This window comes from Terrimonas pollutisoli (assembly GCF_029360765.1).
In the GTDB taxonomy this organism is placed as follows: Bacteria; Bacteroidota; Bacteroidia; order Chitinophagales; family Chitinophagaceae; genus Terrimonas_B; species Terrimonas_B pollutisoli.
In genome coordinates this window covers 518,174-572,456 of record NZ_JARKNA010000002.1, presented here as the reverse complement: position 1 = coordinate 572,456, position 54,283 = coordinate 518,174, and the positions used below count along the sequence as shown (strand labels likewise).

Genomic DNA, 54,283 nt, shown 5'->3' with positions numbered 1-54,283 from the left:
CTCCGCCACAATTATCGCTATAGCCACCCGCCGCTGCTGCTGCATCAAAGGAGAAGTATGTTGCTGCATCAGCCTTGCACATATTATTGTTGGTGGATCCCGCTGTTGTTGTTCCGGTCGGATCAGTGTTGTCTTGTATCGCTACAACTTTAGTACAACTTGAAGAACATCCGTTGCCATCAGTAATTGTTAGTTTAAGAGTATAAGATGTATTGCAACCTGAGCCGGCTACAACCGTTGCAATCTGATCATCTTCTTCACCTGCAACAATTGTTGCACTGCCTGCAGTTATTTCCCACAAATAAGTTGTCATTCCTCCGGGTGCAGTATAATCGTTAGATGCTAATGGACAAACTGGTCCATCAGCTCCTGTGATTGAACAATTTGGCAAGGCGGCTACAGTCCATTGAACAGTATTAACAGCACCATTATTACATGAACTACCTGTTGCTGTTCTTTGAGTCCTTATTTTTATTTTATTTATCCCAACCATTCCAACAGTTGCAGCAATTGGATCTCCTGACGAATAAGGATTCCACGTAGCGCCACCATCTGTGCTATATTCGTATGTATCTGTTACAGTTCCTGCACCGCCACTACCAGGACTAAATGTTGCAGAAACAGATGAACCTACGCAAACTGTACTTCCATCAGCCGGTGATGGATTAATTGTTGGCGAAACTGGATCGGCATTAACAGTTATTGTTTTTGCTGTAGAAGTACCGGTATTGCCGCATGCGTCCATCACAACTACCGTGTAAGAGTAAATTCCAGGTGTATTTAAATTAGATGCATCATAAGTAGAATTAGTTTCTCCAATAATATTAGAGCCATTCAATTTCCATTGATATGTAAATGGAGCATTCCCTCCTGAGACTGTAGCAGTAAGTACAGCAGGATCATACCCCTGACATACAGTTAATGCTGCTGTGTTATGACTTACAGATGGTGCACTTTGAACTGTTATCGTTGCGGTTGATGATTGAGGGGTACCTGTTGCAGGACAAGCCGTGTTATTAGCATTGCTGAACCCTGACAAAGAAAAAGGAGATCCCGTAGTGGTTGAAGCAACTACAGTAACTTTAAAAACAATTACATCACCGCTTCCAACATTATTACTATTATTTCCTGTCCTGGTCAAACAAACACTGGACCCTGAAATTGAACTAGTCCATGTCTTCCCGCCAGTTACACTACTTATACTATTTCCAGATAGAGTAAAACTCGCAGGAAAATCTATCTTAAATGAGCCATTATTTGGAGAACTTGTCGTTGTAACTGAAAAGGTAAGTTCTTTACTTTGATTTATACATACTGTCTGATTTGGAGTAATGGTCCACGAACCATCAGTAAAAGTAGTTTGTGCTGTCAATCCAGATGATAATCCTGTTGCCGTAAGAACAAACGAAGCACCTAGATGATCTTCCGTAATCAAAAACTGATTGTTATGAATATTTCCACCTGCATCAGCGATTGCAGTTAAGACTTCATCAGTACATCCGCAGTCGGAAACGATATGCAATTCCACTGTTTCGCCGGATGTCCATCCCGCACCGGTAATGATAACATAATCACCGGGATAGTAATCCAGTTTATCCGTCTGCACAGTCGCCTGCCCAAAACTTTCACTTACAAAAAACAAATTGGCCAGCAATAACAGTATTGCCAGCAGGCCGGTTTTGCGTAATATTTTTTTCATACAGCAAATCGTATTAAGGTGAGGAGAGAAACTACAGCTTTCGGTATTTATTTTTGGCTGGCAATCCGGTAATGATTGATGTGTAAAATGACCGGCATTAGCAGGCGCAGGAGTAAAAGCATTACCCATAAGTGGTTAGGTTTCGGTAATAAAAAAGAAACTGTTGACGAAATCAGCAGACGGATGGTGGTAGTTTTCGAGGAGATTAGCAATCGATAATAACCGGCGTTTTTTTATTTACAATTGCGATTACAGCTACGCCTAAAAAAACCAAAAAGCTGATTGCTCGAGAGGAGATGGGATTTGGGAAGGGTAAAGTGATGACACCTTGCGACGAATGTAACAGCATTTTCTGTCAAATCCAAGAGGCCCGTAGATTTACCCGGCTATTTTTTTAACCCGCTTCAAAAAAAGCGGGTCGCTTATCGTCAATTTTAAACAACTAAGGACCGCCGCCTCTTTACTCCAATAAAAAAAGGATGCTTTTCAGCATCCTTTTCGTGTGCATGCAGGTCCATGCTACTATTGGTTTAACTGTAATAGTTTCCCGGTTATTTGCCGGCCTCCCATCCGGAAGATATAGATGAGTGTCGAACGCTGTGCGGCGGGTATGTTCACGTCAAAAGCCTGGTTACCGGCAATGATGCGGCCCTGGTAAACCGTTTTTATTTTCTGCCCGAGCATATTTATCACTTCCAGGCTTCCGTTACCCGCTACAGGAGAGGTTACCACTAACTTCACCTTATCGTTATAGGGATTTGGAAAAGCTTTAACCCCGGTACCTCCTGATTCGGTTTGGGTAATGACGGTAGTTACCATTTTCGTAGTAGTGGTTGATACAGGCTGTTGAGACCTGTTGCTGGTAGTGGTTTCAGCCCCACAACCGGCAGCTTCGGAGATGCAGGTATTATCACTTATCCTCCTGGCTTTTATATTGTAGCCATCCCCTGCCTTGATGGTAAATTCAGTACTGGCCTGCCAGTCACCATTATTATTCGAGTATAGAAAATCACTTCCAAGCGGACTTGATACTTCCAGTATAATGGACGATGAAGAACAGGAAGCTGCCTGTTTAACACCCACTACCGGCGTTGGAGGAACAGAAGCTGCTGCATTAACTGTTTTACTGACGGGGGCTGAAATACAACCACTGGCATTCTTTGCCCTAATGGCATAATCGCCGGCGGCTAAACCGCTGAATGCACCCGTTGAATTGGTAAAGGCTGAAGGATCTGTACTGTTGATGCTAAATGATAACCCGGATATACCACTGGTAACGGAAATAGTACCGGTCGGAGTGCCGCAAGTGGGCTGTGTTACTTCGGCTGTTGGTGCTGCAGGCGTCGCGTTGATGGTAAGTGTCACGGCTGTCCTTGTAAGGCTGGAGCATGTTCCATTGGATGCTTCTGCATAGTATGTTTTTGTTCCAACCGCACTCAGTGTTGGACTTACTGCGCTACCGCCTGTTGCTGCTTCATACCAGGTAATTGTCCCACCACTTGCTGTAGCAGTTAAAGTTTGAATCGGTGATGTTTCACATACTGTTTGATTACCGCCACTTGTAGGTGCAGCCGGTGCTGCATTGATCGTTAAGATCACTGCTGTCCTTGTAAGGCTGGAGCATGTTCCATTGGATGCTTCTGCATAGTATGTTTTTGTTCCAACCGCACTCAGTGTTGGACTTACTGCGCTACCGCCTGTTGCTGCTTCATACCAGGTAATTGTTCCACCACTTGCTGTAGCAGTTAAAGTTTGAATCGGCGATGTTTCACATACTGTTTGATTACCGCCACTTGTAGGTGCAGCCGGTGCTGCATTGATCGTTAAGGTCACTGCTGTCCTTGTAAGGCTGGAGCATGTTCCATTTGATGCTTCTGCATAGTATGTCTTTGTTCCAACTGCACTCAGTGTTGGACTTACTGCGCTACCGCCTGTTGCTGCTTCATACCAGGTAATTGTTCCACCACTTGCTGTAGCAGTTAAAGTTTGAATCGGCGATGTTTCACATACTGTTTGATTACCGCCACTTGTAGGTGCAGCCGGTGCTGCATTGATCGTTAAGGTCACTGCTGTCCTTGTAAGGCTGGAGCATGTTCCATTTGATGCTTCTGCATAGTATGTCTTTGTTCCAACTGCACTCAGTGTTGGACTTACTGCGCTACCCCCTGTTGCTGCTTCATACCAGGTAATTGTTCCACCACTTGCTGTAGCAGTTAAAGTTTGAATCGGTGATGTTTCACATACTGTTTGATTACCGCCACTTGTAGGTGCAGCCGGTGCTGCATTGATCGTTAAGATCACTGCTGTCCTTGAAAGGCTGGAGCATGTTCCATTGGATGCTTCTGCATAGTATGTTTTTGTTCCAACCGCACTCAGTGTTGGACTTACTGCGATACCGCCAGTTGCTGCATCATACCATACAATGCTTCCACCGCTGGGTGCTGTAGCTGTTGCTGTTAAAGTTTGTAATGGATTTTGTTCACACTGCTCATCACCACTTGCTGCTGGTGCATCAGGTGTTGCAGGTTGTGCATTCACAGTTATAGAGCCGCTTGCGCTGCAACTGCCCTTGGTGGCAATTAAATCGTAAATACCGGAAGCCACTGCGATGAAAACACCGCTACCATTAGCCGTATATTTTAAAACTCCACCTTGCTTGAGTGTATACGTGATAGTATTATCAAAAGAGTTTACACTAACAGATCCTGTAGCCGTAGTACAAGTTGGTTGGCCTACCGTGGCAGATGGAGCAGCTACCTGGTCTGGTTGCGTAATGGTTGTCATTCTATTAGTAAAACATCTCTTAGTAACGTCAGTTTCACTCATATTATCTGTCGTTCTTATTGTATAGTCTCCGGTAGCGAGTCCACTAAAAGTTGTGGATCCATTTGCAACAACATTTCGGCATACATCAATAAGGGTGCTATCGGTAGCACTCGTTTTCTTATACAAACAAACCTGGTAAGGGCCTATACCACCTGAAGGCTCAACCTTAATGCTGCCCCCTGCTGTACAAGTTGCATTAGTTTTAGTTATAGTAGCTGCCACGCCCAGGCCAACATTAATTTCGGGTAATATTCCGCACTTGGGATTAATAGTGGAAGGATTCGCTTTTAAAACAGCGCAAGTTTCACCCGGGGAAGCTGAGGTCCAGGCTAAATATAAATTAACGATCTTAAATGATTGGCCACAGCTAACTGTTATTTGTTTATCAGAAGCTAAAACACTCGTAGCATTTTTAGGGATAGGACCGGCACAGGCAACAATCGCCTCCTGGCTAATAGTGTCTCCTGCAGCATTGAATGTCAGTAAAGTGCCCCATAAGGCAAAAGATGTTCTGGTAGAACCTGTTTTATTAATAATACCTAACATTAATGTTCTCGTTCCTTCGCATTGACATCGATCATTAGCCGGAGGTGGCAATGTAGCGCTTAATAATTCCAGGTCTTTTGATGTACAGGAACTTGCAGGAGGGAAAGTTTGTGCTAATGACTTTGTTGAAATAAAAACCAACAAAACAGCAGTTTTAAAAAAGCCAGCCAACCTTTTAACCCATGGGCCGGGGTATGGGAACTGATTCGGGAAGCCTACATCTCTGGTCATAATCGGCGGTTTTTAATTTTAATAAATGGTAGTTTAGATTATCTGGAATGGAAAAAATGCAGGGCATACAAGCCTGGGGAAAAAACTTGAATCATCCAGGTCGGAATAATGACCGGGAAGTAAATTCGAAAAGCAAAAGGTCTGCGCACAACTCCGCAATTGCATAAACTATTGTTTATGGGATACAAAACCGATTCTGGTTGATTTTATACAAGGACTATTAGCCAGCCTTTCCCGGTGGGGAAGTATGGGAGATGTGCAATCAGTAGGTACAGTAAATAATAAATGCGAAAAAAGAAAAAATAGTGAAATCTATTTCTCTGAGGATGGTGGAGCTTAATGAAATTTACCGGCATTTTGAAAACAGGAAAATGCCATTGCGTTACAAAATATATTTAGTATTTGTATTATGCAAGAGAAACACTCTATTTTATTTTTACCGGGTGTGATGCAGTTCATTGCTGGTTATCGGACCAGTTCCAGTTTTGTAAATTCCGATCCGTTGAAAATCCTGGCTAAACTTTCATCGTGAGATTGTCTGTAGGCATCCATATAAGTTGCACTGACTATCCGCCATAGGTTTTTCCGGCTCAATTCTTTGTAGTCAGCTGTTTTTATAAAAATACCGTTCACGGAATTACGGGTTCTGAAATTAATTTTCACAACGGCATTATCCGGGTATTTATTCTGAAGGATGTTTTCAATTTCGTCGTAAGTCATAAGCTGTTTTTTAACCTTTATTGACCGGTGTTTCCTGTTCGGTCAAACAGCCATTCCTGATCCAGTTAAATACTGATACTTCACTTTTTGCATCAAGTGGTAAATGATGGCAGATAGCGTATTCAATTTTTTTGCCCTCGGCAATGCTAAACCTGTCGGCTACTGATCCATAAAAGTTGATCAGGAAGAGTACCTGGTCACCATCAAAGCGGTCAAATGACCGACGGCTGGGCTGACCCAGAAATTTATTTTTTTGACTCCCGGTTGACCAGGTATAATGTGTTCCTTCGAGATGTTCTTTTTGAAAATGCATAATACAATTTTGAATGATAAATTCTACCCACTGTCCGTTAAAAGCTATTGTATATAGGTGCCGCCCAGTAAATGAATAACACCATTTGCCCCCTGCCTGTCCTTTGCCAGTATCTTAGCTCCATTGATATGAATATCCCCGTTCTTAATAGTGGTTGTTACCATTTTTCCCTGGAGAGTAGACAGTCTTTGATCGTTTCTAAAATCAGCCAACATTTTTTTACCCGAAATAATATAGCCTGATAAAAAATCTACGAGCTTATTTTTATTCCCCGGTTCCAGCAGTTGGTCATAAGTCATGGACATCAATCGACTCAAAGCAAGATTAACAGGTCCCAGGATCGTAAAGGGTCCGATCTCATTTAGTTTGCCCTCCAGATCTGCCAGTTTAATTCCTTTACTGAATAAACTAAGATTCCTGTCGGCATTTGCGATCTGGATGATTGTAGCCATATAAAATTTATTGGGTGACCGATTACTATTTAAGCGAGACCGAAAAGGATTAGTTTGCCTGCTGTCTGCTTTCTTTTGTTTACCAGCTTTTTTTGCCGGAACGTTCCTCTCTTTCTCTTACAACCGGGATAGGAATAAACCTTCCTTCCATTTTTCCATTGAGTTTATTAAATCCAAATCCCCGACCACCGCCGGTTGCCAGGTCCAGGATTATTTTGACTGTAATTACCAGTCCGAATGATTCAAACAATTTCCTCAGATCGTCTGCTGTGATATGAAATCCCAGGTTAGCAACATACATATTCATTCCCGATTTTTTAAGATTGAGTAGATACTGATAAAAAAACAGCAACAAGGAGAAAAGAGGAGAAAACAATTACTGTGTCGAAGAATAAGAATCGCTACTGATCCTAACTGAATGATGTGGTATTTTTATCTGATTTCAATGAAGATAGCCTATTTAGGTCAATGTAAGAAATCAATTTGGCGTGTGTAAATGAACCGCGTTCAGATTTCCCTTTTTATTAACTATTACTAACGCTCCAAATTATCATCCTTTGTAATGATAAGATCATTATACCTGTGATGCCTGGCCGTGGAATTTTTATCCACTACCCAATCAGGATCAGCAGCGGAAATGGATGTCGCCCTGTTTGCTGATTAATATAATTGTGTCTCGTGAAAATTATTCCTCTTCCTGTACGGCTTCAACAATCGATGGTTTATTGTGAATCAACCACGCAGGTAACTCCGGGTCGGAAATCGTCCACTCACCTTCCTGCTGTTCCAGTTTAAAGAAGAAACGGTTGCCCCGTTCATCATTGGTGTTTACATCATAGTAACCTGCAGGCCGTTTCCGAAAGTTAAATTCACGCAGACGGCCATTTATCTTGATCAGCTTTGTAAAAGCAATATTCTTTGGAGCATTCATAATCAACAGCCGCAAATCTACGAAGTAAGAGCGTTGTTTGCTTTTATCTCCGTTCAATTTTATGTCATCAGCCTTAAAAAGATCCGGATAGTGGATAAAATTCGGGTACAGATTAAAGTAATCTACACGCCTGCGAATAAATAAACCGTTTTTTAACCGTTAATTTTCAAAATGATCCCGACGTCCGGGTTATCGTCACTTGTTGGCACATTTTTTTTATCGTTTACTGTATCAACCTTTTGTTAACTCTAAATCGTGTGTTATGGATAAAATGGAATTAAAGGGAAAATGGAATGAATGGAAAGGGAAATTAAAGCAGAAATATGCCAATCTTACTGATGATGATTTGAAATATGAAGAAGGAAAGGATGACGAATTTTGGGGAAGGGTGCAGAAAAAAACTGGACAAGCCAAAGATGATTTGGTAAAGTGGTTAAAAAACCTGGGATAATTTTTCCCCGTTTGATGACAATTCAACACTTTTGTAGTGAAGCAATGATCATTTAGCTAATGGCAACACTTGATATTTCGATTCCTCATCAGTTAACACCGCAGGAAGCCCTGAGCCGTATCCAGGGCTTATTGCAGCAATTACAACGGGACCAGGCCGACACGATAAAGGATGTCAAAGAAACCTGGGATGGCAATGAGGGCGAATTCAGTTTCTCTGCCAAAGGATTTGACCTTTCCGGGAAAATAAAAGTCGAAGAAAATTTTGTGCACATCGATGGCAACCTGCCTTTTGCGCTTTCCTTTTTCAAAGGAAAAATCAGCGAGGTAATAAAGGAAAAAGCCGGCGTGCTATTGTCCAACAATTAAGCTTCATACAGCATAATTTTTTACCGGGTTGAAAACTGGCCGCCGCACCAAATGATCCTTTTTATTCATTTGGTGCATTCAAATACTTCATTACTATTTCCTGTATTTTTTGTTTTAACCCCTCGGGACAATTGGTATTAAACAAAATATTACCGGTGTCTGCATCAAAACGATAACATTGACTCGGTTTTAATTTTTTACCCCTGATATTAACAAAACCGCGGTCAAGATCCGCCAATTCAAGCTGGATTTTTTCAATGGAGCCCACTGAAAATGACTTGCGCATAAAAATTATAGTAAAAAAAGCATGCCAGTCCCAACGCCTTTACTACTATGAACATAGCCGGTTTTGCACCCATTGTTTTCTTTTGGTCCATCGCTTGACGGGTTCCCGTTGTGGAGAGGGACGACCTTTTGCATCAGTCATTTGCAAAGATTTCAACAGCGCTTTGCTGATTGCCGCAACTTTTTTTGTGATCGTTGCTTTTTCGCTTTCTTTATAAAACTTTTCATAAACCCGGATGGCTGTATTAATGATCTCTTTCTCCTTTTGGTAATTTTTATTTTTCCGATAAATAATCATAAGTCGATCGTATATTTTTTCATTCAGCGGTTGTGCTTTAAGCATGCGGTTGTATATTTTTATGGCTTTTTCCCATTCGCCTTCCTGCTCAAATTGCCGGGCTTGTTGCCAATCGCCACTGAGCGGTAGCCCAGGTGTTATCGGTTGATCTTGTGGACTTGAAGTGTGCACAATTTTCATATCACCCTAATATTGAGTTTAAATCGCCTGCCATTTTTTTATTTCATGGCATGGTATTTAAATCTTTATGCTATAGTATGATTGCCTGTAACTCTCTACCAAAAAAGAAGCCGATATCAATATCTCAGCTGAACAGCGGTCAATCATTAAAAAGAAAATATCACTACTTATGTTTTCAGTAACTGTCATGATTGAAACTCCCAGGTATTCTATCGGCAAATACTTCTTTGATGAAAAAAAGAAGGTTTTCAGGCTGAAAAAATGTTGCCCCTGGGTATGGTGTTTCCTTATGATTTTGGAATGATCCAACATACTACTGCTGAAGATGGCGACCCGCTGGATGCTATGGTCATAACAGAATGTAACACTTACCCGGGTGTAGAAATGGAGTGCCGTACTATTGGCGCCCTGCTGGCCAACCAAAAAATACCTGGCAAGAAAAAATTTCGCAATGATCGCTTCCTGCTTGTGCCTTTAGATTCCCGTCTTTATCAACACCTGAAAGACATACACCAACTCCCGAAAAAGCACAACCAGGAATTAGTTGATTTTTTTTATTAATTACAACAAGCTGGAAAATAAACAATTTCAACCGCTGAAACTGGTGAGTTCAACAAAGGCTGAAGCGATGCTGAAGAAGCAAATCACTAAGGGGATATAAAAGTAGTTAGCGGCTTAACCTAAACGGTAAATAATTTACCCACCCGGCCGGACATGTGTAAATCATTACCCATTTTTATCCGGCAAAAAGGACAAAACACTGTTGCCTTCATTGACAATATAATTGAAAGTTATTCTGCTAAAATCAACTTTTATGAAAAAATTACTGATCGTGTGCATAGCGGGTTTTATGTTAGCCTGCAATAATGAAAGCACCAATGAAAGCACTATTAAAGACAGCACTATAATTGAAAAAGATAATACCATCGACAGGGATACTATGACTGTACCCGTAGATACCATGGGCGCCCGGCATGATTCATTGCATAAGTAGTTTTTGACCGGACATTGAATTAGCTTGCTTTATAGAGCAGGCGTTGCTGATGGATAAAGGAAGAGTCGGCGAAATCGGCTCTTCCTTATTATAGCACAATTAATTTTTGCTCACTACTTACTCTATCAGATACCACGCATATTCATTTCATTGATAAGCGCCGCAATGTTTTTCAACCCCAATTTCTTCATAATGTTATACCGGTGAATTTCTACTGTGCGATTGGTGACGCCCAGGTTACCTGCTATCTCTTTGGATGAAAATCCTTTTTTTAAATAATCGATAATTGATAGCTGTTTTGGCGTAAGCGATCTGATAGCATGAGTCATCAAATCCGGTTGCACTATTTCCTGTATGATGTTTTGATTGATCTCTGTGCAGGTATATCTTTTTCCACTAAACACTTCTATAATTGCTTCTACCAGTTCTTCACCGGATGAAGTTTTGGTCACATAACCGCTGGCGCCTGCTTCCAGCACCCGGCTGCAACAAGCCGGCATATCGTAGTAGGAAATCGCTATCACTTTTATTGTATGACTATGCTCAATGATATCCCTGGTGAGTGTATAACCATCAACGGGTTCCATGCTAAGATCCACCAGCACCATATCAGGAGAAGATTCTTTTATTGATGAAAGCGCAAGTGCTGAATTATTGGTGGCGCCTACAACCCTGAACCTGGAATCAGCGTTCAACATTTCGGTCCAGGCATCGGTAATGAGTTTATGATCATCAACAATAAAAAGGCGAATTGGGTACATAAGCTGGATTTGGATTTTGGCAATAGTTTTCGAGGTTAAATATACTATAACTGCCGGGCTGACTAAACGTAAAACAGCTTAGAAAAAATAAACATTGAATTATTTGTTTGAAATCAATAACCGGTCATCGCTGTTTTACCAATTTAGTTTGCTGCGCTATCTTTCCATCCCTGTAGATCATTATTATGTAAAGGCCCGGTGTCAATCCATCGAGGTGACTAATGGTCATCACACCGGAACGCAATAAATTTTCCTTCATTTTTCTTATGATCCTGCCAGCCGCATCGGTTAGTATTATTTCTGTTTTGTTTTGTATGCCGCCAGCAATCTGGACATCTATTTTATTGATAAAAGGATTGGGAGATACAGTTATTGTTTCGCTCATTACAGCTGTTGAAAGTTTCACGATACGACTCATCTCTTTCCTCCCGTCATTATCAATAATTAAAAGACGATACCAGGCGGTGCCCGTTATATTTTTATAATCCCGGAATGAATAAGCATTGACCTGGGCGTTATTGTTGGCCGATATGTTCCCGATTGAATAAAAAGCATTGCCATCATCACTGCGCTGAATTTCGAAATGACTCACATTTATCTCTTCTGAACTTTTCCAGTTTAATTGGGTATAACCATCGTGAGGTTGAACATCAAAACTGATCAATGTTAAAGGCAGCGATAAACTTACCGATACGGTTGCAGCGGACTGGCTTTCACAGCCCGGGCCTGAAAGAGAAGTTGCTTTCACCTGCAGGTTATAGGTACCCAATGAGTTGAAAGTATTGGTTGTAAATGACAGACTGCTGCCGCTACCGAATTTGGATGGCGCATAATATGTATTGACGCTGTTATCTTTTATAGAATATAAAATTCCTGACTCAGCATTGGCGATGGTATAGTTCACTGATTGCAACAAGCCAATCGTCGAACTGGTTGGCGTTACCGATGGAATGGCAGGTGCTGCGCAACTTACTACGATGCTTCCCGGGCAATTTGTATTCTCAGCACCAGTACTGCTTTGGGCTGAAGCAGTTAAAACCCCTCCTGTATAAAGCTTATTAGACGCTGATGAGTTTACCGGGATACTCCAGGCTGAAGCAGTTGTCACATTCACCGATCCAATTAATGATCCATCCAGGTAAAGGCGTACCGTACCGGAGAAGGCCGACGATAACGTACCCGATATGGTAGTGGAAGCATCATTATAGCTGCCGGTAATAGTGGGACAGATAGTTGTCGGCGCCAGGGCCAAAGCAGATGCTGACGCCAGACTGGCGCAACCAGCATAAGACTGAGTTGCATAATAATTTTGGCCAGCGGTAATAGTGATTCCTGAAATGGTCCACGAGCCATTACTTGAAGTGGTCGCCGGCGATCCTACCGCCACACCACCCGGCGCTGTACCGGAATATAATGTTACAGTAGCTCCTGAATAGGAGGATGTACCGCTTACCGAAGTGGATGTTGCAATTAAGTTGCCGCCATTGGTCGTACTAATCACTGGCGGAGTTGTATAGCAACTAACCGTAAAAGTATTAGAACCAGTCATACAGGTGCTTCCTGCGGCTGACAAGTAAATTTTCAACTGGTCACCGCTTTTCAAACTAAGGTCTGTAAAGGAAAAAGTAGTACCCGTAGCTGTTACCGTCGAACTATATTTACCATTAATGAACAATCGCAGGATATTGCCTGAGGCAACACCGCTACCGTTGATCGTTGTATGATAAGGATAGACCGGGGTTGTCAAAGTAATAGCGTTGGTCACCAGGCCAACCAGGGAACTACTACCCGATGATATACATTCAAAAGTTGGTGCGGATGTGCAGCTACCATTGGAAGTGACCAACATATACGTACCGTTCGCTACGTTGTTGGTGCCACCCGAACATCCATTTACATAGTAAGCAAAGGTGGTGGGTGTTGGATAACTAATATTAGTAACCAATGGGTTCGAGGTAGGTGAAGCATTGGTTGTTGGCAAAAGATAAATCTGGATGGTATTTCCAAGACCCATTGTTCCGGATATTCCTTTGGACGAAGCGCAGGATAATACTGGTGCCGCCGGTATGCTGGTGCAACCTGCGGTAACGGATGATGATTGTAAACACATTGATTCACCCGATGCCTGCGCTTTAGCATAAAAAACGTCGCCCGAAGCAATCACCGGTACAAGAATGGACCATGTGTCGCCTGTAGCCACCGTAGTGGTGCCGGCTATTGTTCCATTTTTATAGAGTGTCACCATTGCAGACGAAGGTTTAGATGCATCCAATCGTGTCCAGGTCCCGGTTACGCTTACTGCTGCTCCGTTACTTATAGGGGTATTAATCACAGGTGCTGCCGTGCAAACGGCCGCAACTCCCGGCCCTAAGGTTCCAAGATCTGTCATGGCAATCGCTGGTTGTGCCGTGATCACTGTTTCCCAGGCTACCGCTGTATTTGGACTAGCGCTATCATTGATGCCATAAATATCGGATCGGCTGCCTTGCAAAGCAGATGAAGGAGAAGTAACTGTTGTTGCTACCATCCTGAATGATGCAGGTGAGCCAATGGCCGTTACCGGAATACCGAAATCATAGAAATAGTCCGGGTTTCCCGAATCTGTTGATAAAGCCACAGAAATCTGGGAATTGGTAGCCAGCGAATATGTGTTGACTAAAACAGGGCTTGACGTGCCATCGACATTATAGACAGATACGTCAAAATTAGTTTGCAGTACCACCTCGTATTCAAAACCAGGATTACCGTTGCTGGTGTTGGTGGAGGCGATAAAATTGGGATCGGCACCAGGACCACTATTCCCGATCTTACCATCCGTGTCAAACAAAATGCTATAGCCTTTAGAACCACTAATAATATTACCAATTCGCAAACGAAACAGGATATTGGTTCCATTGAAATAAATATAAAAACCACTGTTGTCAACGGTCTTCACAATATCAGAAAAGCCACCTGAAGGGCCGGTAGCCAAGTCACCTGTCGGTTCGGTAATAATGGGCGGAACGACTTTGTAGGGAATCTCGCTTTCTGCTATATCATTTGATGAAAAGCCACTGGCAGATGCTGAGGTATGACTATCGCCGTTGGGATTCAGGAACCCGGCACCATTACCAGCAGCAGGTCTTACAATAAGTCCGGGTGATTGAGCTTTCACAGCTTTCTGTAAAAAAGCAAAAACCAAAACGGTAAGGGCAATGCGCCAGCCCCGGGCAGTTAGTTTCATACTATTGGATTGAATAGTTAGCAGCTACCAAATACATGCAATGCAGGCAATAAACACCAAATCAATTCTTTTGGAACAATTAAACCTGGTGATATGACTTAACCTACTGCAGTTACAAAGAAAAAAATAGTGTTGCCAAAAAAAAATAGTGTTTTATATCTATCCTGTGTCATTGCATTTATGCGTAACATGTAGATTTTATTCGACATGAATTTCCAGGTGATTTTTTGTAATTAGTACTGCAGGGGTAAATCAAATCCCGCGGAGATTCATCTCATTGATGAGTGCCGCACTGTTTTTAAGTCCCAATTTTTTTAAAATATTGTACCGGTGCACTTCGACAGTTTTTGGCGACACGCCAAGGTAGCCGGCAATTTCCTTCGAAGAAAGCCCTTTTTTTATTAATTCAATTATGGCCAGCTGTTTAGGAGTGAGACTCTTGATAGCTGCCAGCATCTCACCAGGATTGATCATATTTTCGATAATAGCTTGTCCCATTTCCTTACAGGTATAGTTGTTACCCTTTGACACTTGCAAAATGGCTTCTATCAGTTCCCCCGATGCCGAAGTTTTGGTTATATATCCATTCGCCCCCGCCTTCATGATTTTGGTATAATATACCGGCAAATCATAATAGGTAATTACGATAATGCCAATTTTGCTGTCATATTCCTTTATAGCCTGCGTAAGAGCAAAACCATTGACCGGCGTCATGCTTAGATCCAGTAAAACAATGTCCGGTTTTAATTCTTTGACGGAAGCCAGAGCTGTAGTGGAGTCATTGGTAGCTCCTGTTACTTCAAATCTTGAGTCGGCGCCCAGCATAGCGGTCCACGCATCGGTCAGCAGTTTGTGATCATCTACCAGGAAGAGACGTATGGGCATGGCAGCAATTTTTTGATTAAAAAAAGAACGGTGATATTGGACAGCGCATCATGTTGATAAAAGTTCAAGGGCGTGGTTATCAAAGCTTCTGGCTACTTCTATCAAACTAGTGCGGAAACAAGGCGCATCATTAAAAATTGTGGATTGAGAATCCGTTTACCGAATTTGCATATTATCCCTTACTTACACGAATTATTTACACGGTTTTTTAGACCGTTTTTTAACGGTGTAACCGGTAGTTTTTTCACGGTATTAATACGTCGGGTCATGAAAACAACAAACCCAGCCGCAACAGTTAAAAAATTATCTTTGCCTCCTAAAAAAATTCCATCAGATAAGTGGATGACTGAAAAAAATGCCGGCCGTGTATGGAAATTAAACTCGAACAGTCGATTGGATATAAGATCATCAGTGATTGGTTAGGGCAAAAAAATCGTCAACCCTTTTTATTTCAGCAACAAGCCTGGCAGCAAATCATCAACGGTGAAAGTGGTTTGGTAAATGCGCCCACGGGTTGTGGTAAAACTTATTCTGTTTTCCTTGGCTCCGTTATTGATTTTATCAATCGGCATCCTGCCGATTATAAAACGAGAGCAAAAAATAATCTTCAGCTTCTCTGGATTACTCCTTTACGGGCATTAGCCAAAGATATCGGCCGTGCCATGGAAGAAGTAATTGACGAATTGGGCATGAGTTGGAAAGTCGGCATCAGAAATGGCGACACAGATACCAGTGAAAGACAAAAGCAAAAACGACAGATGCCGGAGGTGTTGATCATTACACCGGAAAGCCTTCACCTGTTGCTGGCGCAACAAGGTTATCCTGAAGTTTTTCGCTCATTAAAAATTATTGCCGTTGATGAATGGCACGAACTACTGGGAAGTAAAAGGGGCGTACAGGTAGAGCTGGCCGTATCGAGAATTGTGAATAGTCAGGGAGCAATTTGCAATGAGCAATTTGCAACGGACAATTTGCAATATGCAACGGACAATAAGCAATTGACAACTGGCGGCAGTCAATTGCAAATTGCAAATTGCCAATTGTCGATTTGGGGAATCAGCGCCACCATCGGAAACCTGGAAGAAGCCAAAGAAGTATTATTGTTTCCTTTAAAAAAACAGGGAATCATCATTCGTGCGGCAATAAAAAAAAGAATCGAAATAGAGTCGATCATCCCCGATGAAATTGAAAAATACCCATGGGCAGGTCATTTAGGCATTAAGCTGGTGCATAAAGTAATTCCCATCATTGAGCAAAGCAAAACGACACTCATTTTCATAAATACAAGAGGTATGAGTGAAACCTGGTATCAAAAAATTTTAGACGCTTGTCCTGACCTTGCCGGTTCTATTGCCTTGCATCATGGATCTATTGAAATGGAACTGCGGCAATGGGTAGAAGAAAATTTGCACAGCGGTAATCTGAAGGCTGTAGTCTGTACGGCAAGCCTTGACCTGGGGGTTGACTTTCGCCCGGTAGAAACGGTGATACAGGTAGGTTCACCGAAAGGAGTAGCCCGTTTTTTACAACGTGCCGGACGAAGCGGGCACAGCCCGGATGCAATCAGCAAAATCTATTTCCTGCCAACTCATTCATTGGAACTTGTAGAAGCGGCCGCATTGAAACGTGCTATCAGTGAGGACCTGATCGAGAGCCGTCAGCCGATGTTATTGTGTTTTGATGTCCTGATCCAATACCTGAATACGTTAGCGATCTCAGATGGTTTTGATCCTGATACAATTTTTGCCGAAATAATAGCAACACATTGTTATAAGGAAATTCAACGCACAGAATGGGAGCAGCTGCTTCATTTTATCACGGCCGGGGGAAATGCATTACAGCAATATGACGAATTCAGGAAGATAGAGATACAAAACGACCTTTATAAAATCACCAGCCGGAAAATAGCGATGCGACATCGCCTGCATATTGGCACCATTGTCAGTGAAGCGATGATGAAAGTAAAATTTTTAAGCGGCGGATTTATTGGCGTTATCGAAGAATGGTTTATCTCACGCCTGCAACCAGGAGATGTCTTTACTCTTGCAGGAAGAAATCTCGAGTTTGCGATGATAAAGGATATGACGGCGATCGTGAGAAAAAGCAATGCTAAAAAATCCATTGTACCCAGCTGGCAAGGCGGACGTATGCCGCTGAGTGCGAACCTGGGAAAGAAATTGAGGGAGCAGTTGACAGAGGCAGGAAGTCAAAAGTCAGCAGTCAAAAGTGAAAAAGTAGTGGAGCTGAAAGTATTGCAGCCTTTGTTTGAACTGCAGGAAAAACTATCGCATGTACCCAACGCCAATGAACTATTGATCGAACACATAGAGACTAAGGATGGATTTCATCTTTTTGTGTACCCGTTTGAAGGAAGGCTGGTTCATGAAGCAATGGCAGCCATATTAGCCTGGCGCATCAGCCGCATCACTCCTATTACGTTTTCGTTTGCCATGAATGACTACGGATTTGAATTGTTGAGTGACCAGCCGATACCTGTTGACGATTCAAATGTGTACGAACTTTTTTCACCGGACAACTTGCTTGCCGATATCCAACGCAGTGTGAATGCTACAGAGATGGCCCGGCGAAAATTCCGCGATATAGCCGTTATTGGCGGATTGATTTTCCAGGGACTACCAGGTGAAAAAATAAAGGCGAGACACCTGCAGGCATCGGCATCTCTCCTGTTTAATGTTTTTAGTGAATATGAACCGGGCAATTTGCTCTTACGCCAGGCTTACCAGGAGGTGTTTGACCAGCAAATGGAAGAAGTAAGGTTAAGGGATATGTTGCAGCGGATTCAAGCATCAAACATCGTTGTCACTTTTCCTGAACGACTGACACCGTTTTGCTTTCCTATCAAAGTCGATAGTATGCGGGAAGATCTTTCTTCTGAAAAGCTGGAAGACCGGGTTAGAAGAATGCAGGCGCAGTTGGAGAGTTGAGTTGATAGTTGGCAGTTGACGGATTAGTCAATGGTCAGAATTTTATCTGTATAATGCTGTGTTGTCGTTCTTATCTCTTTTGAGACTCCGGAAATGTAAAAGTAGAACGCTGATAACACTGATTATTATGATTTATTAAGATAAAATCAGCGAAATCCGATAGCTATCGGATCATCATTATCTTACCATATCTGCGCCTCCCTGCCGACAGGCAAGTTTGATTCTAAAAAATTTAAACAGCTTCTTAGATTTGCAAACCTTATGGCCAGTTTGTTATCACATATTATTGGCGATGATCATTTAATTCTTAGCAGCGAACGAACTTTATTTTGGGAGGATGAAAGAACGCTGATTATCGCTGATCTCCACGTAGGCAAAACGGGACATTTTCGTAAAGCCGGCATTGGCGTGCCCGCAGGAGTTTACAAAGACGATCTACACCGGCTGCTGGCGCAAATACTTTTTTTTAAAGCAGAACGGCTGATCATCGTAGGCGATCTCACGCATAGCATAGCCAACAGGGAAATGGACCTGTTCAGGAAATGGCGAAAAGATTTTTCGTCCATGGAAGTGCACCTGGCAAAAGGCAATCATGACATCCTCGACAACCGCTGGTACGAAGAAGCTGATATTGTTGTGCATAATGAGCCCTATTCTGTCAATAATTTTTTATTTGTACATGATATAGTGAAACCAAGACTAAAGCTGCAAGCAGGCAAATACGTTTTCTCAGGACATGTACATCCCGGTATTACACTAAATGGACGAGGAAAACAATCGTTGCGTTTTCCCTGTTTTTATTTTGGCGAAAAATATAGCATTTTGCCTGCTTTCAGCAAGTTTACCGGAACCTACCGGGTAGCGCCCCAAAAAGGAGAAAAAGTATTTGCAATTGTCGAAAAAGACCTTGTGCCGATGCCGGAAAAATAAACTTTCTGCTATTTTTTCCGAAGCTGGTTATAATCCAAAAAGTATACAAACCGCAGCGTTGCTTCATTGCCGTGTTTTAAACCAAAGGTTTGACCGAGATTAGATATATACCTTTTATACCGGGCGCCATCTACGTATTCATTTTCACCAAGCCAGTTTTTAAATCCAAGAATCAACCGGCTGCCGTAACGAAAATCCCAGGTTAAAAATGCGTCTGTGTTAATGAAATTTATATTGTCATGTGCACTTAGGTCGGAAGCTGCCACCGGGTAACCTTTTGCATCCAGCCTGGCAATTCTTTTAATATCTACCTTGCTCCAGTAATGCCGTGCCCTTAGGGTTAAATTGATACGAGGTGTAAAATTGTAAATGCCCGAGAGAATCGAGGTCACATCTTTGAAATCAACGAAAGCAACTCTTGCCCTGTTCAAATTATCCCGGCCCGCATCAATTATATAGTCTGTTTCTGTTTCATAGCGGTGTGACAATTCTAATGAAAGCTTATTACTAAAGCGGTAACGAACACCACCTTCCAGGACATAATATTCTTTCTCCGGGTTTTTGAAAAAGTCGGCTATCAGGAAATTATAGTTTACAAATAAACGTTTGCGGCTATCTGTGCTTCCAATCAGTGATAACGATCCTATTTGCGGCCGGCGTGCATAGGTATCAAACGGCGATCCTATCACAAAATAGTCATGCTGATCCGGGAGGTATGTAGCAATAAGCGATACATCCCAGAAATTTTTGAGATACCAAAAACCCCGTGCCTGCAACTGTAATGAAGAAAACTTGTCGGGCTTATACAGTCGCTGGTAATCTGCAATGATGCTATATTGATAGCTCAAAAATTTATTAGTTGGTGTTAACTGTTTGTAGCTAAAAGTGGCCGCGTTGATATGTTGATTCGCTGTCTGAAGGTAACCAAGGTCCGTAGGGTCATATTGAAGAGAACGGATTGTATTTTGTGCATAAAACTGGACCTTACCACTCACCTTTCCTAATCGCAAAGAAGTATTATATCCGTCGTAAGATTCGTGATCGAAAATTTTACTATAATGACCATAACCCTGAATATTGAAAATATTTTTCTTATCGTATAAACTAAAGTCGAGTCCGGTAACATTTGCATCCTTGTTTGCGCCACTGCGCATCACGTTGGTGTTGGTAAAGGTGACGTATGACCTTCCTTTTAATGCCTGGTCAAGTACCAGGATATTATAATTAGTAAGGGCTTCTGTTTGTATTTTTTCCTTTTCACCATTGCTTTTACTACGCAGGGTCGCATACATGGGAGCCTGGATGGCATTTAAGAATCCGATGCCCAGTTTCGAAGGCGTTCTTCCCGAAAACTTTACGGCATTATACAACTGGGAACGACCCGGATTTTTTATGATCTCGATATCAGGATCACCTTTTGCTAACTGCTCGACATCATAATAACCTGATGGCGTAGCCCCTATCCGTCTTGAATAAAACAATCCTGATTTATTGAATATATCTGTTCCTTCGGTAAAAAAGGGACGGTATTCTTCAAACTTCACCTCATAAGGTGTAAGATTATTGACCACGTTATCAGAAATCACCTGGCCGAAATCCGGGATCAGTGTCGCATCTAACGTGAAGCTTTCATTGATGCCGTACTTAACATCCATGCCTCCGCTACGCAGCCATTCTGTCCTGTATCCGTTTGTCTCAGGAGTGCTGCGAACACCAGTGGATAAATAAGGTGAGAAACTCAGGCGCAACGGGGGTTTGATATCTACCAGGTTTTTCAGCACCCCAAACTGGTTCACAAATCCATTTACATTTGGATCAACAGCGTTCCAAAATGTTTTTTCATTATTCCGCCGAACCGACCTTCCGAACTGCAAGCCCCAGTCCTGTACATTCGTATTGGCGAAGCGTAAAGAAATATAGGGGATCTTCATTTCTACCACCCAACCATCTGCCTTTATAGCAACTTTGCTGTCCCAAACCGCATCCCAGGTTTTATCACCATACTCACCATATTCAAGAGGAAGACCAGGCGATATTCTTGCATCGGACTGAACGTTGGATGAGCTCACTAAGAATTCAAAGCCGTTCTGATCATCATTGTACGTATCAAAAAAAACAGCGAAATAATCCAGATCTTTAAACTGCTCCTCATCACGGGCGGTTATTTGTTTACGGATCAGGGAAGGATTGTCATAAAGATGTGCCCCGATATAAATTGCGGTATTGTCATACACCACCCTGACCTCTGTTTTTTGGGTGGCAGGGAATCCGTAATCAGGAAAATTTTGTACAAAGCCGTTAGCAATGGGAGCTTCTTTCCAGGCCAAATCATCTAAGTTGCCATCAATCTTTGGACTAGCGGCAGTTTTAATGGCGGATAATGTCTTTTCTTGTGAGTAAGAAAAAACACTAACCATTAACAATAGGGTCAAACAGATCGATCTTTGCAGCAGCATACGTTCAGTTGCCAACAAATATAACCGACCGGCCTGATGACTAAAAGCTTCCCCGAAAAAAAACGCAAAAAATGGGTGAAAACACACAAACCAACCTTAATTCACCTTTTTCTTTAGGGAAATGACCTGCTCCTGCAAATCGCTTACAATATTGGCCAATTGTCCCATATCCCAGCGCTGCTGCTGATTAGCTTTCGATATTACCATCTGTGCCTGCCACATTTCGAGGATATCTTCTGTTTTGACCGTATATGGATGATAGACTGGATTATCGCTAACGAGGGTCACTTTTTCTTTGGAACGCCCATTTTTTTGAATTCTTTTATATACGATGCCCTCATGCCTTGAGACAACGATACAGGCACTGTCATTTTTTAACTCATCTAATTTGTCAACCTTTTCACCTACAATCACTGAACCGCTCGGTGTCGGCAACATGGAATCGCCGATGATTTCAAAAGCCCGATAGTTTCCACCAGACAACATTGGCAGGGTGAATGTATTTAGTTCATCCACAAATTCCGGATCTGCATAGCCAGCGAGGTAGCCAGCTGCTGCTTTAACGGGAACAAAGGGTATATCGGGCCTGCCTGTCGCTAACTTCATGGCCCGCCTTTTCGCCAGGTAGTTGCTTTTATTATCGCTGAGGTCCTTTCGCAGAATTTCGTCAAGCGTCAGTTTAAAGATATCACACACTACTTCCAACACATCAATACGGGGTTCTGCCCTTTCTTCTTCATAGGCTCCCAATAATGATCGTTTAATTCTAAGTTTATTGGCAAATTCTTCCTGGGTCCAGCCACGAAGTTTGCGCAGGTACTTCAAATTCTGGTTAGCTAATGCCATGATGCACTAATTTATTTAGTTGCAAAATACTAATTTATTTAGATTGTCAAAATCCTTTTTTCAATTTGCTGTTTGGACATGCCGAAAAAAACAAACATTTTTGCTGCGCATATGGCAACCAAAAAAAAATCATCCAATAAAAAATCGAAAGCCTTATCGCCCAAACGTCTTGCCGTTGCTAAGGAAAAACCAGTTATTCTTATTACCAATGATGACGGAGTAAGTGCTCCCGGTATAATGAACCTGGTGGAAGCGGTGAAGGACCTGGGCAAAATTGTGGTTGTAGCACCTGACAAGCCTCAGTCAGGAATGGGGCATGCGATAACAATTGGTCAACCACTGCGATTGCATAAAGTAAACACCTTTGGCGATATCGAAGCATGGTCCTGCACCGGCACACCGGTTGATTGTGTTAAGCTGGCGGTTGACAAAGTACTTCATCGTAAACCTGACTTGTGCCTGAGCGGTATTAATCATGGCGCTAATCATAGCATCAACGTGATATATTCCGGAACGATGTCCGCTGCTGTAGAAGCTGCTATTGAAAGCATCCCTTCCGCTGGTTTTTCCCTGCTTGATTACAATATTGAAGCTGATTTTACCGGCGCCCGTAAATATGCAAGAATAGTAGTGGAAAAAATGCTGGAGACAAAACTGAACAAGCATACGGTTTTAAATGTCAACTTCCCCTCTATACCTGAGGAGTTGCTAAAAGGCATAAAGATCTGCCGCCAGGCTTATGCGAAATACGAGGAAGATTTTATTGAAAGACAAGACCCGCACGGCCGCATGTATTATTGGCTGACCGGTGAGTTTGTAAATTTTGACAAAGGAAAAGATACGGATGTATGGGCCCTGGCCAATAACTATGTAAGCCTTGTTCCCGTGCAGTTTGATATGACTCACTACGAATTAAAATCCCAATTGGAAAAACTCTGGAAATGATTTTTAAAAAAGACAACCTGAAGCTCGGTTTAGTTCTCGGATTGATTGGCCCTTTGCTTGGATTAATTGTGATCTATTTTATAAAATTTTCAGCTACTTCCTTTGGAGATTTTATTGATGAATTTTTTCACAATAATAAACTGATCACTTCTATCGGCTCGTTATCGCTATTAGCAAATGTTGTGTTGTTTACCATTTATGTCAATACACATAGAGATAGCACGGCCAGGGGAATTTTTATCATCACGCTTGTGTACGGTATCGCTATCCTGGTGTTGAAATTATTCAACCTGTGATGATGTCATCGATCCGGCAGTAACATCTTCCTATCTTTAACTATCGATTTGGTCATTTTTTAAATTTCCCTCCAGGGATGAAGTACTACATTATCGCAGGCGAAGCATCGGGTGATCTGCATGGCAGTAATCTTATCAAAGAACTCACGAAGCTGGACCCCGCGGCCAATATCCGTTGCTGGGGTGGCGATAAAATGCAGGAAGCCGGCGGGGAATTGGTAAAACATTATCGTGATCTTGCCTTCATGGGCTTTACCGAAGTGCTGATGAACCTGCGAACTATTTTTCGCAACCTGGCTTTTTGTAAAGATGATATCCTTGCATACAAACCTGATACACTTATCCTCATTGACTACCCCGGTTTTAATTTGCGCATTGCCCGCTGGGCCAGGGAACAGGGCCTCAGGATCATTTATTATATCAGTCCCCAGGTATGGGCCTGGAAGGAAGGCAGGGTGAAGATGATGAAAGAATGCATTGATAAAATGCTGGTTATTCTCCCTTTTGAAAAAGACTATTTTAAAAGCAAATGGAATTGGGAAGTAGAGTATGTCGGGCACCCATTGGTGGAAGTGATCGAAGGTGAGAAGTCAAAAGTGAAAAGTGAAAGGTTATCGGAAAAGGAGATTATAGCCTTGCTGCCCGGTAGCCGCAAACAGGAAATTTTGAAAAAATTACCGGTCATGCTGGAAGTGAGTAAATCATTCCCCAACTATCAATTTATCGTTGCCAAAGCTCCGGGGGTAGAAGAAAATTTTTATGATGACCTGCTCAAACCATTTGCCAACGTTTCTTATGTATCCAACCAGACCTATAATTTATTAATGCAATCAAAAGCCGCCCTTGTCACCTCGGGTACGGCCACCCTTGAAACGGCTTTATTCGGTGTACCCGAGGTGGTATGTTATAAAGGATCTCCTATTTCTTACCAAATAGCCAGGCGGGTGATAAAGGTTAAATACATTTCTCTGGTAAATCTGATCATGGATAAACTGGTGGTAAAGGAGTTGATACAAGAGAACCTGACAGTTGAAAATTTACAAAAGGAACTGACAGAGCTACTGACCGATGAGGAGCGAAAAGAGCAATTGCGACAGGATTATGCAACATTAAAGCAGTTGCTGAGCCAGGGAGGTCATGCTTCTTCAAAGGCAGCGCAATCCATTGTGAGCTTTCTAAATCAGTCCTGATGTATGCAATAAATGGAAACGTATCAATTAGATAGAATTCTTGGTTGGCTGACTTCAGCAATCGGGTTTAATAAAAATCCTGAGAGAAAATACTTTTACGATAAGAAAGAAAAACTGTTTTTTAATTTGGGTCTTAAAACAGGCAAATACTTTGAATGGACAAATCAAATCCCTTTATCTACAACAGACAGCGATATAATTCAAAGTAAAATAAATCAACTCTCCCATGACAGGAATAACTTTTTGGAAATTTGTAGATCGGATAAGGAATTCAATGTTTTACCTATCGGCCAAGCTAAGTCAATAAAAGAATATAGCGATAAGGAAAAGAACTGGAATCTTTTGATGGCAGAAGTTGAAACCTTCTTGAAGGAACATAACATTGACGTACATGCAACAAGACTCATTGAATAACTTGCTGCACACCAGCGTGGGCCACGCTTCTTCAAAGGCAGCGCAATCCATTGTGAGCTTTCTAAATCAGTCCTGATACCAGCTAAAAAAAGAAGCCCTGGAAGAATCCGGGGCCGTTCAATTGAGAAAACTAAAACTGCTGCTATAAGAGAAGAATTTTCAGGACAAAGATTTAAGGTTAATTAGTTCCGATTACCACACAAAGAAAGGCATCAAATGGCCCTACAAAAAACACAGACTTAGCCAATGGCCATTTTTCCTTGATGAACAGTTGAAATCCGGGCATGAATTGGAAGAATGAATCGGAATTTTGGCATTAATCCTGCACAAGCCTTCTGAAACCTGCTGTATCATTTAAAATAAAGCGTATGGAATCGTTCAAAGAATTAATCAATGCGGAAAAACCGGTGCTTGTTGACTTTTATGCGGATTGGTGCGGACCTTGCAAGGCCATGAGCCCGGTAATACAGGAAGTAGCCCGAACCACGCAAGGACAAGCGAGAGTTATAAAAGTAGACATTGACAAAAGTGTAGAGGCGGCCCAGGCTTACCAGGTGCAAGCCGTGCCTACCTTTATTATTTTTAAAAAGGGAAATATTGTTTGGCGCCACTCAGGCATGATTGATAAAAATACGCTGGTGAATGTGCTGCGACAAAACGCCTGACGAGCCAAAAGCCCTGACTTATTTTCTCAACAACTTAATGGCCAAAATGATCAGGCAAAGAATAAAGATCATCAGGCTGATGCGATTGATACCATGCATATAACCGATCCACTTACTTTTGGGCCGGTTTGGATCTTTCTTTTTTAAGTATAAGTATTCTGCTATTTGCGACCAGACTCCCATTTTACAGTTATTGTTTACAAAATTAGAACAGATTGGAACGTCATTGAGATCATTTTTTGATGCTGTTATGTAACCAGTGCTATGACATTATGCATAGCTCTGCGAAACTTGTCCTAGGCGAAACCGAAGGATTTCGCAGCATTACTATATCGCCTGTGGCGATTACCTGAATCTTAAAATGCTGTTAGCATCTGTTAAAATAAAAAATCTATCTCCATCATTCCCTTTCCTGTTTCATGGTCAGCAGCACTACTATACAGATAATGTGATGGCTCTGTAACTAATCCGGCCCTTACACGAAAAATGATTTTTAATACCATGCCAATTTACATGGCCGTCAATTGATATACCCTCCCTTTTACAGTGTTGAATGATAACAGGTATTCATTACCATTCTTTGCAGACTTTACACCAATGCCTTTGACCATAACCGGCACCGCCGTCCTAATCACACATTTACCACCATTGAGAGAGGTTATAGCAGCACTGGTGAACTGGTGATCTTTCCATTGTATGTTAACTTCAAAAGCTCCTCTTGCTTTTAATCCTTTTACTATTCCCTCTTTCCAGACCGAGGGCAGCGCAGGCAATAAATGAATTTCATTCAAATGGCTTTGTAAAAGCAATTCAGCCATTCCTGCTATACCAGCAAAGTTTCCATCAATCTGGAACGGAGGATGTGCATCGAAAAAGTTAGGATAGGTGCCGCCACCACGTGAGTAATTCGTATTGCCATCACCTGTTATGCGTAACAACTCTCTTATTAAACGATAGGCGTGATCGCCATCCAGCAACCTGGCCCACCAGTTTATTTTCCACCCTTTACTCCAGCCTGTACCTTCATCACCTCTTAGCTCCAATGTTTTTTTGGCAGCATTGAAAAAGTCAGGCGTTTGCTTAATGGATAGCTGCCTGCCGGGATGCAGGCCAAACAAATGCGATACATGTCTGTGTAATGGTTCGGTTTCTTCAAAATCTTTATACCATTCCTGCAACTGTCCTTTACTGCCAATTTGTAGGGGATAAAGTTTATTTCTTTTTTCAATCAGCGTTTTTTTGAATGCAGCATCAATGCCCAATACTTCAGATGCTTCAATCAGGTTGGTAAACAGATCCCAGATGATGGACATATCCATCGTAGTAGCGACAGACACACTCTGAGCTTCTCCATTTTTATCTTTGAATTTGTTTTCGGGCGAAGTGGAGGGGGCTGTAACAAGATACCCGTTTTTATCTTCCACCAACCAGTCCAGGGTAAAGAGTGCGGCTTGCTTCATAAGGGGATAGGCTTTTGTAGCAAGAAAGTTTTTATCCCCGGTAAAAGCATAATGCTCCCACAAATGCTGGCAAAGCCAGTTGGCTCCCATGTACCAGTTGGCCCATACCGGATCACCTGCGCCAATATCTCCCACAGGATTGGAAGTGCACCATATTTCTGAATTATGATGTGCCACCCATCCCCGGGCATTATAAAATTCCTTCGCCGTATTAGTGCCTGTTGCAGATAAATTTTTAATCCAGTTCAGCAGCGGCAGATGCATTTCAGAAAGATTGGTGGTCTCTGCCGGCCAATAATTCATTTGCGTATTGATGTTGATGGTATAATTGGAGCTCCACGGGGCTCTTAATTCTTTATTCCAGATTCCCTGCAAATTGGCCGGCGGGCCACCCGGCCTTGAAGAGGCGATTAGCAAATAACGACCAAACTGAAAGTATAATGTTTCTAAACCCGGGTCATATGCTCCGTTGGAATATGCTTGTAAACGTCCATCCGAGGGGAGGTTATTGTTTCTGTTAGCTTCGGATGTATCTTTCAAAGTAAATGAAACCCGGTTAAAATATTTTTGATAATCTGCCAAATGCGACCTCAATAAAGCAGCATATGATTTCTTAACAGCATTATTGATAATAGCGGCAGCATTAGCTTTTTCATTTTTTCCTTCGCTATCAGGGCATTTGTCAAAGCCATTAAAACTGGTAGCGGCAGCTACAAATAATAGCACTTCTGTTGCATTGCGTACATACATACCCGACGTATCTGCTGTAACCTTTCCATCATTTGAAATAGCTTTAATGCGGTATTGAAACCGCATACCATTGCACCCACTTGTGTCTTCATACACCACATGCTCCCTGTCCTTTGGGTTATAATAACTGGGATCCACATGGGCCGGTGCTTTACCACTTACCAGCAATTCATTGCTGCCATTGCCAACGAGCTGATAACGCAACTGGCTTTTGGCAGAGACGTCAAAATTCAAAGCGTTTTTACGGTTGGCCGTAATACGTATCAGCATAATATTACCAGGTGAGGAAGTAAATATTTCCCGTTTATACTCTATCCCATTTATAGTAAACCGTGTTGTGGCAATGGCCTGCTGCAAGTTCAGATCCCGGTAGTAAGCAGTAGGCGCCGCCCCGTGAAAGTTTTGCTTGATAATGATATCTCCAAGGGGCATATAGGACTCCGTATATAAACCCTGCATTTTTTTGGTAAGGAGGTTAGCCTTTGTATAGTCTTCATCTTTTAACAATGCCTCTCTTATTTGCGGCAGGTATTCATGCGCTTCGGGATTAATACCTCTTTTTACAGGCCCTCCGCTATAAAGGGTGCTTTCATTAAGTTGTATCAGCTCTTCTTCTATCCCGCCAAACACCATTCCTCCAATATGGCCATTACCAACTGGCAAAGCCTCTACCCATTGGGTGGCCGGTTTGTTGTACCAAAGCTTTAAAGAAGATTGCGCACAAATTGTGGAGGGGTTAGCCAAAAAAATAACCAGAATAGTAATGCCCGTACATTTTATTTCAACAAATTTTTTTAATGCTTTCATATTAAGTCTGCTATTTTAAAATCTAATTTACTGCTGCAGAATGGCCTGCCTTTTGATTTTTTTTATTGCCTGGCAAAGGAATGCAATTTATAACAAGTGTATGACGCATAAATTTAAAAAAGGTGATCATGTCACCTGGAATTCTGAAGCCGGTCATGTATCGGGCACTATTATAAAAGTTCATATCAAAGATTTCAACTATAAAGGTTATACCCATCATGCCACAAAAGACGATCCGCAATATGAAATAAAAAGTGATAAAACTGATCACATAACTGCGCATAAAGGATCGGCTTTGACAAAGCTGAGTTTTTATTGACAGATTCTTATAAAGTTTACTGCTGGTACACTTTATAAACTATTGCAATTTCATTAGGAATAGTTGCGGGTTTAGTGATTTTTAGAAATTCAGCGGTCTGCTTCCAATTTACTTTCTCTTTGCTGCCAAGCAATTCAATCTTTGCTATTTTGTTTTGCGCATTCGAAGCGCCCAGGTTCTTTATGACAATATCGTCAGCGGGAATTCCCATAAGGGTCATATACAATATTTTCCCTTTTTTATTGAATCGTATGTCTTTCGATGTAAACTTTATTTTTCCTTCATTAAAACCCTGTGCATTGATAGGGTTGACAGCGTCTGCGGCAGGTCCTTCACCAAATACTTTCCATGGACGGGTATTAAAGATGCTCTCCTTATTGATGTCCATCCATGCAGCTATTCCTTCCAAAACGTCTATTTCTTTTTCATCAATGCTACCATCACCTTTAACGGGAATATTCAACAAAAGATTTCCATTTTTACTTACTATATCCACCAATGAGTGTATCACATCCTTTGCAGATCGATACCGGTTATTTTCATAAACAGCGTTGTTATAATGCCATTCGCCGATACATGAGCAGGTCTGCCATGGCAAGGTTTGAATTTTATCGGGAGCACCGCGTTCTACATCCCATACCAAACAATCCTTTTGGTCTTCAGTAAGAATTTTACCAAACAAAACGGCGTTTAACCTTCCTTTATTTTTAGTCATATTACTATTGTAGAAGTGAGCAGCAATTCTCAACCCTGCATCACTTACGGGATACAGTGGAAGGCCTGTATCATCAAAGTATAGCAGATCGGGATGAAATTGGTTGATCATATCTATTGTACGATTGTAGAATTTTTCGCAATACTCCTGTGAAGGCATTGCAGCGCCGTTACTCCAATTCCACTGACTATGGATGTTGTCAATATTTTTACTTCCTTCACTCAATGGATGGTTTTGGGCATAAAGATCCTGTGGGTCCATACCTTCCCACCATGTTCCCTTTCCATCAGTTGCAGTAAGCTTGCCGTCATAAGGAATCCCGATATGTTCTCCACTCGTGTCGGACTGTTGTGAAGTTTCAAACCAGGACCAGGCATGTGCCGCATGCACACTTAATCCAAAAGGAAGATGATTATTTTTTGCCGCTTTAGCCCAGCCGGCGAGAATATCTTTTTTGGGCCCGACCTTTACTGTATTCCATTGCTGATATTTACTATTCCACATATCTACATTATCATGATGGTTGGCCATTGCAAAAAAATATTGTGCCCCTGCTCTCTTATATAATGCAACCAGTTTTTCAGGATCCCATTTTTCAGCTTTCCAACTATTGAACACTTCTTTAAATCCGGCTTTGGATGGATGCCCATAATGTTCTGCATGCCATTTATACTGCCTGCTGCCCTGCCGATACATAAAGCGGCCATACCAATCCCCCTGTCCCGGCTGGCATTGAGGTCCCCAATGTGCCCATATGCCAAATTTGGCATTGCGAAACCACTCCGGCGTTTCATATTGCTTCAACGATTCCCATGTTGGTTGAAACTTACCAGCAGCAATTGTTTCATTCTTGTCTGGCCGCACTGGTACAGGATAGCTGTTCTGGGCCATCATCGAATGCTGAAGTAAAACTGAGACAATCGATAGTTTTATAATTTTCATGATAGATCGATTTTTGCTTGTCATTTTATTCACATTTTTAAAATTAATCTGTTCTGAATGAAGTAGCATGCATTCCTTGCTAAAGCTGATGAAACGAATATGCACAGTAAAAAAGATTGTAGAAAAAGACTTCTTAATTAAAAAATTGCCCCTATTGAAATAGGGGCACGATTGTCTGCATACTAACTGCTTATAAGAGAAACTTTTTTTAATACTTCGGATTTTGAACAAGTACCGGTGCGCTACGATCTATTTCCGTTTGAGGAATAGGCCAAAAATCATACTTGTCTTCCTATTTCGTTTTATAGTTGGAACCGATTAGTGAGTGATAGACGTGTATCACTTTTCGCCGCCCACATCTAACAAACACCGGGTACAAATTAGCCCCCACTAGTTCAACTGTAACTTTCCATTTATTTAATGGCCGGAATGGGCGCCCAATAATATGTATGATTTGCATCGCTGGGTTGATTTGCCAGGCTCACTTCTGATGCATCTCTTACTGAATTGGCCTTTTGCACTGTTTCTGTTCTTATCAGGTCAAACCACCTTATCCCGCATTCGGCTGCAAATTCCCATCCCCTTTCTGCTATTACGGAATCTCTAAAAGCTGTTTGAGATAATCCGGGTAACAAGGGGAGTATTCCGGCTCTTTGTCTTACCTGGTTTATAGCATCATAGGCGCTGGCATCAGGAGTAGACGACATAGCTTTTGCTTCCGCATACGTCAGCAATACTTCTGAATAACGGAGAATGAATGTGGTTGCACTGCTCCACCAGTCATTGGCCTTATGTATTGACCAGTCGTAGCTATGGTCATCGCGGTATTTAAGAAAGTAAGGATGTTTTTGTAATGTTCCCTGCCAGGTGACTACATTATTGGGATCATTCTTTACATAATAATCCTTTTGATAGGTGGCGTCTTTTCTTGGTCCGGCAGGAAATTTATTATAGAATGAAATTTCCCCGAACCCATCATCCCATCCTCCTTCTTCATAATCCGGAGCAAAAGGATTAGGCGCCATCATATTCCCATTTTCCCAGTTCCATGCAGGCACATCATTGTTAAAGTAACAGGCAAAAACTGCCTCATTATTATATTTGTTTCCAATCTTCCATATATCAGCATAATTCGTCACCAGGTTATACCCCCAGGTTGCTTTGCCATCGATCACTTCTTTTGCTTTTGCCGCCGCTATTGCATACTTATCCGTTTGTTTAAGTGGCCAACCTGCCATCGTCAGGTAGACATTGGCTAGCAGCGCCTTTGCAGAACCTTTTGTTGGCAGAACATCAACACCATTTTGTCTCCTCACTCCATCCCAATGATCCGGCAGCATGGTTTCCGCCTTTTGTAAATCGGCCACGATCAGATTGTATAGATCTTCAACCTTAGCATTGGGCCTGTTATCATCAACAGTGGGTTCTGTAGGCATGGGCACTTCACCCCAGGTTCTTGTTAAATAGAAATAGCTAATGGCACGCATAAAATAAGCCTGTCCGGCAGCATTATTTCTTTGCTCTTCTGTTGCCTCTGTTGCGTTCGTATAATTTTGAATAAGTGCATTCGCAGATTTGATGGTTGCATAAAAATAATTCCACCAGTTATTCATCCTGCCATTGGATGAGTTAGCATTAAAAATATCAAAGTCAGAAAACTCTATTTTATTTCCTGCTCTTTTTGAGGTAATGTCATCAGCCCCATAAAATGCACCTCCCAGCTGATTAAAAGCCCCGTTAAACTGCAGGGCCAGTGCCGCTGACGCCATTTCGAGATCCCTGGATGTCTTATAAAAGCTTACAGGTGTTATACTTCCTTTCGGTGTTTCCTCCAGGAAGCTTTTGCTGCACGACATGGCAAATATTGCCAGTGTCAGCCAACCCAAATAATATTTATTCGTTCTTTTCATTTGTATATTTTTTATTTTTTGGGGCCAAATGGAATTCGCCATAAAAATTTTCATTCCCCTGTGTGATTAAAATGAAAATTTTACGGCTCATTTCATATCAATATTTTTTTAAGCCAATTAAAATTTTAATTGCAAGCCAATAGTAATTGTTTTAGGAGAAGGATAAGCACCTACATCAATACCTGCATCAGCATCACTGCTTGCCGATGTTGAAGTGGCTTCCGGGTCAAATCCTTTGTAATCGGTTATAGTTGCTACGTTTTGGGCACTGATATAGATTTTTGCAGATGCCAGTCTGAGCAGATTTTTGCCGATCGTATATGATAAGCTTACGTTTTTCAACCGTACATAACTGCCGTCTTGTAAAAATTGTGTGGACTCAACCCAACTTTTATTTTTACTGCCGGGGTTTGCCCAGGTGGATGTTGTATTTGACGGAGTCCAATAGTTTGCGGCTTCTGCCAGGTTTATAAATTTCACATCACTGGTAGGCACTGCGGTAGCTGCGTACGTGGCATTAAATATTTTATGGCCGTGAGCACCCTGCACAAAAACGTTCAAGTCAAAATTTTTATATGTCAGGCTATTATTAAAACCCCATTGAAATTTAGGAGTTGCAGTTCCCGAAATCACCCTGTCCTCAAATCCAATTGAGCTGTTTCCACTTACATCCGTGTATCTGCCGTCTCCTGCCTTATAATCTCCTTTATCAGCCTGGTAAACACCTTCCCACGGAATCAGGTAAAATGCGCCAAGTGGCTGTCCTGTTCTTACTACCTGTATATTGTTTGTTATAAGTCCCCCGCCTATATATGGTCTCGCAGGCATTGAATCTGCTCCAAGGCTCACCACTTTGTTTTGATTGGTTGATATATTAAAACCTGCAGACCATGTTAAACTCTTGCCTTTCAGAGGGGTTCCTTCTATCATTAATTCGAAACCCTTGTTGTTTACCTTTCCGATATTTTTCAGATACGAGCCACCGCCGTCGTAATTGGCTATCCTTGTAAAAAGGAGCAGATCACGGGTGTTCTTATTGTAATAATCAGCACTGATATTAAGCCTGCCATTCAATATCCCTGCATCCAGACCAATATTCATTTGCTTTGAAGTCTCCCATTTTACATCAGGAGTAGCGGGATTACCCAGTGTATAGGCCTGGTACAATGTTGGAGTACCATAGGAAAAAGTCGTGCTCGTCAATAAACCAAGTGTACTATATGGTCCAATCGCCTGATTACCGGTGATACCCCATCCGGCTCTCAGTTTAAGATTTGAAAAAATGTGTAAGTCTTCGATGAGTTTTTCATTAGATAGTTTCCATCCTGCACTAAATGAAGGAAAATTGCTCCAGCGGTTATTTGCATGGAATTTGGAAGATCCATCACGCCTTACGGTTGCGGTTAAAAGGTATTTGTCATTATAGCTGTAAGCAATTCGCCCCATATAAGATAATAACGACCAGTTGGAATAACCCGACGAAATAGCCTGGGAGGCATTTAAACCGAGGTTGTTATATCCATTAGATAAAGAGGCCAATCCGGAACCTGAAGCATTAAAACTGGAGTACCTATTGGAAGTGGCTTCCATTACGGCCGTGGCTGTAAGATCATGTTGGCCGAATGTTTTATGGAAAGTAAGGTTATTGCTGTTTTGAAATGTGTAGCTTTCAGCTGAGCTTTGTCCTGATGCATTATTGCCGGGGCTGATCCATTCATTATTCAAAAAAGCACTTTTGGAAATAAACATATCCAATCCTGCATTAACATTCAATGTTAACCAGTCAGTGATTGTATATTTTAATTTTCCGTTGAAAATTCCAACGTTGGAGAAATTATTTTCATTTCTTTCGCTAATAGCCAAAAAAGGGTTTGCCCATATAGGGGATATTCCAAACCGATTATATTGTCCAGGTGCATCATACGCAGGCTCTGTTGGCGCCCAGGTAACAGCACCCATAACAGGGTTGCCCTTGTAACCAATGTCAGTGTTATTGTGGGAATTAAGGCGACCTGCATAGATGTGGACGCCAAAATTTATCCGTTTACTCAATTTTATATCCACGTTTGAACGGAGACCAAATTTTTTCTGATTACTGTTGATCAATAATCCTTCCTGATCAACATAGAATCCGGACACATAATATTTCGTATTTTCTGTTCCGCCTGCTAAAGAAAGCTGGTGGCTATGCGTAAGGGAGTTATTAAATATTAAACCTTGCCAGTCAGTGCTTTTACCTGCAAATGAATTGGGATCCGGAAAAACATTAACTCCTGCTGTAACATTGGCGACTTTGGCATACGTTACCGCATCCATCAAATCATATTTTTTCATAGGCCTGTTAAAGCTCATGAAACCATGATACTCAATTTTAGGGTCGCCTGATCTGCCACTCCTGGTGGTAATAAGAATAACGCCATTAGCTCCTCTTGATCCGTATACGGCCGTGGCTGAAGCATCTTTCAAAACCTCCATCGATTCAATATCATTCACGTTGATATCTGCCAGTCCTATGCTGCTCAAAGCGATACCATCAACGACATAAAGCGGATCGTTGCTGGCGTTTACAGAATTGGCACCACGTATGCGGATTTTAACTGCTCCACCCGGTGCACCGGAATTATTGGTAACAGACACCCCGGCCACTCTGCCTTGTAAAGCAGATGAAACATTTAACACAGGTTGATCTTTATAGGCTTTGGAGGAAAGTGTTGCGATTGAACCGGTAAGATCACTTCGTTTTTGTGTACCATAACCAACTACAACCACATCTGTCAGATTGCTTGAAAGCTGTGCCAATTCAATATTGATAACGTTTCGCTTGCTTACCTGCACCTGCTGCGATGTATAGCCCACATAACTAAAACTTAGCGTTGCATTTTCATCTACTGTAATCACATATTCGCCTTGTTCATTGGTGGTAGTACCGCTTTTATCGCCAGCGGTAACACTTACATTGGCCAGCGGCCCTCCACTGTTGTCTGTCACCTTGCCCCTTACTGTGATATCAGCATAAACTATCCTGTCAGTTTTTGTAATAACAACAAGGTTATTGTCCATTAAACTGTACGACAAACCTGTATTGTCCAGCAAACGGTTTAAAAGATTTTCTACCGTAATGTCCTTCGCTTTTAGTGTAACCTTCATATTATCGGACAATACGAGATTACTAAAGGCAAACCGGTAATCGGTTTTCTTCTCTACTTCCTTTAAAGCGGCGGCCAGTTTTGTTTTTTTAAAATCAACATCCAGTTTGTCCTGCGAAAAAGTTTTGGCCGAAACCTGTAACGCAGTCGCCAGGATCAATAAAGCTGAGAGTTTCATGAGCAGCAGTGTTTTGAGCCAGCCCTTCTGTAAGGGTGGGCTAATAAAGCAAGCCTTCTTTTTCATACCTTCGTTTTGGTTTTTTAATTGTTATGAAATGAGGTTACAGGTTTACTTCAAATACCTGTTCCTTTTTGTAACGCAGGAGGAATGGCTGCAATCCATTTCTCCTTTTTTATTTAGAAATAGTTATGATTTTCCCTTCTATTTTATACGTAAAATGATAAGAGTATTGCAAAGCCTTTAATACCTGCCCGATCGTTTCACCGGAAAAAGTGGCTGTGAAAGTGTACCGGCTTACTTCTTCGTCGGCGAAAATGATTTTAACGTTATACCACCTTTCCAATTTGTTTTTTATTTCGTCAAAATTTTCATTGACAATCTCAATGCGGTTTTGAGCCCAGGCTGTTTCAACCACTACGCTATCGGTACTGTTATAAGAAAGAGGAAGTATGATAATTTTTTCACCGGCCGGCTCAACCACCTGTTTTTTGCTTTCCAAAACCAGGTCCTCGCCTTTGTTGCTAATGACGGCTTTCTGGTTAGGTTTCAGTATTATTTTTTTTGAATTGTTCGCCAGGCTTATCTCTACTTTTCCCCTGATCAATGAAGTTTCGCTTAGCTTATCTTCGGGGTATGCTTTTACATTAAATACAGTGCCCAATACTTTTACATCATACTTATTGCTATGCACAACAAAAGGGAGTTCTTTATTATGCGTGACATCAAACAAGGCTTCACCGCTTAAATAGACATCCCTGTTATCCTTTCCAAAACCTTCCTTCATGCGCAGTGTAGAATTGAATCCCAGGGAAATATTTGTACTATCCGGAAGCAGGAAAGTTTTTTTCTCGCCTTTCGCTGTAGTAAATACTAACTCATTATCAGCGATGGTGGTAGCTGTAATATCCTTTGTATTGTGCGTTAGACTGTTTTGGCCCCGCCAGCTCTTTATTCCAAATACAAGAATAAAGACTGCAGCAACAGCCGCAGCATAGCGGATTATTTTTTGAATGACCGGTTTATTAGTTGTCCGTGGAATTGCTTTTAATGCTGATGCCTGCGTTTCATTATTCTTTTCCTGTTGGAGCATGGTGCGCAGCCCCAGCACGACCTGCATAGCTTCTGCTATTCTTTCCTTTTCAGAAGGGTGTGTTCTGATGTACTCCTGCCAAAACAAAATATCCTTTTCATTACTTTGAAAACAGTAATTGGCAAATGAGTCATCAATGATGAGTTCTTCTATTGGTAAATCTTCTGACATGGCAAGCCCTTTTCAAGATAGACGGAATTGCCCGTAAGATTTACCAACCTTTTTAGAGAAATTTTAAAAAATAATAGAAGTACCCAGTAAAGGCAGGTATGTGAGCAGTGCAGCAAACTGAACGCCGGGAAACTGTTGATTTAAATCAACCCTCAGCAATTTAACGCCTTCAAAAAGATTGTTATAAATAGTTCTTTTACTGAGGCCGGTTTGTTCAGCTATTTGCTCTGTAGTAAGCCCCTGGTAAAATTTTAAATAAATCACTTTCTGGCAACGGTCGGGGAGCTTTTTGTAAGCCTTCCTTATTCGGCTGATCAATTCTGTATTTGCCTGTACCTGCTCAAGGACTTGCTGTACGGAAGGTTCAGCGTAGTTTTCCGGGATGATACTGGTATCAACAAAACTTTTTTTTGAGGAGCTCCTGTAATGATCAATTAATTTTCTACGGAAAGCAGTGGATAAATAAGCCTGTGGATTATCTATAGTATGAGGATCAATATTCTTTTCAAGCAGGTCAAGGAAAAGCTGGCTGATGACATCGCTTACTTCTTCCTTGCGATAGCCTAACCTCAGTCCCATGGCCATAAAATGAGACCGGAAGGACTCGTACCAGTATTGTACGGGATGCGGGATATTTACAGCAGCGTCCATATGCAAGCAGTGGTTAGTATCACAATAATCAGGTCAACTTGCAATTTAATCATAAACCCTTAAAGCAAAAACAAGAAGTTTAAATATAGGCACACTGTGAGAAAATTGAATTAGTTCGACTCATTATCATTTTGCCAATCGCAATTACGAACATGCGTAAAGCAATAACAAGACAACACTAATCAAAAACTACTTCATCTTTCTGAATATTTCGTCTTGATATCAACAATCCTACAATCACCAACGCAACCCCAATGAACGTGTAGACACTGATCGGCTCATGCAACAACCACGCCGCGTACATGAAACCAAATAAGGGACAAAGAAATAACCACAATCCCGCTCTCACGGCATTTGTTTTCAAAAGCCATAACCAAATTTGTACGGCGAAGATGGACACAGGTATGGCCAGCCAGAAAACACATTTCCAAAAGGTGATATCAAAATGATTGCTACCTTTTTTAAAACAAAACAAGGTCACCGGGAGTAAAAAAAGACCACCAAGAAAGGTTTGCCATCCATTAATCGTAAATAAATGCAGGCCACCCCAATCTTTCGATGAAAAATAAATGGCTGCAACCGAGTAAGACAACATGCTAAAAAACAAAATCAATAAGCCGCCCGGTGTTACATAGGCATCTTTGAACAGCGGCCAGGCAGCACATACTACGCCAGCTGAACAAATGAGCAATGCGGTTATTAGTGGAGCCGTTAATTTCTTTTTTAAAAAAAAGACAGACATAAAACTGATGAATACGGGGTTGGTGGCTGTTGAAAGTGACCCGATGCCTGCCGAAACAGTTTTCATTGCCACAACATAGCAACCCAGGTAAATGGTAATGTTTAATAACCCATAAATGGCTAATTGCTTCCATTCTTTCCCTGCCGGAAGCCGTTGACGCATTAACAAATGAGTAATGACCAACATGATGGCTGACGCCAATGCAAATCTTATTTCTGCGATCACCAGCGGTTGTGCGACGGTCAATCCTATTTTAGTTGCGGCCGATGCTGATGCCCATAATGCTGCAAATAATAATCCCGCTATGAACCAATTGAATTTTGCATTACCTGTATTGAACATTTATTTGAAACTTTTTCCAGCTAATTGCCGGTGATAAAGCTTTAAAAATACTTATTTAAGCATTGCTGCTTTAAATGCCGCTGAACAAACTGTAAATAAATACTGAGACCATCTTGTAGCGGAGGGTCTCCGGCCAGGCGGGCTGCATCTCTATTCAACAACTTGAGAATTATTTTGCCAGGCTATTTGAACATGAGTTTTGGGTCTCCTCAACCATCCGCCGCGGTGGACGCCTGGTGCAAACATTTTTTAATATCTACCCGCCAATGGTTCCTAACGGAACAATCAGAACTTTCATTCTCATCAAAAAACATCCAAACTCACGTTATTTGAATAACGATCCGTTTGAAAACTGGAACCCAAACTTTAAACGTCAAGGATTATTTTTTCTAGCTGATCTCTCTTCACCAGCAGACGTTCCAGTAATACCAATTGATTTTTTGCTCTTACATAGTTGTGCCGGGGATATTTGGCGCCATAATATTTATCATCATTGAGGTAGTCGGTAATAAAACGCAGGGCCTGCATATAGATCATAAATGTGCCGGCATAGAAAAAATATTTCTTTTCTGTTGCTGTCAGTTCATTCTTCATCTCACTATAATATCCCCGTACGATCGCCTTGTAAAAATCATCCCGCACAGCAATTCTTTCAAAATCTATTTCTTCTTCACTCACGGGTGAAAGATAAGTCCGCATCATATCGCCCACGTCGCTGATAAAATAACCGGGCATTACGGTGTCAAGATCGATAACACAAATACCCTTGCCTTCAGCGTTGAACAGTACATTACTGATCTTGGTATCATGATGTGTAACACGCAGTTTAAACTCAGGGTTTGATTTTATGTTGCCATATTCCGTCACAATATCTGCGTGTTGTGTCAGTGATTTAATCAAATCCGCGGAGTCAGCTATTCGTTGCCTGTTTCCGTTTTCCAGTGCCTGCAAAAACTGTTGGTAGCGCAATGTGAGATCATGAAAACAGGGTATAGTGATCTTCAATTTATTAATATCAACACCGTTCAATAAACGGGTAAACCGGCCAAATTGTGTAGCGGCTTCATAGGCCTGCGCAGTGGTCTCTACCACATCCTTGGAATGTGAGCCTGTAACAAAAGGAAACATCCGGAAAAATCCCTCACCCCGTTGATAAATCATTTCTTCCCCATTAACGGACGCAAGTGGCGCAATAAAGTAATAGTGGGGATGATATTTTTTTAAATGATCAGCGATCAGGCTGATGTTATTGGCGATATCAGCCGGTTCTTTAAATATTGTATGGTTCACCCGCTGCAGGATATATGCTTTACCCGGTGCTGTTATCTTCCAGGTATGATTGATAAGCCCACTACCGAAAGCCTCCACTTTTAGTGAGTCCTGTGGAAGTCCGTAAGCAGGTAAAATTGTGTTCAACATGATACCACCGTTAAAAATTTATTTCTTTAGAATAAGGTTTTTAATCATTCACCAGGCACATTAATAATCGTCATTCAAAGCAAATACCGGTTTCCGGTACATCCATTGACCACCGGTAAAATCGGGGAACTCCACTGTCTCATTTCCCAGTTCGATGGATTGCTCGCTTAATGGCGTGATAGCGCTCCAGGCAGCAGCATCATAAACGTCCATTTGCGTTGGAAGTTTTCGTTTGGCCGACTCAATAAAGGAATGGATCACAAAAAAATCCATACCACCATGGCCGGCACCCTGCGCATCCTTACTGTATTTTGCCCACAGCGGATGATCATATTTGTCCAACCATTGTTTTGCGTCGTCCCATTGGTGCGCCTTCGCCGATTTATCTTCAATATAAATTCCTTTGTTGACATCCATCCATAATCCCTCAGTACCCTGTACACGAAAGCCAATCGAATACGGCCGTGGGAGATTTGTATCATGTTGCAACAAAATAGTTTCTCCGTTAGCGCAACCGATGTGAGTGGTCACTACATCGCCAAGTTTAAAATTCACTTTAGCATTGGGATGATTAGCCCCGCCCTTTTTGACGATATAATTGTGCAAACCTCTTGCCTTGGATGAAAAAGAATTCAAAGTGAGAAAACGGTTACCCCGGTTGATGTTGACATAGTGCGCCACGGGACCAATGCCGTGTGTCGGATAAAGATCACCATTGCGGTGTACCGAATGTTCCGTTCTCCACCTGGCTTCAGAAAATGCTTTTTCACCAAACTCCACGCCATGACCATAGGGATTTACACCATCATTAAACTTCACTTCACGCAGGTCATGCTGGTAACCGCCTTGTAAATGGATCAGTTCACCAAACAAACCTTGTCTTACCATATTTAATACCGCCATCACATCTCTGCGGTAACACACATTTTCCAACATCATCACATGTGCATTATACTTTTCAGCAGCTTTTACTACATCCCAATGATCCTGCAGCGTAATACCCAGTATAACTTCGGTACCTACATATTTTATCCCTGCTTCCAATGCGCCAATGATCATAGGCTTGTGCCACTCCCAGGGTGTTGCGATAATAACTGCATCCAACCCCTTTATCTCCAGCATTTTTTTCCATGCATTCACATCGCCGGCAAATACCTGCGGCATTTTTTTGCCGCTCTTGCTGATCATCTCTTTGGATGATTTGAGCATGCGGTCATCAATATCACAAATCGCTACCAGGTCCACATCATCTCTTCTTAACACGAGGTCCAGGTGATTTTGTCCACGTAGCCCCACACCGATCATTGCCAGCTTTACTTTTGGATCAGCAACACCCTGAGCGAACAAGCTGCCGGTTGGCAAAATCGCCATCGAAGCACCAGCCAGACCTATATTCTTCACAAAATCTTTCCTGTTCATTTAAATAGCGGTTAAATTATTTTGACTCAATTATTATTCGTTGATACTTTTTACACTGAATTTGGGATCAATAAACTCCCATTCTTTAATGTGAGAATGTTGATGTTCTTTTTCTTGAATAGTATTAAATTTTTCTACTATCTCCGGGTGCCGGGCAGCAATATCTGTGGTTTCGTTCCTGTCCGTAACGAGGTTAAAAATCTGCCAGGGAGCATTGCGATCTTTTCTGACATTAGTCCTTACGCCCTTCCAGTCTCCCATCCTTATGGCCACCTGTCCACCTTTTTCAGGATATTCAAAATAGAGATAGTCATGTTTTTTTTGTCGGCTGGTTTTTCCGAACAATTCCGGTAGAAACGAAATGCCATCGGTTTTAACAGGTAATGTTTGACCGGTAAGGTCTGCCAATGTTGCCAGCAGATCATATTGGGCAGAGACATGGTTAGAAATGGTTCCTGCTTTTATTTTGCCCGGCCACCTAGCAATAAATGGTTCACGGATCCCACCTTCATACACATCCATTTTTAATCCCCGTAAACCAGCTACACTATTGAAAAATTTGGTATCGACACCGCCAGTAAACGTAGCTCCATTGTCACTGCTGAAAAGGATGATCGTATTATTGTCCAGTCCCAGCTTTTTAATTTTCTCCATAATGATACCTACCTGGTCGTCGAGGTAAGTGATCATAGCAGCATAGGTAGATAAAGGATATTTGGTAGCTGCATAACCCAGCTGACCGTAGTACGGCTTTTCATCAAATTGGCCGATATATTTTTTTACATACTCATCCGGCGCCTGCAGCGACAGATGCGGAAGTGTGTAAGGCAAATACAAGAAGAAAGGTTTTTGTTTGCCTGCCTGCCGGTCAGGCAGGTTACGATCGATAAAGGCCAAAGCCTTTTCCGTCATTTTAGTAATTGCATAATCCTTCCCTTTGTAATATTCAAAGTCGGCGTCCGTCACCTTTGATGAATCCAATCTTTTATGAACATTGATGAGGTGGTTATTCAAAGAATCCCATTTATCATTTTCCCACAAATGTGTTGGATAAAAATTATGCGCCTGTTTTTGATCCAGCAACCCATAGTAATAATCAAACCCATGTAATAAAGGACCGCCCGTGGTACCTGTTACGCCTAATCCCCATTTGCCGGCCATGCCGGTAGAGTACCCGGCATTCTTCAGCATTTTTGGAATGGTAAATGTCCCTTCCGGCAATGGCATTTGACCTCCTTCGGTACTATCTTCAAAGCCTCCTAATTCATAATTGCCCCGGATGTAAGAATGTCCTGCATGCTTACCTGTCATCAATATTGCTCTCGAAGGTGCACAAACAGGAGCACCGGCATAGTGCTGTGTAAACCGCATTCCCTCTTTGGCCATGCGATCCAGGTTCGGTGTCTTTATTTTTTGCTGGCCATAGCATCCCAGGTCGCCATAACCGAGGTCATCCGCATAGATATAAATTATGTTGGGACGCTTGCCGGAAGAAGATTGCGCAAAAGCCAACACTGCATATAGTACAAATGCTGCAATCAATATTACCTGCAAAAGGAAAGGATATGCGCTTGTTTTCTTCATGTAGATACCGAAACCCAATTAATTTTTTTCGTATTGGTGATGAAATTAAAACAATAATTCGCTGTTGCAACATGCAAACGGTTGCCCAAAAATCACCAGCAATGAGTGACTAGCGGGAACCCATTCCATAAATAATTTATCAATATAATTGCTACAATAAAAGAAACCGGCCGTAGCCGGTTCTTTTGGTTTTGCCTGCTAATGCAAAACGACTGCTTAGAGAAAGATTATAAAGGGCAGGTTATTTATGTGTCAAAACTTTTGCCTTAAATGTAATAACATAAGTGCCGGGTACATATGCTCTGAAAACAAATCTTGGATTAGCGCTCCATTGCCCATCAGGATAAGAGGCCTGGTTATCATGAGAAAAAAATTGGGTGGGTATCCTGTAGTAGATATTGTAACCATTTCCCAGGGAGGCCAATGGAAAAGGGATCGTTCCATATGTAAACTCCATTCTGTCGCTGAATAATTCAGATTTCAGTGAATAATCCTGAAGGGTCTGCAAAAAAGGCGGGGTAGGGTTATTGCCTGTATTGGGCCTTCTTTCTATTTCTCCTCCTTGTGGGCTAAATGGTATACCATTTTTGTCTACCATTTTTACGATCACTTTATTGGGAGCATCGCCAGTACGTTGAATATCTACTTCTACTTCTTCAGGTTTTGTAAGGTTAGCGCCGAGGCCTTCATTACCTACTTTTATCATACGTATATAAGGCGTTCCTATCTCAGGATGAGCTTCAAAAGGTCTTTTATCTAACAAGGTAAAGTTCCCTATCTTTTCATACACTTTACTGCCTGCGCCATTTGATATCTCCAGGTCAAATGAGTAATCTCCGGATGGAATATATAAAGTCTGAAAATTTGCCTCCAATTGTCCGCTGCTTTCGTTTATAATAATAGGAGGCACAACCGCGTCGGTTTGCTTGGCCGCTATCTTTTCCAGTGTGGTATCTGTCTTAGGATCATATAAAGCCGTCCATACCTTGATTGTATCTTTTTTAAAAAACAGGTCATCTACATTCTGGCCGGTAGTTTTATTATAAACATGCAATAGCTTAATTTTTGCAGGTTTGCTGGAGCCATCGAAGTTTAAGGCCGAGCTAACATAAACCCTTCCCTTGGCAATCAATATCGGATCTTCCTCATAGCGGATTATGGGGCTTAGAAAGCCATCCGGAAGTTTTTTGCAGGCGCCCAGCGATAGTACACAGGCAACTGCCAGCAATGTTCTTATGAGATATATGCGTTTCATTTCTGTTAATTTATAGTTTGATTATTGTCTGAAGAACAGGATATGCTGATTAATCAAAACATGAACCATCCCTGTGTTAGTTTGAATACCTGATGTTTGTACTCTTACCCTGGTGCCCCCGGCAGGAGTTATTTCAGATGCAATAACGGGTGGGGTTAAAGGCCCTTTTAAAAAAGTGTAGTAAATAAGCCGGGGGTTGCTGGATACATTTGGATTTCCTCCCAACCTAATATACTCGGAATTATCAGGTGTGATCTCTTCATATGATACAACGGCTTCTGTCCCGGCCTTTTTTGTGGGATAAATAGCTCCATTATTGGTGAGATTATTATAATCCAATGTTTGACCTACAATATAGGTATCTAATGAATCTGTGAATTTTGGCAATTCATATTTGATCATTGAATCCAATGTCCATTTTCTTTTCGGATCAATGTTTTGCTCCTGGAGAGCCCTTTGGTTCAGGTAGTTATTGATTGCATAGTCAGTGGGAGCAAAAAAACTCACTCCTTGCTGATTAAGTTTATCTTTTAACCCGGTTTTATCTACCAACAAAAGTAAAGTATCAAAGAGGCCACTGGCCTGCCCTTTCAGAAAGTCGTAGGTAGTAACGTTAAATTTTGCACTATGCCTGCTGCCGCCAGTTAAATAGTCGTCCCTTTTTTTACAGGAAAACAGAACCAAGGCAACCATCATGACAGCCATAAGACCTGATAATATCTTTTTCATTTGTTTATTTTTTATTGTTTTTTGGCCAAATGGAATTCGCCAAATAATCATCCCGGTTGGTGATAAGCATTATCATGGCTCATTTCATCTGTATATTTTTTTAAATTTTTGATCAGATGGAATTTGCCACAAAATTTTTATCAGTGATTGGGAATGATTTACCCGGAAAATTTCATGACGCATTTCATTATGAGTTTCTTTGAGATTAATGATTTTTCCACCATTCGTTTTGAGTAAGCAATTGGTCTTGTGGAAGCAGGCTTCTCATACTCAACGGCCAGTAATAACCCTTTTTCGCTACCCTTTCAGCGCTATAAGGATCGGGCAATTGATTGGCGTAGTCAGGGTTCGTCAGTATCATCCTGATGTTATCATAGAAAATACAACCTTCTCCATATAACTCTTTTCTTCTCTCATTTAAAACCGTATCCATATTGCAAACATCTGCGGGGAGAAGCAGGCTGGCATTTGCTCTCTGGCGAATAATATTAACTTCATCTCTCGCTGTGCTTTCATCATTCAATTTCACACTTGCTTCTGCTTTCAGCAGATGAATATCTGCCAGACGTAATAAAACAAGATTATTGTCTACCACATAAGTATTAGGCCTGTTGGGATCATAGTAGTTGATGTTTGCGTACTTAATAAGCATCAGCTTGTTGGTTCCCTGTCCTGCGGTAAATATTTTACCAGGACGATCATCCTGCCCTGTGCCAAATAAAGGATTTGAGTAATCATTGTTTACAGCCCAGGCGGTGTTGATGCCTTTCTTAACAATAGGTTCGTATAAGAAAGCATTAAAAAACCCGGAACTTGCTTCATTACTTACCTGGTCATATTGCATGAACAATTCAAAAATGCTTTCATTGCTGCTACCTTTCCAAATGTCTCCATAATTATCAATTGGCTCTAGCGAATAACCACCTTCGGTAATCACTTTATCGCAATACTTCTTTGCATTGGCATAATCATGTTTCCAGGCATATACATGAGCCAGCAGAGCCCAGGCAGCACCTTTATCGGCTCTAATCCTTTCATGATTAAGGCCCATCAGATCGGCAGCTTTTAAAAGGTCTTCAATACAATAATCAAGCACTTCTGTTTCCGTCGACCGGGCTTGAGGTTGAATATTTAGCGGGTCTTTCAACGATTCTTTGGTCAACACCGGATCGCCCCATACCCTTGTCATATAGAAATAAGCATAAGCCCTCAAAAAATGCCCTTCTCCTAATAATTGATTTTTGGCTTCTTTGCCACCCCCAAATTTTGCATCAGCTATTTTTGGTGTATTCTCTACAATCAAATGGCATTGATTAATCAAGCCGTAAAAGCGGGTCCAGTCCCAAACGGAGCCTTCAAGATAAGGTGCATAGCTGAAATGATTTCTACCATCAAAGGACAGATCAGCATAGTTCCAATAATCACTCCCTCTTACAAACTCATCGGTCGTAAAGTCGCCAAAAATAAAATGGCTGCGGGAATCTTTGAGCGCATCTCTTAACAGGCCATAGGCTCCCGAAACAGCTTTTTCTACATTGGCGCCGGTCTGCCAAAACACCTGGTCATAGGTAGCATCTTCCGGCGACAGGTTAATGTATTTTTTGCAGGAGCTAAAACCTGTTGCTATAACAAGCAAAGTGCAGACTGCAAGTTTTGATATTTTAGTATAGTTCATAGCTTATTAATTAGAATGATGTTTTTAAAAAGTGACTTCCAGTCCTAATGTGTATTTGCGTGGCAGCGGATAAGAACCACCGCGATACTCTCCCTGTGGACTTACTAATTCTGCGTCCGGTACATTGGCTTTTTGAAAAACATATATATTATCTATGATGCTGTATAATCTTGCTCTTTTAATACCCACCCTGCTTAATATTTTTTCCGGCACCTGGTAACCCAAACTTATGTTGCGGATTTTGAAATAATTTCCATTCTCATTCCACATGGTAGAGAAAGGAAGAAACTGGTAATAGTTAGGACCAAAGGGGCTTAAGCTGGGAAAGTTGGCAGCATAACCAGGATTTTTTGCAGGGTCTGCTTTACCAGGCGTCCAGTAATCTCTTTCTGAAAGATCAGGAAGACGGAATCTTGCCACATCCTGCAACGTACCGTTATCACTGAAATTCCAAACACCAGCAAACTGGTTTGCATCAAATGTATTAATGATATCACGTCCCAAGGTGAAAATACATTGTACACCCAAAGAGAAATTACCATAGGTAAACTCATTATAGATGCCCCCTGTAAATTTAGGATTAGGATCTCCTGTTGGTACCAGGTCGCCATACTGTTCACCACGGTCTTCATCACTCCAGACATCCCAATCATTATTCACATCGGTCCACATTGGATAACCAGCGCTTACAGGATAATTCTTTTTGAAATAACTGAGGCGCTGCCCTGTATAGGGATTAACAGGGACATCGCTTAACCTGTTATATACGCCGGTGTACAACATTTGCGCCCAGCCATAAATAGGAGCACCTACGGAATACACCAAAGATTGGTTATAACCCCAGGAATCCCTGTAAAATGAACGGTTGCCGTTGGGCAGCGCAGCTATCCTGTTTTTATTATAACCGATGTTAAAATTAGTGGTCCATTGTAAAGGACTGCTTTTGGCAAGATTTCTTGTTTGCAATTGTATATCAACCCCTTCATTCAAGATCTTAACCGGCGCATTATAAGTAGCTTGCGTGTATCCTGTGAAGAATGGAAAAGGAAAGGAGAGTATAGGATTTGAGTTATACCTGCGATAAAGATCAACAGAAAGATTGATACGATTATCAAACATATTCAGATCTGCTCCGACGTTTAGCTGGTCTGATTTATTCCAGGTAAGATCAGGCTGGGTCAAAGGGTTATCAAAAGATGGAGTAGCTCTTACTATTCCATTATAAGTACCCTGAGCCAGGTCCCACACATTAAAAGGTGCATAAAAGTTGTCAGGCATAGTTCCTGTCAATCCATAACTACCTCTTAATTTAAATAGATTTATCCAACCGATCTTATCCATGAATTTTTCATCGGAAACCACATAGGCTAGGGATACTGAAGGGAAATACCCCCATTTGGTATTCGCACCAAACCTTGAAGAAGCATCTCCCCGCATGGATAAGTTCAAAATATATTTCTGCTTATAATCATAGGAAAACTGGCCCACAAAAGAGAACAACCCGGATTTTTGTATATAAGATCTTCCAAACAAATCCTGCTGTGGCACACCGGAAACTACCTGGATATTATCATCCGGAATATTATAACCACCGACAATACCACCCGAACGCTGATCAAGCTGGAAGCTTTGAGTGCCGACAAGGCCAAAATTATGCACGTTGTCGCCCAATGATTTTGCATAGCTAAGCACATTGGCCAGGTAATAACTTTCAAAATTCCCATTTCTGTTTTCTGCAAAGGATACACCACCTGCATCAAGGGTTGATGGCTGGAAACGTTCCCGCTTGTCATTTGTTTTTGAATAAGAACCCTGGAAACTATAATCCAATGCAGGTAATATTCTATAATTGGTTTGGACGGAAAGTGAGATCAGGTCTGATTGGTTTTTATCCTTTAATTTATCAAACTGACCATGATAAAATGATTTATCATCATCGCTTATCGCATAGAATGATGCGGGCATCTGGCCCACATTGATGGGTAAAATCTCATTTCTGCCACGGCCCAATCCTCTTTTTCTATCCAGTCTTGAAGCAGATACGTTCAGATTGACATTCAGTTTTGAATTTATTTTAAAATCAAAATTGCCACGCAATGAAAATCTTTTGAACCCTGTATTCCTAACAATGCCGCTCTCGTCATAGTAGTTAGCCCCCAGCCTGTAGTTTACTGTTTCGGTTCCTGATGAAACATTCAAATCGATATTATCGATTTTGCCTGATTGATAAAAAAGATCCTGCCAGTCAGTAGCATTATTAAAAGCAGGATTTAGGCTATCAGTCAATATTTGAGGAAGGCTTCCCATTTGCGCATAAGTAGAATACTCATTTATCAGGTCCATTTTCTGACGACGCTCTTCCGCACCAATAGTAGTGGGCAATAATTTGGGCTTTTCGGTAAGTCCTCTATAATATGATGCTCTTACTTCAGGAGTTTTGGAACGTCCTCTTTTAGTTTTAATTACCACAACACCATTGGCACCCCGGGATCCCCATACAGCAGTAGCAGCAGCATCTTTTTGTACGGTGAGGCTTTCTATATCATTTACATTAATACCAGCTAGGAAGTTATTTCCTGTTGACCCGATTCCTTCCAGGTCGGTAACTGATACAGGGATGCCATCAATTACATATAAAGGCGTGCTCATCGTTCTGGCTTCATCAAGCCCATCCGCATTAAGATCGGTAGCAATGGTGGAGTTGCCCCGAATAGTAAATGTGTTCCTTACGCCAGGCTCACCTGTAAAATTTTGAATGTTTATCCCTGAAACTTTTCCCTGAAGAAGCTGATCAAAGCTCGGCGCAGGAAGGTTTTCGATCGCCTTACCGGAAACAATCTGTACAGAACTGGTTGTCTTTTTTAATGATTGTCTTTGATAGCCCACCACCACTACCTCATTCAACTTATTGCTGGCCGCAGGCAAAAGCCTAACAGCAATAGTTTCGAGTTTTTGGGCTTTTACTTCTTTTGTTTCATATCCCACATAAGAAACTACAAGGGTTGCATTTTCAGGAATGTCCAATGAAAATTCGCCATCTGAATTTGTAGAAGTGCCGGCACTGGCTCCTTTTATTTTTATACTTACCCCCGAAAGCGGCTGACCATTTTCGTCGGTTATTTTACCAGTTATGGGTCGTTGACTTACAGGAGTTTCATTTGCAACAGCCAGTCCATTACTACTTATTTCCTTTATCTCCTCCTGCTTCGTTCTTAATACGATCTTATTGCCCTTCACTTCGTACACTACATTAAAAGGAAGGAGCAAGCGGTTTAAAATCGCCCCCAATTTTTCATCCTCAGCCGAACAGGATGCTATTTGGCGTGCGGGTATCTTTTGAGCACTGTACACAAATTTCACATCCGCTTTACGGCTTATTTGTTCCAGTATAGATTTGACCTCTACCTGGTCGGCGGAAAGAGTGATCCTTCTTTCAAGTATTTCCTGCCCTCCCGCGGGGTTGGCATAAGAGATTCCGGCAAAGCCGGCAATCAATACAAGTGGTAGTAACCCAATCCTCATACACGTGCAGATGAACCGCTGAAGGCGGTGTTTTTTTTGCATAACTTTATCAGGTTTTTTGTTTGACAATATTGTTGAACAAGAAAGGCCTCCGGCTCGTTTACTACTCGCAGCAGGGGCTGACTTTAAAGACCGGTACTGTTCGCAGCAGTGCCGGTTTTTCTTTTTCAGGTACTGTTATTTTCTTTACTATTTCTCATGGCAGTTTTATTTGAGTTAATAATTGGTTTCGTCATTTACCGGCAGCCTTTGGCCCGGATAAAAACTTCAGAATTGATGATTTCATAGTTGGCATCAATGGCTTTACAGATCAGGTCGAGTCTTGAATACAATGACTCATCGGTGAGGTCGGCGGTAATAGTGCAGGTCCTTAAAGAATCTTCATCGTAAACGATGCTGATACCATAGGCTTTTTTAAACTCCTCTAACACCTTCATCACAGGTGTTTCTTCATAGATCATGGAATGAAGTGAAATACCCGGATCAATAATCACCGGCTTTTCCAATATTTTCTTTTGAAATTTCTTTTGCTCTTTTTCGAAGATGGCCTCCTGGTTGGGTGTGAGTAAGATATCGTCAGGGTATACGGCATTGCCCCCTGTCTTTTCGGACTCTTCCGTTTGCGGATATACTCTTACTTTCCCCGTTCTCACAGTGACCTTTATGGCTTGTTCTTTTTCAAATGACCGTACGGTAAAACTGGTGCCTAATACTTTTGTAACAATCCCGTTGGCAAAAACACGGAAAGGTTTGTTGGCATCTTTGGTCACACTAAAAAAAGCTTCGCCCAATAGGTACACATCCCTGTTTGCGGAATCCTTAAAATCATTGGAATAGCTCAACCTGCTTTGAGGTGACAGTTCAACCGTGCTGCTGTCGGGTAACAAAATGTGGATCGATTTGGCCGAAGTGTTTACCTGTTCGATAAGTTGAAGCCTGGGAATTACTTCCGTATAGCTGAATTTTTCAGCCGCCGATTTTTTATTGATAAGGCTGCTACTCCAAATGCCGAGTCCTGCCAGGATAACAACTGCTGCTGCCAACCACCACCATTTTTTTGAAGACTTGATAGGTCGCACCACAGCCTGCCCGGCGTGAATATTGTTTAAAAGTTTATGAACCTCTTCATCCAGCTCGTTTTCTGAAACGGATGCCGGCGTTAACTTTAATGATTGCACTATTTGTTTCGCTTCGGCTACTGTCAGTGCTTTATCAGGGTTTTGCATAAGCCACGCATTCCAGGACTGATCATTCCTGCCGGTATATACCCATTGAATAAAATCTTCGTCAAGAACAAAATCCGATACTGTGTAAAGCTTATAATTTTTCATTCCGGTCAGTTACTCATTTATAAGTACCCGGTTTCAAAAAAAACTACTGGTCTTTATTAAGTTTTTATAAAATATTGTGCAAACGTTTGACAAAAACATCATGCACTGAAAAGAAAGATTACAAAACAGGGAAAGAAATATTTTAAGATACCGTCATCAACAACTCGGATTGCCAGCACTTTTTTAGTTTCTGGATGGTTTCATGCAGCAGGTTATAAACAGATTGCTGGCTGATGTTCATCAACGCTGCAATCTGGCCGTGATCTAATTGCTGGTAAAATTTAAGATAGATGATTTCTCTTTGGCGGGCCGAAAGGTTGGAGACCACTGACTTTAAACGTTGTGCATTTTCTTCCGCCAATTGTTTGTCAATGATATTTTTTTCCACCGGGAATTCTGATGCAAATTCATATTGCACATCCGCTACAAGAGCTTCACTTCTCCTGTTATCCCGCTGCAACGTTTTCAGCACTTTATTTTTCACAGCACCCAATAAATAAAACGGCAATGATAAAATAGAGGAGGCGGATTCACGACGTTGCCAAAGGCTGATAAAAACTTCCTGTATGGCGTCTTTGATAACCGCTTCGTCCTGGATAAAACGACTGGCATAGTTATACAAAGAACGATAATGTGCCCGCATCAGGATAGCCAGCGCTTGTTCATCGTGCTGTTGCAATTGCAGCAACAACTCTGTGTCCGTATTGATACAGGCATTTCTCATTTATAATAGCAGCAGATTACTCAAGCAGAACAGCTCCGCTTTTTTAAAAATATGTTTTTTTCAAACCTGTAAACAGCTGCTATCTGTATCCGCAAACAGTGCAAACGGTTGAACCGCATGTACAACCGTTTGCGCAATCTTTGTACCTGGAAATCGGGAAGAGAAAAAAGACTATTGAAGAGTTCTTTTACTAAGCGTAGCCAATACCTTGTTTAATGTAGCTGGTTTATTCATATATTTTGAGAGGTCAAACAATTGCACTTTACGAAACTCTACAGGATGACTTTCGCTTTGTAGCGAGATGGTTCCTTCTTTAATTAATTCACCACCTTTAAGCCCGGCTTGCTTTACCCATTTGTCTCTTTCATCATATTGCGGCTTCTCATACACCAGTACGGTATCCGTTTCGACGATATGCTTCACGATTGAATCACCCAATACCAACACTTGTGCCCTCACCCATTGATCACCATGAAATGTTTTTGATTTGGAGTTCACGCAATGTGGTGTAAATAGTTTGCCATTCATGAACACATTGGTACCGGGAGTGCAAAGGTTATTAGTGGTACGTTCGTCTTTACCATTACCGCCCAGCAATTGTGCTTCCAGGGAGATAGGAAAATCCTGGTCAACCGCCATGGTTTCGGGTGATTGCCCCTGCAGCATCAGTCCACTATTGCGAAATGCCCAGCCGGGTCCGTCGGCGATTTGGTTGCCGGTAAACCGGTATTCAACCTCCAGCAGGTAAGCTGAAAATTTCTTTTTATAAAACATATGACCAAACTGCTCTTTGAACTGACCGCCATACTGATCATAACTTACTTTGATCACAGCATTTTCCACCCGGAAGGTATTTCCGAAATTATCATTTACCGGGTGATCCTTGATCTTTACCGTCCAGTCTTTCAGATCTTTTCCATTGAAAAGTTTTATCCATTTACCATATTTATTTTTTTTCTGCGCCATAACACCTACAGCAATAACAAGAAACAGGAGAGTTAGTAATTTTTTCATTTATTCAATTGAATTAGTTAACGATTCAGATTTGACCATTCATGCTGACGTAACAGTGTGTAACACCAATGTTACATCCATTTCTTCTTTAAAAAATGTTTTTTCTCCTTCCTTGTCTGCAGTTTTGTTGCTAAGGATATTGATCAAAAGATTCATTGCTTTTTCACCTTGTCCATACGGGTATTGCTCTATCGATGCTATGGGTGGAAAGGCCGTATAATTGGTTATCGGTAGATTGGCATAGCTCACAAAAACGATGTCCTTGTTCACCCGGATATCATTTTTCTGGGCATACTGCACCGCATCCATATGCACATAATCATTGAAAGTGATGATTGCATTGGGAGGGTTTTTTAAGGCCAATAATTTTTTCATAGCAGCATGAGTACTTTCTTTCGACAGATCGGTCTTTTCTACCAATTGCATATCCACTTTCAACTTCTGTTTAGACACGCCTTCAATGTATCCATTTAGCCGCTCTTTACTTGCCTGTAACTTATCAGGCCCATTGATAAAAGCAATGCGACGATACCCT

At 41.6% G+C, this 54,283-nt stretch carries 44 protein-coding genes and 1 pseudogene (1 of these 45 only partly in view); 12 read left to right on the top strand and 33 right to left on the bottom strand.

All coding sequences use genetic code 11. The features are described 5' to 3' along the window. The 7 genes from P2W73_RS06340 to P2W73_RS06310 form a co-directional block, all read right to left on the bottom strand. The coding region (locus tag P2W73_RS06340; RefSeq protein ID WP_276501163.1) for a hypothetical protein at positions 1-1,828 on the bottom strand (1,828 nt) is incomplete at its 3' end. A gap of 393 nt (positions 1,829-2,221) precedes the next feature. Next, positions 2,222-5,302, bottom strand: a complete 3,081-nt coding sequence (locus P2W73_RS06335) for an Ig-like domain-containing protein (RefSeq protein ID WP_276501162.1) — start codon at positions 5,300-5,302, stop codon at positions 2,222-2,224. A 465-nt stretch (positions 5,303-5,767) separates the two neighbouring features. Further along, on the bottom strand, positions 5,768-6,022 hold the full coding sequence (locus P2W73_RS06330; protein WP_276501161.1) for a short-chain dehydrogenase: 255 nt from the start codon (positions 6,020-6,022) through the stop codon (positions 5,768-5,770). Positions 6,023-6,032: 10 nt separating this feature from the next. Further along, positions 6,033-6,335, bottom strand: coding sequence for a hypothetical protein (locus tag P2W73_RS06325; protein ID WP_276501160.1), 303 nt, complete (start codon positions 6,333-6,335; stop codon positions 6,033-6,035). Positions 6,336-6,379: 44 nt separating this feature from the next. Next, the gene (locus tag P2W73_RS06320; protein ID WP_276501159.1) at positions 6,380-6,787 is read right to left on the bottom strand and encodes a fasciclin domain-containing protein; all 408 of its coding nucleotides are present in this window, start codon (positions 6,785-6,787) and stop codon (positions 6,380-6,382) included. A 79-nt stretch (positions 6,788-6,866) separates the two neighbouring features. Further along, positions 6,867-7,094 (bottom strand): RNA recognition motif domain-containing protein, encoded by a 228-nt coding sequence (locus P2W73_RS06315; RefSeq protein ID WP_276501158.1) that lies wholly within the window; start codon positions 7,092-7,094, stop codon positions 6,867-6,869. 378 nt (positions 7,095-7,472) lie between these two features. Next, positions 7,473-7,733: a hypothetical protein gene (locus P2W73_RS06310; RefSeq protein ID WP_276501157.1), complete on the bottom strand. Its 261-nt coding sequence runs from the start codon at positions 7,731-7,733 to the stop codon at positions 7,473-7,475. A 247-nt stretch (positions 7,734-7,980) separates the two neighbouring features. On the opposite strand from P2W73_RS06310, the gene P2W73_RS06305 reads away from it, so the two are divergent. Continuing rightward, the gene (locus P2W73_RS06305; protein WP_276501156.1) at positions 7,981-8,169 is read left to right on the top strand and encodes a CsbD family protein; all 189 of its coding nucleotides are present in this window, start codon (positions 7,981-7,983) and stop codon (positions 8,167-8,169) included. A 59-nt stretch (positions 8,170-8,228) separates the two neighbouring features. After that, on the top strand, positions 8,229-8,537 hold the full coding sequence (locus P2W73_RS06300; protein WP_276501155.1) for a polyhydroxyalkanoic acid system family protein: 309 nt from the start codon (positions 8,229-8,231) through the stop codon (positions 8,535-8,537). A 61-nt stretch (positions 8,538-8,598) separates the two neighbouring features. Here the strand turns inward: P2W73_RS06300 and P2W73_RS06295 are convergent, their stop codons facing one another. Next, positions 8,599-8,823: a hypothetical protein gene (locus tag P2W73_RS06295; RefSeq protein WP_276501154.1), complete on the bottom strand. Its 225-nt coding sequence runs from the start codon at positions 8,821-8,823 to the stop codon at positions 8,599-8,601. A gap of 45 nt (positions 8,824-8,868) precedes the next feature. Further along, a complete protein-coding gene (locus P2W73_RS06290; protein ID WP_276501153.1) occupies positions 8,869-9,300 on the bottom strand; it encodes a tetratricopeptide repeat protein in 432 nt (143 codons plus the stop codon). A 258-nt stretch (positions 9,301-9,558) separates the two neighbouring features. Here P2W73_RS06290 and P2W73_RS06285 point away from each other — a divergent pair. Then, positions 9,559-9,861, top strand: a pseudogene (locus P2W73_RS06285) (inorganic diphosphatase); the annotation flags it as partial. A 253-nt stretch (positions 9,862-10,114) separates the two neighbouring features. Continuing rightward, the gene (locus P2W73_RS06280; RefSeq protein ID WP_276501151.1) at positions 10,115-10,294 is read left to right on the top strand and encodes a hypothetical protein; all 180 of its coding nucleotides are present in this window, start codon (positions 10,115-10,117) and stop codon (positions 10,292-10,294) included. Positions 10,295-10,419: 125 nt separating this feature from the next. Here P2W73_RS06280 and P2W73_RS06275 read toward each other — a convergent pair whose 3' ends face one another. The 3 genes from P2W73_RS06275 to P2W73_RS06265 all read right to left on the bottom strand — a co-directional run bounded on the left by P2W73_RS06275 (position 10,420) and on the right by P2W73_RS06265 (position 15,163). Next, on the bottom strand, positions 10,420-11,055 hold the full coding sequence (locus P2W73_RS06275) for a response regulator (RefSeq protein WP_276501150.1): 636 nt from the start codon (positions 11,053-11,055) through the stop codon (positions 10,420-10,422). A gap of 124 nt (positions 11,056-11,179) precedes the next feature. Then, positions 11,180-14,278 (bottom strand): T9SS type A sorting domain-containing protein, encoded by a 3,099-nt coding sequence (locus P2W73_RS06270; protein WP_276501149.1) that lies wholly within the window; start codon positions 14,276-14,278, stop codon positions 11,180-11,182. Positions 14,279-14,530: 252 nt separating this feature from the next. Next, positions 14,531-15,163, bottom strand: coding sequence for a response regulator (locus P2W73_RS06265; protein WP_276501148.1), 633 nt, complete (start codon positions 15,161-15,163; stop codon positions 14,531-14,533). Between the two features lie 368 nt (positions 15,164-15,531). Between P2W73_RS06265 and P2W73_RS06260 the strand changes: the two genes are divergently transcribed. After that, on the top strand, positions 15,532-18,108 hold the full coding sequence (locus P2W73_RS06260; protein WP_276501147.1) for a ligase-associated DNA damage response DEXH box helicase: 2,577 nt from the start codon (positions 15,532-15,534) through the stop codon (positions 18,106-18,108). A 261-nt stretch (positions 18,109-18,369) separates the two neighbouring features. Then, positions 18,370-19,038 carry a ligase-associated DNA damage response endonuclease PdeM gene (pdeM, locus tag P2W73_RS06255; RefSeq protein WP_276501146.1) on the top strand — a complete coding sequence of 223 codons (669 nt, stop codon included), beginning with the start codon at positions 18,370-18,372 and terminating at the stop codon, positions 19,036-19,038. Positions 19,039-19,046: 8 nt separating this feature from the next. Here pdeM and P2W73_RS06250 read toward each other — a convergent pair whose 3' ends face one another. Both P2W73_RS06250 and P2W73_RS06245 read right to left on the bottom strand, forming a co-directional pair. After that, positions 19,047-21,470 (bottom strand): DUF5916 domain-containing protein, encoded by a 2,424-nt coding sequence (locus P2W73_RS06250; protein WP_276501145.1) that lies wholly within the window; start codon positions 21,468-21,470, stop codon positions 19,047-19,049. Positions 21,471-21,590: 120 nt separating this feature from the next. Continuing rightward, positions 21,591-22,340 carry an XRE family transcriptional regulator gene (locus P2W73_RS06245; RefSeq protein WP_276501144.1) on the bottom strand — a complete coding sequence of 250 codons (750 nt, stop codon included), beginning with the start codon at positions 22,338-22,340 and terminating at the stop codon, positions 21,591-21,593. Between the two features lie 111 nt (positions 22,341-22,451). Between P2W73_RS06245 and surE the strand changes: the two genes are divergently transcribed. The 5 genes from surE (at position 22,452) to trxA (ending at position 25,850) form a co-directional block, all read left to right on the top strand. Further along, positions 22,452-23,285, top strand: coding sequence for a 5'/3'-nucleotidase SurE (gene surE, locus P2W73_RS06240; protein WP_276501143.1), 834 nt, complete (start codon positions 22,452-22,454; stop codon positions 23,283-23,285). Then, positions 23,282-23,581, top strand: coding sequence for a hypothetical protein (locus P2W73_RS06235; protein ID WP_276501142.1), 300 nt, complete (start codon positions 23,282-23,284; stop codon positions 23,579-23,581). The genes surE and P2W73_RS06235 overlap by 4 nt, the downstream gene beginning before the upstream one ends. Before the next feature lie 77 nt (positions 23,582-23,658). Then, positions 23,659-24,771, top strand: a complete 1,113-nt coding sequence (gene lpxB / locus P2W73_RS06230; protein WP_276501141.1) for a lipid-A-disaccharide synthase — start codon at positions 23,659-23,661, stop codon at positions 24,769-24,771. A 12-nt stretch (positions 24,772-24,783) separates the two neighbouring features. Further along, on the top strand, positions 24,784-25,185 hold the full coding sequence (locus P2W73_RS06225; protein WP_276501140.1) for a hypothetical protein: 402 nt from the start codon (positions 24,784-24,786) through the stop codon (positions 25,183-25,185). Between the two features lie 368 nt (positions 25,186-25,553). Then, positions 25,554-25,850 carry a thioredoxin gene (trxA, locus tag P2W73_RS06220; protein WP_276501139.1) on the top strand — a complete coding sequence of 99 codons (297 nt, stop codon included), beginning with the start codon at positions 25,554-25,556 and terminating at the stop codon, positions 25,848-25,850. A gap of 18 nt (positions 25,851-25,868) precedes the next feature. Here trxA and P2W73_RS06215 read toward each other — a convergent pair whose 3' ends face one another. After that, on the bottom strand, positions 25,869-26,033 hold the full coding sequence (locus P2W73_RS06215) for a DUF6728 family protein (RefSeq protein WP_276501138.1): 165 nt from the start codon (positions 26,031-26,033) through the stop codon (positions 25,869-25,871). 326 nt (positions 26,034-26,359) lie between these two features. Then, positions 26,360-28,867: a glycoside hydrolase family 95 protein gene (locus P2W73_RS06210; protein WP_276501137.1), complete on the bottom strand. Its 2,508-nt coding sequence runs from the start codon at positions 28,865-28,867 to the stop codon at positions 26,360-26,362. A 100-nt stretch (positions 28,868-28,967) separates the two neighbouring features. On the opposite strand from P2W73_RS06210, the gene P2W73_RS06205 reads away from it, so the two are divergent. Beyond that, positions 28,968-29,186 carry a hypervirulence associated TUDOR domain-containing protein gene (locus P2W73_RS06205; protein ID WP_276501136.1) on the top strand — a complete coding sequence of 73 codons (219 nt, stop codon included), beginning with the start codon at positions 28,968-28,970 and terminating at the stop codon, positions 29,184-29,186. A 16-nt stretch (positions 29,187-29,202) separates the two neighbouring features. Here P2W73_RS06205 and P2W73_RS06200 read toward each other — a convergent pair whose 3' ends face one another. The 17 genes from P2W73_RS06200 to P2W73_RS06120 all read right to left on the bottom strand — a co-directional run. Then, entirely contained in the window at positions 29,203-30,843 is a 1,641-nt protein-coding gene (locus P2W73_RS06200) for an alpha-L-fucosidase (RefSeq protein WP_276501135.1), read from the bottom strand. A 413-nt stretch (positions 30,844-31,256) separates the two neighbouring features. After that, entirely contained in the window at positions 31,257-32,753 is a 1,497-nt protein-coding gene (locus tag P2W73_RS06195) for a RagB/SusD family nutrient uptake outer membrane protein (protein ID WP_276501134.1), read from the bottom strand. A 117-nt stretch (positions 32,754-32,870) separates the two neighbouring features. After that, entirely contained in the window at positions 32,871-36,077 is a 3,207-nt protein-coding gene (locus tag P2W73_RS06190) for a TonB-dependent receptor (RefSeq protein WP_276501133.1), read from the bottom strand. Between the two features lie 175 nt (positions 36,078-36,252). Next, positions 36,253-37,341, bottom strand: coding sequence for a FecR family protein (locus tag P2W73_RS06185; RefSeq protein WP_276501132.1), 1,089 nt, complete (start codon positions 37,339-37,341; stop codon positions 36,253-36,255). Positions 37,342-37,404: 63 nt separating this feature from the next. After that, the gene (locus P2W73_RS06180) at positions 37,405-37,992 is read right to left on the bottom strand and encodes an RNA polymerase sigma factor (RefSeq protein ID WP_276501131.1); all 588 of its coding nucleotides are present in this window, start codon (positions 37,990-37,992) and stop codon (positions 37,405-37,407) included. Between the two features lie 178 nt (positions 37,993-38,170). Next, positions 38,171-39,076, bottom strand: a complete 906-nt coding sequence (locus tag P2W73_RS06175; RefSeq protein WP_276501130.1) for a DMT family transporter — start codon at positions 39,074-39,076, stop codon at positions 38,171-38,173. A 366-nt stretch (positions 39,077-39,442) separates the two neighbouring features. After that, positions 39,443-40,495: a phosphotransferase enzyme family protein gene (locus P2W73_RS06170; protein WP_276501129.1), complete on the bottom strand. Its 1,053-nt coding sequence runs from the start codon at positions 40,493-40,495 to the stop codon at positions 39,443-39,445. A gap of 60 nt (positions 40,496-40,555) precedes the next feature. Then, positions 40,556-41,914 carry a Gfo/Idh/MocA family protein gene (locus P2W73_RS06165; RefSeq protein WP_276501128.1) on the bottom strand — a complete coding sequence of 453 codons (1,359 nt, stop codon included), beginning with the start codon at positions 41,912-41,914 and terminating at the stop codon, positions 40,556-40,558. Positions 41,915-41,947: 33 nt separating this feature from the next. Next, positions 41,948-43,498, bottom strand: coding sequence for an arylsulfatase (locus P2W73_RS06160; protein WP_276501127.1), 1,551 nt, complete (start codon positions 43,496-43,498; stop codon positions 41,948-41,950). Positions 43,499-43,739: 241 nt separating this feature from the next. Continuing rightward, a complete protein-coding gene (locus P2W73_RS06155) occupies positions 43,740-44,753 on the bottom strand; it encodes a DUF5007 domain-containing protein (RefSeq protein ID WP_276501126.1) in 1,014 nt (337 codons plus the stop codon). Between the two features lie 21 nt (positions 44,754-44,774). Further along, the gene (locus P2W73_RS06150; protein ID WP_276501125.1) at positions 44,775-45,482 is read right to left on the bottom strand and encodes a fasciclin domain-containing protein; all 708 of its coding nucleotides are present in this window, start codon (positions 45,480-45,482) and stop codon (positions 44,775-44,777) included. 205 nt (positions 45,483-45,687) lie between these two features. Beyond that, positions 45,688-47,157 (bottom strand): RagB/SusD family nutrient uptake outer membrane protein, encoded by a 1,470-nt coding sequence (locus P2W73_RS06145; RefSeq protein ID WP_276501124.1) that lies wholly within the window; start codon positions 47,155-47,157, stop codon positions 45,688-45,690. A 24-nt stretch (positions 47,158-47,181) separates the two neighbouring features. Beyond that, positions 47,182-50,721 carry a SusC/RagA family TonB-linked outer membrane protein gene (locus P2W73_RS06140; RefSeq protein WP_276501123.1) on the bottom strand — a complete coding sequence of 1,180 codons (3,540 nt, stop codon included), beginning with the start codon at positions 50,719-50,721 and terminating at the stop codon, positions 47,182-47,184. A gap of 194 nt (positions 50,722-50,915) precedes the next feature. Then, positions 50,916-52,010: a FecR family protein gene (locus tag P2W73_RS06135; RefSeq protein ID WP_276501122.1), complete on the bottom strand. Its 1,095-nt coding sequence runs from the start codon at positions 52,008-52,010 to the stop codon at positions 50,916-50,918. A 142-nt stretch (positions 52,011-52,152) separates the two neighbouring features. Then, entirely contained in the window at positions 52,153-52,734 is a 582-nt protein-coding gene (locus P2W73_RS06130) for an RNA polymerase sigma factor (RefSeq protein ID WP_276501121.1), read from the bottom strand. A 171-nt stretch (positions 52,735-52,905) separates the two neighbouring features. Continuing rightward, positions 52,906-53,748, bottom strand: coding sequence for a 3-keto-disaccharide hydrolase (locus P2W73_RS06125; protein ID WP_276501120.1), 843 nt, complete (start codon positions 53,746-53,748; stop codon positions 52,906-52,908). Between the two features lie 39 nt (positions 53,749-53,787). Beyond that, positions 53,788-54,283, bottom strand: the final stretch of a protein-coding gene (locus P2W73_RS06120) for a LacI family DNA-binding transcriptional regulator (RefSeq protein ID WP_276501119.1). The gene runs 536 nt beyond the window's last position; 496 of the gene's 1,032 nt are visible here — the last part of the coding sequence; the start codon falls outside the window, past its right edge; its stop codon occupies positions 53,788-53,790.

Excerpts from the sequence above, each read along its gene's own strand:
- P2W73_RS06330 (WP_276501161.1), bottom strand. The coding sequence starts at position 6,022 with ATGACTTACGACGAAATTGAAAACATCCTTCAGAATAAATACCCGGAT.
- P2W73_RS06295 (WP_276501154.1), bottom strand. The coding sequence starts at position 8,823 with ATGCGCAAGTCATTTTCAGTGGGCTCCATTGAAAAAATCCAGCTTGAA.
- P2W73_RS06150 (WP_276501125.1), bottom strand. The coding sequence starts at position 45,482 with ATGAAAAAGATATTATCAGGTCTTATGGCTGTCATGATGGTTGCCTTG.
- P2W73_RS06290 (WP_276501153.1), bottom strand. The coding sequence starts at position 9,300 with ATGAAAATTGTGCACACTTCAAGTCCACAAGATCAACCGATAACACCT.
- P2W73_RS06210 (WP_276501137.1), bottom strand. The coding sequence starts at position 28,867 with ATGAAAGCATTAAAAAAATTTGTTGAAATAAAATGTACGGGCATTACT.
- P2W73_RS06170 (WP_276501129.1), bottom strand. The coding sequence starts at position 40,495 with ATGTTGAACACAATTTTACCTGCTTACGGACTTCCACAGGACTCACTA.
- P2W73_RS06260 (WP_276501147.1), top strand. The coding sequence starts at position 15,532 with ATGGAAATTAAACTCGAACAGTCGATTGGATATAAGATCATCAGTGAT.
- P2W73_RS06265 (WP_276501148.1), bottom strand. The coding sequence starts at position 15,163 with ATGCCCATACGTCTCTTCCTGGTAGATGATCACAAACTGCTGACCGAT.
- P2W73_RS06190 (WP_276501133.1), bottom strand. The coding sequence starts at position 36,077 with ATGAAACTCTCAGCTTTATTGATCCTGGCGACTGCGTTACAGGTTTCG.
- P2W73_RS06320 (WP_276501159.1), bottom strand. The coding sequence starts at position 6,787 with ATGGCTACAATCATCCAGATCGCAAATGCCGACAGGAATCTTAGTTTA.
- P2W73_RS06275 (WP_276501150.1), bottom strand. The coding sequence starts at position 11,055 with ATGTACCCAATTCGCCTTTTTATTGTTGATGATCATAAACTCATTACC.
- P2W73_RS06280 (WP_276501151.1), top strand. The coding sequence starts at position 10,115 with ATGAAAAAATTACTGATCGTGTGCATAGCGGGTTTTATGTTAGCCTGC.
- P2W73_RS06165 (WP_276501128.1), bottom strand. The coding sequence starts at position 41,914 with ATGAACAGGAAAGATTTTGTGAAGAATATAGGTCTGGCTGGTGCTTCG.
- P2W73_RS06245 (WP_276501144.1), bottom strand. The coding sequence starts at position 22,340 with ATGGCATTAGCTAACCAGAATTTGAAGTACCTGCGCAAACTTCGTGGC.
- P2W73_RS06335 (WP_276501162.1), bottom strand. The coding sequence starts at position 5,302 with ATGACCAGAGATGTAGGCTTCCCGAATCAGTTCCCATACCCCGGCCCA.
- P2W73_RS06160 (WP_276501127.1), bottom strand. The coding sequence starts at position 43,498 with ATGAAGAAAACAAGCGCATATCCTTTCCTTTTGCAGGTAATATTGATT.
- P2W73_RS06215 (WP_276501138.1), bottom strand. The coding sequence starts at position 26,033 with ATGGGAGTCTGGTCGCAAATAGCAGAATACTTATACTTAAAAAAGAAA.
- P2W73_RS06315 (WP_276501158.1), bottom strand. The coding sequence starts at position 7,094 with ATGAATATGTATGTTGCTAACCTGGGATTTCATATCACAGCAGACGAT.
- P2W73_RS06185 (WP_276501132.1), bottom strand. The coding sequence starts at position 37,341 with ATGTCAGAAGATTTACCAATAGAAGAACTCATCATTGATGACTCATTT.
- P2W73_RS06225 (WP_276501140.1), top strand. The coding sequence starts at position 24,784 with ATGGAAACGTATCAATTAGATAGAATTCTTGGTTGGCTGACTTCAGCA.
- P2W73_RS06205 (WP_276501136.1), top strand. The coding sequence starts at position 28,968 with ATGACGCATAAATTTAAAAAAGGTGATCATGTCACCTGGAATTCTGAA.
- P2W73_RS06135 (WP_276501122.1), bottom strand. The coding sequence starts at position 52,010 with ATGAAAAATTATAAGCTTTACACAGTATCGGATTTTGTTCTTGACGAA.
- P2W73_RS06235 (WP_276501142.1), top strand. The coding sequence starts at position 23,282 with ATGATTTTTAAAAAAGACAACCTGAAGCTCGGTTTAGTTCTCGGATTG.
- P2W73_RS06300 (WP_276501155.1), top strand. The coding sequence starts at position 8,229 with ATGGCAACACTTGATATTTCGATTCCTCATCAGTTAACACCGCAGGAA.
- P2W73_RS06155 (WP_276501126.1), bottom strand. The coding sequence starts at position 44,753 with ATGAAACGCATATATCTCATAAGAACATTGCTGGCAGTTGCCTGTGTA.
- P2W73_RS06180 (WP_276501131.1), bottom strand. The coding sequence starts at position 37,992 with ATGGACGCTGCTGTAAATATCCCGCATCCCGTACAATACTGGTACGAG.
- pdeM (WP_276501146.1), top strand. The coding sequence starts at position 18,370 with ATGGCCAGTTTGTTATCACATATTATTGGCGATGATCATTTAATTCTT.
- trxA (WP_276501139.1), top strand. The coding sequence starts at position 25,554 with ATGGAATCGTTCAAAGAATTAATCAATGCGGAAAAACCGGTGCTTGTT.
- P2W73_RS06200 (WP_276501135.1), bottom strand. The coding sequence starts at position 30,843 with ATGAAAATTATAAAACTATCGATTGTCTCAGTTTTACTTCAGCATTCG.
- P2W73_RS06305 (WP_276501156.1), top strand. The coding sequence starts at position 7,981 with ATGGATAAAATGGAATTAAAGGGAAAATGGAATGAATGGAAAGGGAAA.
- P2W73_RS06130 (WP_276501121.1), bottom strand. The coding sequence starts at position 52,734 with ATGAGAAATGCCTGTATCAATACGGACACAGAGTTGTTGCTGCAATTG.
- lpxB (WP_276501141.1), top strand. The coding sequence starts at position 23,659 with ATGAAGTACTACATTATCGCAGGCGAAGCATCGGGTGATCTGCATGGC.
- P2W73_RS06195 (WP_276501134.1), bottom strand. The coding sequence starts at position 32,753 with ATGAAAAGAACGAATAAATATTATTTGGGTTGGCTGACACTGGCAATA.
- P2W73_RS06140 (WP_276501123.1), bottom strand. The coding sequence starts at position 50,721 with ATGCAAAAAAAACACCGCCTTCAGCGGTTCATCTGCACGTGTATGAGG.
- P2W73_RS06125 (WP_276501120.1), bottom strand. The coding sequence starts at position 53,748 with ATGAAAAAATTACTAACTCTCCTGTTTCTTGTTATTGCTGTAGGTGTT.
- surE (WP_276501143.1), top strand. The coding sequence starts at position 22,452 with ATGGCAACCAAAAAAAAATCATCCAATAAAAAATCGAAAGCCTTATCG.
- P2W73_RS06145 (WP_276501124.1), bottom strand. The coding sequence starts at position 47,157 with ATGAACTATACTAAAATATCAAAACTTGCAGTCTGCACTTTGCTTGTT.
- P2W73_RS06270 (WP_276501149.1), bottom strand. The coding sequence starts at position 14,278 with ATGAAACTAACTGCCCGGGGCTGGCGCATTGCCCTTACCGTTTTGGTT.
- P2W73_RS06175 (WP_276501130.1), bottom strand. The coding sequence starts at position 39,076 with ATGTTCAATACAGGTAATGCAAAATTCAATTGGTTCATAGCGGGATTA.
- P2W73_RS06325 (WP_276501160.1), bottom strand. The coding sequence starts at position 6,335 with ATGCATTTTCAAAAAGAACATCTCGAAGGAACACATTATACCTGGTCA.